The organism is Rathayibacter sp. PhB179, from assembly GCF_004345345.1.
Taxonomy (GTDB): Bacteria; Actinomycetota; Actinomycetes; order Actinomycetales; family Microbacteriaceae; genus Rathayibacter; species Rathayibacter festucae.
In genome coordinates, this window is sequence record NZ_SLVD01000009.1 from 55,427 (window position 1) to 111,424 (window position 55,998).

Sequence of the window (55,998 nt, forward strand, 5' to 3'; positions counted from 1 at the left end):
GACGCTCCGGTCGCGGCCGCGTTCTCGGCGGTGGTCGACGGGCTCGAGGTGGAGCGGATCGAGCTGCCGCCGGTGGCGGAGATGTTCGAGGCGTTCCGGACAGTGCAGGCGGCGGAGGCGTGGGCGTCGGACGGTGCCTGGGTCACCGCGCATCCGGGCGTGCTCGCACCGGACGTGCAGGCGCGGTTCGACGCCGCGGCGCGGATCGATGCGGACACCGAGGCGGCGGCGCGGGAGCGGGTCGCGGGGTTCCGCGAGCAGCTCGACGCGGCGCTCGGCGGGCGGGTGCTGCTGCTGCCGTCGGCGTCGTCGGTCGCGCCGGCGCTCGACGCGTCGGCCGAGGTGATCGATGCGGCGCGGACCGCGACTCTCGGGCTGACCTGCGTCGCGGGGATCGGCGGGTATCCGGCGCTGTCGGTGCCGCGGCTGAGCGTCGACGGCAAGCCGGTGGGGCTGTGCCTGGTCGGGGCGCGCGGGGCGGATCTGGCGCTGCTGGAGCTGGCGGCGGAGGTGCTGGGGTAGGCGGGTCTCGATACGCCCGCGATGCGGGCTACTCGACCAGCATGAAGAGGGGCCGCTCTGGTGAAGCATGTACTGCCTGGCTCGGGAGGGGTGGGTCTCGATACGCCCCTGCGGGGCTACTCGACCAGCATGAAGGGCAGCTCATGCTGGTCGAGTAGGCGCCGCAGGTGCCGTATCGAGACCTACCGACGCCGAAACATGGGCGAAACGTGTGTTGCAGTAAGGTCGGAACCTGAAACAGGTGTTTCTGCACGTCCGACTGCGAAGAAGGTGGCTCCCATTCCGACCGCGCCCGCGATCTCGACGTTCCTCCCCATCGACCCGCCGCCCCGGCTGCTGATGGGCCCCGGCCCGATCAACGCCGACCCGCGCGTGCTCCGCGCGATGTCCGCGCAGCTGGTGGGCCAGTACGACCCGTTCATGACCTCGATGATGAACGAGACGCAGGAGCTCTACCGCCGCGTCTTCGCCACGTCGAACGAGAAGACGATGCTGGTCGACGGCACCAGCCGCGCCGGCATCGAGGCGGCGCTCGTCTCGATGCTCGAGCCGGGCGACAGGGTGCTCGTGCCCGTCTTCGGCCGCTTCGGCCACCTCCTCCGCGAGATCGCCGAGCGCTGCGGCGCCGAGGTGCACGTGATCGAGGCGGAGTGGGGCCAGGTGTTCCCGGTCTCGGTGATCGCCGAGGCGATCGAGCGCGTGCGCCCCAAGGTGCTCGCGGTCGTGCACGGCGACACCTCGACGACGATGGCGCAGCCGCTCGAGGAGCTCGGCGCGGTCTGCGAGAAGCACGGCGTGCTGTTCTACACCGACGTCACCGCGTCGCTCGCGGGCAACGCGTTCGGCGCCGACGAGCTCGGCCTCGACGCCGTCTCGGCCGGGCTGCAGAAGTGCCTCGGCGGGCCGTCCGGCTCCGCTCCCGTCACCTTCTCCGAGCGCGCCGTCGCCGTGATCGAGGCGCGCAAGAGCATCGAGGCCGGGATCCGCGACGAGGGCGACGCGGTCAGCGCGCACCCGGTCCGGTCCAACTACTTCGACCTCGGCATGGTCTTCGACTACTGGGGCCCGCGCCGGCTCAACCACCACACCGAGGCCACGACGATGCTCTACGGCGCGCGCGAGTGCGCCCGGCTGATCGTCGAGGAGGGCCTCGAGACCACGATCGCGCGGCACGAGCTGCACGGCTCGGCGATGCTCGCCGGCGTCCAGGGGCTCGGCCTCCGCGTCTTCGGCGACCTCGCGCACAAGATGAACAACGTCGTCGCGGTGCACATCCCGGACGGCGTGAACGGCGACGCGGTGCGCGGCGCGATGCTGGAGGACTTCGGCATCGAGATCGGCACCTCCTTCGGGCCGCTGCACGGCAAGGTCTGGCGGATCGGCACGATGGGCTACAACGCGCGCCAGGACACGGTGCTGACCACCCTCGCCGCGCTCGAGGCGGTCCTGCGCCGCGCGGGCGCGACCGTCGCTCCGGGTGGCGGGGTCGCGGGCGCGTACGGCGTCTACGACTCCGCACGGGGAGGCGCGGCGTGAGCGTCGTCGACGCCGCCGCGATCATGGCGCGCTGCGACGAGCTCGCCGCGGTGTCGAGCACCCGCGGTGCGATCGAGCGCGTCTACCTCTCTCCCGAGCACGCCCGCGTCAACGCGATGGCCGCGCGCTGGATGGAGGACGCCGGCATGCGCACCTGGCAGGACGCGGCCGGCAACCAGTGCGGCCGCTACGAGGGCGCCACGCCCGGACTGCCCGCGCTGCTGCTGGGCTCGCACCTGGACACCGTGCCCGATGCGGGGCGCTACGACGGGGTCCTCGGCGTGATGCTCGCGATCGCCGTCGTCTCCCGGTTGAACGCCGCGGGCACGCGCCTGCCGTTCGCCGTCGAGGTCGTCGCGTTCGGCGACGAGGAGGGCACCCGCTTCGGCACGGCCCTGCTCGGCTCCCGCGCGGTCGCCGGCACCTGGGACGAGCACTGGTGGGAGCTGGAGGACGCGCACGGCACGACCCTCGTCGAGGCGTTCCACGAGTTCGGCCTCGACCCCTCGCGCATCTCGACCGCGGCGCGCGACGCCGCCGACGTCCTCGCCTACCTCGAGACGCACATCGAGCAGGGCCCGTACCTCGAGGAGGCGGACCGCGCGCTCGGCGTCGTCTCCTCCATCGCCGGGGCCCGCCGCTTCGCGCTGACCCTCACCGGCAAGGCCGGCCACGCGGGCGGCGTGCCGTTCGACCGCCGCCGCGACGCGCTGACCGGGGCCGCGGAGGCCGTGCTCGCCGTCGAGCGGATCGCCCGCGAGCACGGGGCGATCGCGACCGTCGGCCGCCTCGAGGCGTTCCCCGGCGCAGTCAACGTGATCCCGGGCCGGGTGGAGTTCTCGCTCGACCTGCGGGCCGAGTTCGACGACGTCCGCGACACCGTCTGGGACGGGATCGAGCACTCGATGTCGGAGTCGGCCCGCCGCCGTCGGCTCGCGCTGACCGTCGAGGAGACGCACGGAGCGCCCGCCGTCGTCGCGGCCGACTGGCTGCAGGACGTCGTCCGCACCGGCATCCGGGCGACCGGCGACGAGGAGCCGATGGTGCTGTTCTCGAAGGCCGGGCACGACGCGATGGCGATCGCCGACCTCACCGAGTACGCGATGCTCTTCGTCCGCTGCGAGGGCGGCGTCAGCCACCACCCCGAGGAGAACGTGACCGAGGCCGACGTCGCGACCGCGCTGGACGCCTTCGAGGCGGCGGTGCACGCGTTCGCCGAGGCGCGGGCAGGACGGGTGTGACCGCCTCTGCGCCGATCGCCGAGCACCGCGCCGAGGCCTCCGCACCGAGCATCGGTCACCGGATCGACGCGGGCTACGCCTCGCTCTCGCGGCAGGAGCAGCGCGCGGCCGACTTCATCCTCGACCACCTCGGCGACCTCGCCAGCTACACCGCCACCGAGCTCGCGCAGCACAGCGGAGTGTCGAAGGCCACGGTCTCGCGGCTCTTCCGCCGCCTGGGCTTCTCCAACTCGCAGGAGGTGCGCGAGCACGCGCGCGCGCTGCGCAGCTCCGGGGTGCCGGTCGGCCCGGCCTCGGCCGGTGCCCCCGCCGACGCGCTGGCCGCGCACCTCGAGAGCGAGCACGCGAACCTCCGCCGCCTCGCCACGACCTTCGCCGACGGGCGGCTCGAGGAGTCCGTCCGGCTGCTCTCCGGCGCCCGCGAGGTCGTCGTGATCGGCCTGCGCAACAGCTACCCGGTCGCGCTGCACCTGCGCCAGCAGCTCGCCCAGGCGCGTGCCCGGGTGCGGATCGCGCCGCAGCCCGGGCAGTCGCTCGGCGAGGAGATCGCCGGACTCGGCGCGGAGGACGCGGTGGTGCTGGTCGGCTTCCGGCGGCGGCCCGCCTCCTTCGCGGCCGTCGTCGACGTGCTGGCCGCGCACGGGGTGCCGGTCGTGCTGCTCGCCGATGCGCACGCGCGGCGGTTCGCCGACCGCTGCGCGGTCTGGCTGGAGTGTCCGGTCGACAGCGAGGCGGCGTTCGACAGCTACGCGGCGGCGATGAGCGCCGTCGCAGTGCTGGCCGCCGGGGTGCTCGGCGCCGTGCCGCGGGAGTCGCGCGAGCGCATCGCGGGCATCAGCACCCTGTACGCCGAACTGGCGGAGTTGGAGGAGCGGCCGTGAGCGCCGAGGCGGCCGAGCTGATCCGGGCGCACGCTCGGCATCCGGTGGGGCGGGACGAGACGGCGCCGGCGGAGGTGCTCGGCCGGGCAGAGCTGCTCACGCCGACCTGCGGCGACCGGATCGAGGTCCGGGTCTCCGGTGGCGCTGGTGCGCTGTCGGTGAGCTGGAGCGGGCGCGGCTGCGAGGTGTCGCAGGGCTCCGCGTCGCTGCTCGCGGACGAGCTCGACGGGCTCGACGCGGTGACGGTCCGCGGGCGCGTCACCGCCTTCCTCGAGGCGATGGCGGCGCACGACGCGGTGTCCGGACGCGCAGCGGAATCGGTCGCGGCCGAGCCGCTCGGCGACGAGGCGGCGCTGCTGCTGGTCGCCGCGAACCCGGTGCGCTCGGTCTGCGCGACCCTCGCCTGGCGCGCGCTGCGCGACGCGCTCGACGAGGGCGGGCTCGGATGACCGCGTCAGCCGGGTCCGTCGCGGTCTGCTCCCGAGAAGAGGTCGCCGCACTCGACCGCGAGGGCGCCGTGCCGCGCGAGGTAGTCGCGGGCCCCGGAGTCGCCGGTGAGCGCCGCCGAGAGCGGCCGCCAGTGCGCGCTGCCCAGGAGTACCGGGTGGCCGGGGCGGCCGCGGTAGGTCGCGCGGGCGAGAACTGCTGGACCGGCGGGGGAGTCGCTGAGGACCCGCGCGCCGACCGTGGCGGGCTCGTCGGGCAGATCGACGAGCGTGACGAGCGCGGCGTCGCCGTACGCGGCGCGCAGTCCGCTGCGCAGCGACGCGGAGAGTCCCTCGGCCCAGTCCTCCACGACAACGACCTGCGAACGCTCGGGCACCAGGCGGCGGGCCTCCCCGGCCTCAGCACCGAGCACTACGAGCACGCTCCCGCAGCCGGCGGCCTCGAGTCGCACCACCGCGCGCTCGACCCAGCCCACGCCCGCCGCATCGCGTCGCAGCGCCTTCGGTCCGCCCGCCCGGCGCCCCGCGCCCGCGGCGAGCACCACCCCCACCACGTCCATCCGACCATCGTGCCGCACACCCGGGCCGACGAGGAGACCGCATGACCGACCCCACCACCCTCCGCGACGCGCTGCTGGCGTGCCTCGCCGTCCCGCGCTGGGCCGACGAGGTCGCCGCGGGCGCGCCCTACGCCTCGACCGAGGCTCTGGCCGCCGCGGCCGACGCGCACGCGCGCACGCTGACCGCCGAGGAGGTGGAGGAGGCGCTGGCCGACCACCCGCGGATCGGCGAGCGGCACGCCGGCGCGGGACGCTCCTCCGACTTCTCCGCCGCCGAGCAGGCGTCGAGCCTCTCGCCCGACGAGGCGCTGGCCGAGCGGCTGCTGGCCGGCAACCGGGCCTACGAGGAGCGGTTCGGGCGGGTGTTCCTCATCCGCGCGGCCGGGCGCGACCGCGCCGAGATCGTCGCCGAGCTGGAGCGCCGGCTCGGCCTCGACGAGGACACCGAGCGCGGGATCGTCGCCGACCAGCTGCGCGAGATCACGGTGCTGCGGGTGCGCGCGCTCGGACCGGAGACCGGCGCCGTCGTGGAGGCGGGCCGATGAGCGCGCACCGCAGCCACGTCACGACGCACGTGCTCGACGCCGTGCTCGGCCGGCCGGCGCAGGACGTTCCGGTCGCGCTCGAGGCGCGACGAGGATCCGGCTGGGAGCCGATCGCGACCGCGCGGACCGACGCCGACGGCCGCGTCGCCGAGTTCGGCCCTACCGAGCTGCCCGCGGGGATCTACCGCGTCGTCTTCGACACCGCCGCGTACTTCGAGCGCTCGGGCACCGCGTCGTTCTACCCCGAGGTGGTCGTCGCGTTCCGCCTCGAGGACACGGCCGCGCACTTCCACATCCCGCTGCTGCTCAGCCCGTTCGCCTACTCGACCTACCGGGGGAGCTGAGCGTGCAGCTCCGGGAGCTCCTCGACGCACCGACGCTGCGGATCCGCGCCGTGCACACCACCGAGGAGGCGCTCGCGCGCGAGGTGAACTGGACGTTCACCACCGATCTGCTCGACCCGCGCCGCTATCTGGCGCGGGACCAGCTCGTGCTCACCGGCATGATGTGGCGGCGCACGGCCGAGGACAGCGAGACCTTCGTGGCCGCGGTCGCCTCCTCCGGTGCCGTCGCGCTGCTGGCCGGCGAGGGGCTCCTGGGCTTCGTGCCCGACGATCTGGTCGCGGCTTGCCGCGCGCACGGGGTCGCGCTGTTCGCCGTGCCGGCCGACGTGTCCTTCGCCTCGATCACCGCGCACCTCTCCAATGCGCTGGCGGGCGACCGGGTCGCGCGGCTGACAGCCGGGCTCGCGCGCCAGCGGCAGCTGCTGACCGAGGTCTACCGCGGGCAGCTGCTCGACGAGCTGATCGCCCGCACCTCGACCGAGCTCGGGAGGCCGGTGCGGGTGCTGACCGCGACCGGGCGCTCCGCCGCCGCGTCCGCGGATCCGCTGAGCGCCGACGAGGTCGACCGCGTCGTGCACGCAGCCCTCACGTCACGCCGCACCCCGGTGACGGTGCCGGACGCGCACGGAGGAGTGCTGTCGATCCTCGCCGTCGCGGGAGCGGAGGAGCACCGCGCCGCCTCGTGGTTCGTCGTCGTCGCCGGCGACTGGAACGGGTGGCACCCCTCGCTGCTCGACGCGATCACCGAGCTGACCGGTGTCATCGGGCTCTACCGGCTGCAGCGCGAGGCGGCCCTGCTCGCCGACGCGGCGCTCGCCGACCGGCTTCTCGAGCTGATCGAGGAGGACAGCGAGCAGCCGGAGACGGCGGTCTACCTCCGCCAGCTGGGCCTCGCCGGCGTCGAGCGGTTCGCGGTGCTGGCCGCGGCGGTGGACGGCGACGGCGAGCTCGCGCGCTCGGTGCTGACGGACGCGGTGGCGCACCTGGGTCGGGCCGTGGTGGGGCGCGATGCCGACGGTGCGGTGGCGCTGGTCCCGGTGGCGGACGACGAGGCCCTGGCCGTCGTGACCGCGGCGCTGCGCCGGGCCGGAGCGGCGCTCGACGGAGCGGTGCTGCGGGTCGGAGTGAGCGCGCCGAGTCCGCTGGCCGCGCTCGGTGGGGCGCTGCGGTCGGCGCGCTACGCGCTGCGGCTGCCGTCCGCGCCCGGCGACGCGTCGCCGGTGCGGATCGGGACGGCGGGCGAGGTGACCTCGGCGGTGCAGCTGCTGAGCGCGGTGCCCGACCACCTGCGCGCGGTGTTCGTCGAGCTGGTGCTCGGGCGGCTGCTCGAGCACGACGCGCGCTACAACTCGCAGCTGGTGGCGACGCTCTCGGCGTTCCTCGACTGCGGCGGCTCCTGGGTGCGCGCGGCCGAGCAGACGCACCTGCACCTCAACACGGTGCGCTACCGCATCGCCCGCGTGGAGGAGCTGACCCAGCGCGACCTCTCGAACACGTCGGACCGCGCCGACCTCTTCCTGGCGCTGCGGCTGCGCTGAGCAACCGTGCTGATCGAGTAGCGGGCCCAGCGCGCGTCTCGAGATCCGCCGGCGTCTGCACGCGTGGGTCTCGATACGCCCCTGGCGGGGCTACTCGACCAGCATGGAGGCGGGCCCTTCGGGTCTGCTCGACCAGCGCGGGGTCGGTCGCTTCAGCGCGGCAGCTCCTTCTTCGCTGGTCGAGTAGGGCGCGAAGCGGGCGTATCGAGATCCGCCGTTGTCTGCACGCGTGGGTCTCGATACGCCCCTGGCGGGGCTACTCGACCAGCATGAAAGGCGGGCCCCGCGGGGTTACTCCACCAGCACGCCTGCCGGGGGTCCTCGACGTACAGGCGCTGCGGCTGAGCCGGCCTGCTCAGGAGGCGTCGCGGTCGACGACGGGTTCGAACCAGGCCTGCAGCTCGACGAGTCCGTCCGGGTACTCGGCCGCGCGTTCGATCGCCTCGTCGGTGAGGACGATCATCCGGACCGTGAAGACAGGGTCGGGATCGTCGCCGCTCGTCTCGCTCGGCTGCCAGAGGCTCGAGGACAGGACGGTCTCGGCTGCGGCGAGGACCGGGTCGACCTGGACGCGGTCCAGGTCGTCGGCGGTGATGTCCGTCTGCAGGACGCAGAGTGCGCCCGGGTAGGCCGTGGCGAGATCCGCCGCGACGACCGCGGGGTCGGCGTCCGCCGCGACGGACAGCAGCGCGATCTGCGTGCTGTGGTCGATGAACGTCTGCGCGTTGCCGAGCACAGTGTGCGGGTGCGCCTGCTGGTAGGCGGCGGCCTCGTGCAGCCCGAGCGCCGCCATCGACCGCCAGCCGCCCGCCGGAGCGGTGCAGCCCTCGGGCTGCGGGATGGGCTGGGCGTCGGAGTAGGCGATCTTCTCCTCGTCCGTCGCGAAGCTCGGAGCCGGCGTCGGCGCGGCGGTCGGCGTGCTGCTGCCCACGGGGACGTACCGCTCGCCGTCGGCGCTGACGAAGTCGAAGGAGGTTCCCGAGAGGCGTCCGACCACGTAGGCGGGGATCGTCTCGACGCCGTCCTCGGTCCGCGGCCGGAACCCCTGCGCCGCGCTCTGCGCGCGGAGGTCGTCGGGTGCGATCCCGCTGAGGGAGAGCCCGTCCTCGCACGGGGACGGTCCCATGATGAAGCCGGGATCGCTGTCGAACTGGCAGAGGCGCATTGCGTCGCCGGTGAATCGGATGTCGACCGCTGCCGCGACCAGGTCACCGGCGGTGGGCGCGGCGCTCGCGTCGGGCGTCGACGCCGGTGTCGGAGGCGACGCGCAGCCGGCGAGCACGAGGCCCAGCAGCGCGGAGGCGAGAACCGGGGCGAGTCGACGGGTCATGGCCCGACGCTAGCGCGCTGCTCCGCCCGAGGACAGGATCATCGGGATCACGACTCGAGCGGAGGCCGCGTGGACGGGGACGACGGCCCGTCACTCCGCCGGGGCGACGACGCGGCGGCCCTGCACGTGGACGGCGGCGATGGCGGGCTCGCGCAGGCCCAGGAGCAGGGCGAACAGCAGCTGGGCCGTCGCCTCCTCCGGGTCGTCGGCGCGGACGCCGAGGGCGAGCACCTCTGCGAGCGGCTCCCAGCGGTCGGGCTCGATGCGGAGGAAGTCGGCGTCCTTGCCGAGGTCGAAGTTACCGAAGCGCTCCTCCATGTCGAGCGCGCGCGCACCGGCCAGCGTCGCGGTGAAGAGCAGTTGGGCCGGGTGCAGCGCGATCGATGCGTCGCCCTCCTCCGACAGGTGCACCTTGAAGGCGTCGTTCGCCACCCGTGCGAGCAGCCACTCGTCGCCGGCGCCGATGTCGCTGCCGAGCGCGATCGTCACGCCCGCGGCCGCGGTGCGCCGCCACGGCATCGTCCCCGAGCCGAGGAACTGCTGCGAGGTGGGGCAGTGCGCGATCGAGGTGCCGGTCGCGGCCATCCGGTGCAGCTCCGCGTCCTGGCAGTGCACGGCGTGCGCGAGGATCGTCCGCCGGCCGAGCAGCGAGGAGCCGCCGCGCCGCGAGCCGGGCAGGAACAGCCCGTCGTAGGTGTCCAGGTAGCTGCGGGTGCCGAAGCTCGCCCGGACCGCCGCGATCTCGCCGTCGCCCGGCCGGTCGTTCTCGTTGAGGTGGCTGTGCACGTACACGCCGAGGTCGCGCACGCCGTCGTAGAGCTCGCCGAGCCCGGCGAGCGTCGTCGGGCTCACCGACAGCGAGAAGCGGGGGACGATCGCGACCTGCTGCAACGCCGTCGAGGGGTCGCCGGTGTCGACCGCGTGCCAGCGGTCGATCTCCTCGGCGACGAGCGCGAGCGCCTCGTCCTCGCCGGTCAGCAGCGCCGCGGCCGACGGCGGCCCGACCGTCTGCAGTCCGCGACCCGACACCGTCCGCAGGCCCGCCTCGACACTCCGCTCGAACAGCGCGTCCTGCGCGTGCGGGAACGCCGAGCCGAAGACCATCGCCGCGGTCGTCCCGGCGCTCACCCGGCGGCGGGTGAAGGCGCGTGCGATGCGGCTCGCGAACTCCTCGTCGGCGAGCCGCGACTCCGCCGGGAAGATCGCCGTGTCGAGCCACTCCAGCAGCTGCCCGCCGCCGAACGCGTCGGTCGAGTACGTCTGCGGGAAGTGCAGGTGCGTGTCGACGAAGCCGGGCAGCAAGAACGCGCCCGCGTCGCCAGTGACCGGCCAGTCCGCATAGTCGCGGGGGAGGGCGGCGTGCGGTCCGACCCAGAGGATCGTTCCGGTGTCGCCGACGACGAGCGCGCCGTCGGGGATCGAGACCAGCGCCTCGGCGGCCGTCTCGACGGTGGGCCGGCCGGCCACGTGCAGGACGTGGCCGCGGTGCACGCCGCGCGAACCGGCGCCCGGACCGGACCCTCCGCTCACACCAGTCCCGAGTACGCGTACCAGGCGGGCCCGGCGTCCGGCGCGTCGTCGCGGGTGACGGCGGCCTGGATCAGGCCGTAGGGCCGGTCGGCGGCGTGGTAGACCTCGTTGTCGTTCTCCACGCCGAAGGGCGAGAGGTCGTAGAGGAAGTGGTGCTTGTTCGGGGCCGAGAGGCGCACCTCGACGATCTGCGGGAACTCCTCCAGCACCGCCTTGCCCATCTCGAAGAGCGTCTGCTGCAGGGCGAGCGAGTGCACGGTGGCGAAGCGGCTGATCATCAGTGCCTTCACTCCGGCGTAGACGGCCTCCCAGTCGCTCGCGGCGATCTCCTGGTCGCTGAGGGCGAAGCGCCACTTCGCGACCAGCGAGGTCGCCATCACGCGGTCCCGAGTGGGCGGGAGCACCGTGTACGGGTCGGTCAGGAAGCCGTGGAACTCCGAGCCGGTGGACTTGAGGATCGTCAGGTCCTTGAAGCCGCCGGTGATCCAGACCTGCTGCGCGTCGCCGGTGCCCTCGACGGTGACGGAGGCGATGCGCACCTCCTGGCCCTTGCGGACCCAGGTGTGGTCGTGCTCGGCGCCGTCGACCAGGACGCGCTCCCAGGCGAACTCCTCGATCTCGATCCGCGCGCCGTGCACGGTCTCGGTGCCGTCGACGAAGTGCCGGGCCAGCTCGAGGCCGTACGCCTCGATCGAGCGCAGCCCCTTCTCCTTGGCGAAGGAGTAGGCGGTCTGCTTCTGGGTGTCGGTGGGGAGGACCGCGGACTGGTCGCCGGTGAGGTGCGCGGCCGCGAAGTCGCCGCGCAGGGCGGTCGAGACGTTCACATCGTGGATCTCGTGCCGGGGGCTGTCGCGGTAGATCCGGACGACGCGGTTCTCGGCCTTCCCGTACTGGTGGTCTCCGAGGATGATCGACATGTCCGCTCCTGTTCGCGTTCGGTGGTTCGTGGGGCTCTGCGGGCGTCCGCGGTCGCGCGGCCGGGCGGTGCCCGTCTGCCAGGATGCCGCCCGCGGCGATCCCGTCGCACCGGCGGAGCACTCAGCGTCCGGCGCCCGCCTCACCCGAGTCTTGTGCGATCCGCCCGGACCCACGCCCGGAACCGCGGGAGTTCACACGGCGGAAACGTGACCGGAACACGCGGCCCGGCCCCGTCGCTGCGACTCCGCCGCCGGTGACGGCTCAGGGCCGCTCGAGCAGCCGGCCGACCGGCGCCTCGCTGCCGTCCGTGACCCGGACTCCGCCGACCCAGGTCGCCGCGACGGCGCCGCGCAGCACGCGTCCGTCGTAGGCGGAGACCTTGTTCTTGTGCGAGAGCGCGTCGACGTCCACCGGCGACGCCGCCTCCGGCTCGAACGCGACCAGGTCGGCGTCCGCTCCGGCGCGCAGCAGCCCCTTCTGCCCGAGCCCGGCGAAGGCGGCGGTCGCCGTCGACATCCAGGCGACGACCTGCTCCAGCGGGATCCCGCGCTCGCGCGCGCCCGTCCAGACCGCGCGGAAGCTCAGCTCGAGCCCGGAGATGCCGCCCCAGGCGAGGCCGAAGTCGCCGTCGTGCGCGAACTTGAGCTCGGCCGTGGCGGGGGAGTGATCGGAGGCGATCAGGTCGATCGTGCCGTCGAGCAGGCCCTTCCAGAGCAGCTCGCGATTGCGCTCGTCCCGGATCGGCGGGCAGCACTTGAACTGCGTGCCGCCGTCGGGGATCGTCTCCGCATCGAAGGTGAGGTAGTGCGGGCAGGTCTCCGCGGTGATCCGCAGCCCCTCGGCCTTCGCCTCGCGCAGCAGCGGCAGCGCCTCGGCGGAGGACAGGTGCAGGATGTGCGCCCGCCCGCCCGTCTCGCGGACGGCCTGGATCACGCTCGCGATCGCCGAGTTCTCGGAAGCGGGCGGCCGGGAGTCGACGAAGGCGTCGTAGGAGGTGCCGCCGGCGTTGGCGCTCGCCTCGAGCTCGTCCGGGTCCTCGGCGTGCACGATCAGCAGGCCGTCGAACGCGGCGATCTCGGCCATCGCCGCGAACAGCTGCTCGGTGCTGAGGTGCGGGAACTCGTCGACGCCGCTCGGCGAGAGGAAGCACTTGAAGCCGAAGACGCCCGCGTCGTGCAGCTCGCGCAGGGTGCCGAGGTTCTCCGGGATCGCCCCGCCCCAGAAGCCGACGTCGACGAGCGCCTGCGGACCGGCCGCGGCCTTCTTGGCGCCCAGCCCCGCGACGGTGGTGGTCGGCGGGATCGAGTTCAGCGGCATGTCGATGATCGTGGTGACGCCGCCGGCCGCTGCCGCACGAGTGGCGGAGGCGAAGCCCTCCCACTCGGTGCGGCCGGGCTCGTTCACGTGCACGTGGGTGTCGACGATCCCCGGCAGCAGCACCTGGCCGGCGGGGAGGACGACCTCCTCGAGGGTCTTCCAGGGCGCGTCGATGTCGCCGACGGCGACGATGAGACCGCCCGCGACGGCGACGCTGGCGGGCCGCGTCCCGTTCTCGGTGAGGACGGCGGAGGAGCGGATCACGAGGTCGAGCGAGGGGGAGTCGTCGGGCATGGGTTCGACCATATACTCGGCATGTTTCCCGCGTGTGAGCGCCCGCCGGCCGCACGACCCGGCTCCGCGCCCTCCCGCCCGTTGACGTCGGAGGCCGCCGTGCTCGAACTCGCCGTACCGCTCCTCGCGCGCGTCGAGGCGGGCGAGAGCGTCGCCGTGGTCACCGTGACCCACGTCTTCGGCTCGGCGCCGCGCGCCCTCGGCTCCTCCATGGCGGTCGACGCGGCAGGCAGCGCCATCGGCTCGATCTCGGGCGGCTGCGTCGAGGCCCAGGCCTACGCGCTCGCGCAGGAGGTGCTCGGCTCCGGCGGCTCCGGCTCGGAGCACTTCGGCTTCGACGACGAGGCGGCGTTCGCGGCCGGTCTCTCCTGCGGCGGGCAGCTGCGGGTCTTCGGCCACGTCGTCGACGCGAGCTCGGGGGCCGTGCTGGCCGAGCTGCGGGCCGCGCGGGCCGGGCGGCAGGCGGGGCTGGCGATGATCGTCGGCGGGCCGGACGAGCTCGTCGGCATGGTGCTGACCGGCGCGACCCGCGCTCAGGACGTGGTGGGACCGTCGCTGGACGAGGACACGGTGCGCCGGATCCTCGCCGAGCGGGCCGCGCGCCTGGCCTCGGGCCGCTCGGCGACGGTCGAGATCGCCTGCCAGGGCGTCGAGCTCGAGGTGACCTACGTCGTGAGTGCCGAGAAGCCGCGCCTGCTGATCTTCGGCGCCGTCGACTTCTCCGCAGCGCTCTGCGCGGCCGGGGCGCTGCTCGGCTACCGGGTGACGGTCTGCGACGCGCGGCCGGTGTTCGCGACGGCGGAGCGGTTCCCGGGCGCCGACGAGGTCGTGGTCGAGTGGCCGTCCGACTACCTCGCGGCGACGGAGGTGGACGAGCGCACGGTGATCGCGGTGCTCACCCACGACGAGAAGTTCGACGTGCCGCTGCTCGAGACGGCGCTGACGCTGCCCGCCGCCTACATCGGCGCGATGGGCTCCCGGCGCACGCATGAGCGGCGGCTGCGGCTGCTGCGCGAGGCCGGCGTGGCGGAGGAGTCGCTCGCCCGGCTGCACTCGCCGATCGGCCTGGACATCGGCGCGTCGACGCCGGAGGAGACGGCGGTCTCGATCCTCGCGGAGGTGCTGGCGGTGCGCGCCGGGGCATCGGGGGCGCGGCTGGCGGGGCGGTCGGGGCCGATCCACGCCTCGCGCTGACGGGCGCGAGGGCAACCTGACCACGATCTACTTCGGGGTACAAACACCTCGTGAGGAAACCCGAGACTCGAGCGGGCGCTCCGCTTCGCCGCCGTCATACCTGTAAATACCTTCGGATTACTTCTTGCCTAAGTGCTTCTCTGTCGACGGGGCTCCTAGTGGATGCGGCCCTCTCAGGTCAACTCGGTGTGCTCAACGAACGCCGATCCAATGGTCACGCCAAGGGTTCGCCTACTGTCGATGAGCAAAACTACTCTCCGCAGCGCGGCACGCCTTCACCGTAAGGCGTAAGTGGAATCACGCAGAGCAGCCAATATCAAGGTGCAATATTCGGGCTAGTTCGCTGTTCGCAGGGCGCAAGTTTGATCGCGTGCGACCTCCGAACTTGGCAAAATGATTGCTCAAGTGGTGGTCAGGGTGTCATGATCTTCACATGGGGGCGCCGTAGCTCGCACTTGTACTGAGAGATCTGGAAAGCGCATGACACCTTCGCCATTTGACGTCGCCTCTCGAATTGAGCAATCACAGAATAGACGATTAGATCGGAGTCTGGAAGTTGCTTTCGAGAAGAACTTCCCCGAGATAAAAAGGCTCGCTGAACGTCTCGGTGTGGATGTTGTCAGTTCTATTCGCGAGTGGGCGACCACGTCAAGTTCTGATGCTGTCGCCGATTGGCTTGACGTAACGATCACAGGTCATAAACTCGCTTCGCTAGTGAAGGATCTACAAGCTCAAGATCCGCCGATTCCGCTTCTCGGCAGGCTCGTCCACGAGGAGCATCTCTCTCGACGAATAGGTGCGATGGCTCCGTATATGAGATCGCTTTCACTTAGCACCTCGTCGATTCTGAATAAGACGCGCGAGCGCACAGCGCTTGCCGCTTTCGACGCGGCATTCGATGCAACGTCTCAGCGCCGAACACTTTTCGCCCGTGTACTAACTTTTGCTCGAATGTACCTCGAGTACGTGGTTAGCTACGATCAAATGAACGGCCTGGAGACGAATCGTTCTTTTAGCTCGCGACTTGGAATGACGGGGATCCTTGCGGCGCGATTCTCGACGCCATCAAGAAATGATCTGATTCAGTCATGCGAGGCCTTACTTGACGCGCATGAGAAAGGTAGTAAACACGCACTTGCTTATTTTGTCGAAGGTTGTACTTGGATTTATGATTTTTACGGCGATGCCGACTGGCTTCACCGAGCCGCAGACGAGATAAAGTCAAGAGATACCACAGAGGTAGCATTTCTACCCGAGAAAGCAGCCACGAGTTGGTATTTAAATGTTGCGGACGTATGGTTGCGGCTCAGCCAAGAAACGCGCTCGATGGAAGGTGCGAGCGCCTGCATCGAAAACGCGCGAGCGGCAGTGCGTTTAGCGAAGCGGCTCGAAAGCCCGCGGCCGGAAGATCGTCTTCGTGCCACGATGCTCGAATCTCTTCTCGAGGGCTTAGTTGGCGAATCGAGTCTTCGCAATTCCAGCACAGATGTGAGGCTTGTGCGTTTCCCTTTCAGCGTAAGAGGAAGGTATGGCAGGCTTCCTGGTGCTCTTTACCGTCACGGGATACCCGTCGTCGATGCAGTTCTGGCAAGTAGCGAAGGATCTTCTTTTGTGGGTCGCGATATTTGCGCGGAATTACTCTCCTCCGTCGCGAATGACAGTAGAACCACCGCTTCATCAACGAAAGCGCTCTTGCAGCGGGCGAATCGTCTCCGGGAGGGCGAGGGACGTCAGGTCGCCTTGATGGGCAGTCGTGTGAAGCTGTCGCTCGCCGAAGACCAGCTCGTGTTGGCAAGTCTGGAGGAGAATTGGCATAGGACATCCCGGCTCCGTCGAGAGGCAATCTCATATCTTGCTTTAAAGACGGCTGATGTTGGTGACGCTGCAACTAAGCTGACTGTGCTTGCACAAGAAATTGAAAAGAACGGTGCTTTGACCGGGGCCCTTCTTGACGGGGAAACGGAACTGGCTATCGCCGTTCGTAACGGCGATTTTGTGTCGTTGTACGAGATTGCCGCTCGTTCAGCAATACTCAGTCATGATCTCAAGCGAGTCGCGCTAGGCGGGCGAAGTGGTGGGGTTGCTTCACTGATGGACTCGGATCGGGCCGACGGCCGGATCTTTGTTTTTAAGATCATGAACGAGATAGCGCATGAGCGTGATGCAACGCGGACCGAGCGGTTAGCCGATTGGATCGAAAAATGCGACGTTTCAAACGATTTCGCAGTGACGGAAACGGTCACTACGCTTGACGCCACGACAGCTCGAATGAGTGAGGTAGCGGAGGGGCAGGTCGTATCTGTTCGTCGCTATCGGAATGGCCTTACTCTTTCAGCGCAATTGGAGATCGAAGAGCGCCAAGGAAAGATTGATCTTCTAACGAAAACAAGCCGCTTTCTCGCATACATCCACGCAATGCCATCTTCTCGTTCTATAACTGGAGTACGAAAGACTCTCTGGGCGAAAGAGTTCGGTTGGTGGCTGCGAAGGCTAGTGGGTGAGGATGTCCGCGCAGTTTTCTTCGAGCGCTGGTGGAGTGAACTCGCGCAATATCCCTGCTTTGAGCGCCGGGATGCGCATTCGCAAAACTGGCTCGTAGAAGCCGATGGTCGAATTGTTGCTGTAGATCTAGAAGCCAGTGGCTTCCGACCCCTTGGGTACGAACTGGCGCAATTGATCGAGGACCATCGCGTCTTCGAGCCCGACGACTGGCAGTCGCGGAAGCAGATTGTCTCCGAATATATAAGCCAACTTAGGGATGTAAATTCCTCGCTCACCGTTGAACTCGATTCGGCGTTCGTCGCCTATGAACTAGCTGCCATAGCAAGATTTGTTCGACTTATTTTCAGTAGTGATACGAACGTGAAAACGAAAGATTGGGCTGGCAGGTGTCTTGACTCCTTGAGTCGGAGTGGTGACTCAACGGTTGCCGAACTTGCTGCGATTCTAAGCCGTGCCTGGGCTGAAATGACGGGAGTTGCGAGCGGACGCTCAAACAGTGTTCTCGACGTTGCTGATCGACGGAGAATAAGTAGGGCAATGTCGTATCGCCTTCGACACGATCCGCTTGCACCGCTATCACGGGAGGGATGGATTCACGTAGATGATCTGACTGATTTACTGAGAGCCGATGGACATTCGGTATCATCCCGGCAACTCATGCAAATTGCTGGCGCCCTTGGAGAATCACGCTTCGAACTCGACGATCTCGACATTCGAGCATCGTATGGCCACTCGGTATCTTCTAAAATTGTTTACGAAAGGCGGACGCCGAGCGGCAAACTCTTCCATGCCACTCCTGTCGATAACATCGCCTCGATCTTTGAGGCTGAATCAGGTTTGACAAAGGGTCGCCGACAGTACGTTCATCTTACCGATTCCAGGTTAGTTGCGATGCGAGCGTCGAGGCGGCAAGGAAAGCCCGTAGTGCTCTTGGAGATTGATACTGAAGATATCCTGGGTCTGGTTTACGCTGCTGCAAACACTTGGCTTGCCGAATGGGTAAGTGTCGACCAGATGCGAATCGCGACGATACATTCGGAGCGAGAGTTCGGAGAGTAGTCAGGTTGTCGGCTTGGTTTACCAAAGCGAAACACCGCGCTGCCATGCTCGGGGGATGCAGCGCCACGTCATCACCGGAGCCCATGTCGCCACCGTCGACCCCGCCGGGACCGAGCATCCCGGCGGTCACGTGGTGGTCGACGACCGGCGGATCGTCGCGGTCGGCGCCGGTGCGCCGCCGGCCTGGGCCCTCGACGGCCGAGCGCCCACCGGACTCCCGTCGGCCGAGCCCGTCGTACTCACCCGCGTCGACGGTCGCGGGCACCTGCTGACCCCCGGACTCGTCAACACCCACCACCACCTGTACCAGTGGCTGACCCGCGGCTGGGCGCAGGACTCGATCCTCTTCGACTGGCTCGTCGCGCTGTACCCGGCCTGGTCGCGGATCGACGCCGACCTCACGCGGACCGCCTCGCTCGGCGCGATGGGGGTGCTCGCCCGCTCGGGCTGCAGCACCGTCGGCGACCACCACTACGTCTTCCCGCGCGGCTCCGGCGACATCGTCGGCGGCATCGTGGACGCCGCCACCACGCTGGGGCTGCGGCTGCACGCGACGCGCGGCTCGATGGACCTCGGCGAGTCGCAGGGCGGGCTGCCGCCGGACTTCGCGGTCGAGACCACCGCGGCGGCACTGCAGGCCAGCGGCGAGGCCGTCGAGCGGTACCACGACACCTCGTTCGACGCGATGGTGCGCGTCGCGATCGCGCCGTGCTCGCCGTTCTCGGTGACGCCGGACCTGCTGCGCGAGTCGGCGGTCCTCGCCCGGCAGCTCGGCGTGCGCCTGCACACGCACGGGTCCGAGACGGTCGAGGAGGACGCCTACACCCGCGAGGCCTTCGGGATGTCGCCCACCGACTACCTGGAGTCGCTCGGCTGGCTCGGCGACGACGTCTGGATGGCGCACGGCGTGCACCTCGACGACGACGCGATCGCGAAGTTCGCCGCCACGGGCACCGGAGTCGCGCACTGCCCGTCCTCGAATGCGCGGCTCGCGGCGGGCATCGCGCCGATCCCGCAGCTGCTGGCGGCCGGGGCTCCGGTCGGGCTGGGAGTGGACGGGGCAGCGTCGAACGAGTCCGGGCAGCTCGGCTCCGAGATCCGCGCGGCGGTGCTGATGAACCGGCTGCGCGCCGGTGCCGACCGGATGAGCGCCCGGCAGGCGCTCTCGATCGCGACGATCGGCGGCGCGCGCGTGCTGGGCCGCCAGGACGAGATCGGCTCGATCGAGGTGGGCAAGCTCGCCGACCTGGCGCTGTGGCGGATCGACGGGATCGAGCACGCCGGCATCGCCGATCCGGTCGCGGCCCTCGCGCTCGGCGCGCAGCCGCCGCTGACCCTGTTGCTCGTCAACGGGCAACCCGTGGTCGCGGACGGGCACCTCGTCTCCGTGGACGAGCACGCCATCGCCCGCGAGGTCGCCCGCGCGAGCGCGGAGCTGGCGTCGCGCGTCTGACGCCTCGGCGCGGTGTGCTGAGGGGCGGTGGTCTCGATACGCCGCTCCGCGGCTACTCGACCAACATGGAGGGGCGATTGCATGCTGATCGAGTAGCCCGCGGAGCGGGCGTATCGAGATCCACCACCGTCAAAACGCGAGTTTGCAGACCCGCTCTGCTGGTGGTGGCGGGTCTCGATACGCCCCTGCGGGGCTACTCGACCAACATGATGCGGTGCCGCCGCGCCCTTTCTCTCACCACCGAGACGCGAAGCGGCTTCGCCGCTCGATACGCCCCTGCGGGGCTACTCGACCAGCATGGTGAGCCGCGTCCGCGATCGGCGCGAGGCGCGTCCGAGGTCAGCCGGGGGGTGCGCCCGCGTCGACCGCCTGGACCGGCGCCGCGTCGGGGTGCAGCAGGCGCCAGACGCGGTCGCGGGAGACGGGCAGGGCGTGCGGCCGGACGCCGACGGCGTCGCGGACGGCATTGGCGAGTGCGGGCGCCACCGGGTTGTAGGGCGCCTCGCTCATCGACTTCGCGCCGAACGGGCCCAGCTCGTCGGCCGTGTCGGCGAAGCAGACCTCGGTCGGCGGCACGTCGGCCATCTGCGGGATGTGGTAGTTCCTCAGGATCGCCGTGGTCACGGTGCCCTCGCCGTCGAGGATCACCTCCTCGTACAGCGCCGAGCCGATCGCCTGGGCGACGCCGCCCTCGACCTGCCCGCGGAGCTGCGCCGGGTTGATCACGAAGCCGGCGTCCACCGCCTGGACCGACTGCAGGATCCGCACCTCACCGGTCGGCGCGTGCACCGCGACGCGGAAGCCCTGCACGTTGAAGGCGAGCGAGCGCTGCGCTCCGTCCTCGCTGCCGGTCGCCGACACCGGTCCGCCGGCCGCGAGCACCAGGTCGGCGTAGCTCACCCGGGTGCCATCTGCGGCGAGCAGCCCCTCGTCGTCCGGCTCGAACTCGCTGCCGTCGTGCCCGGTGAGCCGCTTCGCCAGCGAGCGCAGGTCGGCGAGGAGCCGCAGCGCCGCGCTGTAGACGGCCTTGCCGGCGACGACCGTCCCCGCGGAGCCGAACGCGCCCGTGTCGTACCGGGCCGCGGCGGTGTCCGATTGGCGGATCCGCACCCGATCGGCCGAGGCCCCGAACGCACTCGCGACGAGCTGGGTGTGCACGGTCGTCGTCCCGTTGCCGAACTCCGCGGTGCCGACTCCGATCGTGAGCACGCCCTCGGCGTCGACCGACACGGTGGCCTCCGAGAAGTGGCCGCGCGGAGGCAGCGTCGCGATCATCGCGACCGCCATGCCGCGCCCGGTGCTCCAGCCCGGTCCCTCGGGAGCCTCAGCGCCCGTCGCGCGGTCGAGCGCCGCCTCCGCGAGATCGAGGCACTGGTCGAGCCCGTAGGAGGCGAAGCCGATGTCGTCGCCCTCCACGTGCGTCACCACGAGCGGCTCGCCCGGCTTCACCGCGTTCATCCGCCGCAGCTCGAACGGGTCGATGCCGAGCTCGAGGGCGAGCTCGTCCATCGCCGACTCGATGCCGAAGATCACCTGGCCGAGGCCGTAGCCGCGGAACGCGCCCGAGGGCAGGTTGTTCGTGTAGACCGCCTGCGCGTCGACGCGCTTGTTCGGCGCCGTGTAGGTCGCGACCGATTCCGAGGTGCCGTGGAACATCACCCCGGGGCCGTGGTTGCCGTAGGCGCCGGTGTCCGAGAGCACGTCGACGCTCAGCGCGGTCAGCCGCCCGTCGCGGCGCGCGCCGAGCGTGACGTCGACCCGCATCGGGTGCCGGCAGGGCGCCATCGTGAACTCGTCGGAGCGGGTGAACTCGAACTGCACCGGCCGCCCGGTCGCCAGCACGGCCAGTGCGACGACGTCCTCGGTGAGGATCTCCTGCTTGCCGCCGAAGCCGCCGCCGACCCGCGCGGTGAAGACCCGCACGCTCGCGGGGTCGCGGTCGAAGATCCGCGCGATCTCGTCCCGGACCAGGAACGGCACCTGGGTGGAGGTGCGCAGCACCAGCTCGTCGCCCTCGAGCCAGCCGATCGTGCCGTGGGTCTCCAGCGCGGTGTGCGCGACGCGGGAGGTGGTCCACCGGCCCTCGACCACGACGTCCGCCTCGGCGAGGCCGGCGGCGACGTCGCCGTACTCGCCGTGCAGCTCGGCGACCACGTTCGAGCCGGGGTCGGCGATGCGCGAGGCGATCGGGTCCTTGTCCGCGTGCAGGAGCGGGGCACCGGGCGCGCGCGCCTCCTCCGGGTCGAAGACCGCGGGCAGCAGCTCGTACTCGACCTCGATCGCGCGGCAGGCGGCCTCGGCCACTCCTACCGACTCGGCGACGACGACCGCGACCCGCTGGCCGCGGAAGCGCACGACGGTGTCGAGCATCCGGGTGTCGTCGGGGTCGTCCAGCCGCGACTCGTGCCGCGCGGTGGAGTACAGGATGTCCGGCACGTCGGCGGCGGTCAGCACGGCGACGACGCCGGGCATCGTCGCGGCGACCGCGGTGTCCATCGAGAGGATGCGGGCGTGCGCGTGCGGGCTCTGCAGCACCTTGAGGTGCAGCAGCCCGGGCACGGCGACGTCGAGCGTGTACGGCTCGTGGCCGGAGACGATGCGGCGGCCGGCCGGGGCGCCGAGCGAGCGGCCCACCCGCGACTCGTCGGCGGAGGTGCGCCCGGTGCGCCGCACGGGGGTCAGCCCGGTGGGCGGCTCGCAGAGGTGCTCGGACAGCGCCTCGCGGATCGGCCGGTAGCCGGTGCAGCGGCAGAGGTTCCCCTTCATCAGGCGGGGGAGGTCCTCCTCGCGCGCCCTTTCGAGGGCGCTCGCGGTGACGACCATGCCGGCGGTGCAGAAGCCGCACTGGAACGCGGCGTGGTCGACGAACGACTGCTGCACCGCGCCGGGTTCCTCCGGAGTGCCGAGTCCCGCGGCGGTGGTGACCTCGCGCCCCTCGATGCGGTGCGCGGGGTAGAGGCAGGAGTGGAAGGGCGTGCCGTCGACGAGCACCGAGCAGGCGCCGCAGTCTCCGGCGTCGCAGCCCTTCTTGACTTCGAAGTGCTCGTGGTCGCGCAGCAGCGTCCGCAGCACCTGGCCGGGGCGGGGCGACGCGTCGACCGGCTCGCCGTTGACGGTGAATCTCATGCGGCGCCTCCCGCGGTCGGGGTGGTCTCGCCGCTCGTCGCCGGCTGGTCCGCTCTGCCCAGCTCGCCGCGGATCTCCTCGGCCAGCACGCCCACCACCGCGCGCCGCCAGTCGGCCGCGCCGTGCGGGTCGGTGAACCAGGTCGTGATCCCGCCGAGCGCGGCGTCGAGCTCCTCGGCCGTCGGGAGCACCGGCCAGCGCAGCACCTCGGGCCGGATCGTCGCGGCGGTCACCGTGACCACGACCTCCCCGTCGGCGTCCACCCGGCCGATGACGAGCGCGCCGGAGCGCCCGAGCGGCGACAGCGCGATCTTCCGGTACGCGGTCCGCGCCGCCAGCGCCCGGCGCGGGAACTCGATCGAGCGGATCACGTCGCCGTGCCCGAGCGAGGTCGTCATGTTGCCCGTGACCAGCTCGGCGACCGGCACGAGAGCGTCGGAGCCGTCCGCGCGCCAGACGAGCGCCTCGGCGTCGAGCGCCGCGGTGAGGCTGATCATCGGCCCGGCCGGGAGTGCGTTGGCGATGTTGCCGCCGACCGTCGCGACGTTCCAGATCTTGAAGGAGCCCAGCAGCGCCGTGCAGCACTGGAAGAAGAGCGGGTGCGACGCCCGGCCGCCGTCCGGCATCGCCGACAGCTCGGCGAGCGTGCAGGTCGCCGCGATCGAGAGGCCCTCGGCCGTCTCGCGGTAGGGCTCCCAGCCGAAGCCCTGCAGGTCGAGCAGCTCGTCGAGGTGGTCGTGCGGGAGCGAGAACACCCAGGACCCGCCGCCGATCACCGCGGTGCGCGGACCCATCGAGGCCAGCTCGGCGCGCTCGCGGACGACGCGCACGCGCTGGATCGTGTTCAGGTCCATGCCGCGCCCTCCGCTCCGTGCGCCGACGGCGCGCTCGCTCCAGTGAACCCCAGACGTGTGACGCTCGTGTTTCCGAGCCCGCCGCGGCCGATCAGCCGAGCGACGCGACCCACTCCGAGCTGCCGTCGACGAACGACTGCTCCTTCCAGATCGGCACGGTCGCCTTGATGTCGTCGACCAGCGCCGCGCAGGCCTCGAAGGCCGCGGCGCGGTGGGCGGAGGCGACGGCGCAGGCGAGCGCGAGGTCGCCGACCACGAGGTCGCCGACCCGGTGCACCGCGGCGACCCGCACCTCCGGGAAGCGCTCCGCGATCCGCCGGGCCGAGGCGAGCAGGGCGGCCGGCGCCTCCGGGTGCGCCTCGTAGGAGAGCCGGAGCACCCCGCGGCCCTCGTCGTGGTCGCGGACGATCCCGGCGAAGGTGACGACGGCGCCGTGGGTCGGCGACTCGACGGCGTGCTCGCACTCGTCGACGGTGACGGGGTCGCGGGCGATCCGGGCCAGGGCGACGGGATCAGCGGACATGATCGCCCCCGCCCAGCTGGTCCAGCACGTGGCCGATGATCGGCTCGAGCACCTCGATGCCGTCGCGGACGCCGCCGGGAGAGCCGGGCAGGTTCACGATGACGCTCCGGCCGCTGACTCCCGCGCGCCCACGGCTGAGTACCGCGGTGGGGACGTGCGCGGCGCCGCGCGCGCGGATGGCCTCGGCGAGACCCGGCAGCTCGCGCTCGAGCAGCGGCGCGGTCTGCTCCGGAGTGACGTCGCTCGGTGCGACGCCCGTGCCGCCGGTGGTGATCACCACGTCGATGCCGGCCGAGAGCGCATCGGAGATCGCCTCGCCGACCGCGTCGCCGTCGGCGACGACGACCACGCGGCCGCTCCAGCCGCGGCTCTCGAACCAGGTGAGCAGCGCCGGACCGGTGCGGTCCTCGTAGACGCCCGAGGCGGCGCGGGTGGAGGCGACCACCGCGACTGCGGTGCGGCTCACGACCGGCTCCATGAGCCGCTCCTGCCGCCCTCTTTCGCCAGGACGCGGATCCCGGTGATGACGGCGCCGCGGTCGACGGCCTTGATCATGTCGTAGACGGTGAGCGCGGCCACGCTGACGGCGGTGAGCGCCTCCATCTCGACGCCGGTGCGGCCGCTCGTGCGCACGCGCGCCTCGATCCGGACCCGGTCGTCGCCGGGCTCGAGGTCGATGTCGACGCCGTCGAGCACCAGCGGGTGGCAGAGCGGGATCAGCGCGGAGGTGGCCTTGGCGCCCATGATCCCGGCGATGCGCGCGACGCCGAGCGCCTCGCCCTTGGGCAGTTCGCCCTGCGCGAGGAGGCGGACGACGTCGGGGGTCGTCTCGACGAACCCCTCCGCGACCGCGACCCGCGAAGTGACCTGCTTGCCGCCGACGTCGACCATGTGCACGGCGCCGTCGCCGCGGACGTGGGTCAGCTCGGTGCCGTCGGCCGTCCCGCCGCTTCCGGTCGTGTCCGTCGTGTCAGTCATCGATCCTCCAGATCTCGACCGTGTCTCCGGTCGCGGCGTGCTCGGTCCCGATCGGGACGTGGATCAGCACGTTCGATCGAGCGTAGGACGCGAGCAGGTGCGAGCTCGGGCCGCCGACGGCGTGCACGAGCCCTTCGTCGTCGAGGGTGCCGCGCCGGATCTGGTGCAGATGCCCGGGGGAGTCGAGCGATGTCGCCAGCCGGGCACGCAGCCGGGGGCGCTCGGCCGGCAGCCGGCCCGCGAGCGAGCGGAGCACGGGCCGCAGGAACAGCTCGAACGAGACCAGGGCGCTGACCGGGTTGCCCGGCAGCGAGACGATCGGCAGGTGCAGGTCGTCGCGGACCCGGACGAGTCCGAGTCCCTGCGGTCCGCCCGGCTGCACGGCGACGTGGCCGAACTCCGAGCGGGCCGCCCCGAGCGCGTCGCGGACCACCTCGTAGGCGCCGGCGCTGACCCCGCCGACGGTGATCGCCAGGTCGGCCTCGGCAGCGTGCTCGTCGAGGAGCGCGAGGAGGTCCTCCGGCCGGTCGCTGCCGCAGGGCACGACGATCGGCAGGCCGCCGGCCTCGCGGACCGCCTCGGCCAGCAGCGAGCCGTTGGCGTCGTAGATCTGCGCGTCCTCGAGCTCCGAGCCGGCCGCGCGGATCTCGTGCCCGGTCGGCACGACCAGCACGCGGACGCGGGGGAGCACCTCGACCTCGGTCAGGCCGAGCGAGGCGAGCAGCCCGTAGTGCGCGGCGCGGAGGACGGTGCCGGCGGGCAGCGCGAGCTCGCCCTGCCTCGCGTCGCTGCCCCGGGCGCGGACGAAGGCCGACGCGACGACGGGGCGCGAGAACGCCACGTGGGCGTCGGTGCTGCCCGGGGCGGGGAAGCGCGGCGGGTCGACGGTCTCGATCGCGACGACGGCGTCGGCCCCGGCCGGCAGCGGCGAGCCCGTCATGATCGGCACCGCGGTGCCCGCCTCGTGCCGGGGAGCGCGGTCGCCGGCCGGGATCGGCGCGGCCACGGGCAGCGAGACCGGGCTGCCGGCGCTCGCCGCGGCGAGGTCCGCCGCGCGCACCGCGAAGCCGTCCATCTGCGAGTTGTCGAAGCGCGGCAGATCCAGCGGAGCGTCGACCGAGCGTGCGAGCACCCGGCGGTCGTACGCGCCCGGGTCGGCGGCGACGGCGGCGGGAGCGAGCGTCAGCGTCTCGCGGGCGCCGCGGGTGGCCAGCGGCGAGAGCAGCGCGCGCACGCGGGCGGCGTGCAGATCGATCGAGGTCATCGGGTCCTCTCGGAGGTCCTGGCCGGCGAAAGCGTTCCTGACGGGGCGGGGCGTTCCTGACGGGGCGGAGGCGTTCCTGACCGGCGGCAGGGACGTCTCCATCTTGCCCGCTCCGGCCCGGATCCGGCGCGTAGTCTGTCCGGATGAGTACAGCACTCGGGATCCCCGGCATCCGGCCCCGCCCACGCGGTGCGGTCCTCCCGGCCGAGCGGCCCGAGACCCCGCTGCTGCTCGACAGCTACGGACGCGTCGCCGACGACCTGCGGATCTCGCTCACCGATCGCTGCAACCTCCGCTGCACCTACTGCATGCCGGCCGAGGGGCTGCCGTTCCAGCCGCCCGCCTCGCTGCTGAACCGCGAGGAGATCGTCCGCCTCGCCCGCATCGCCGTCGAGCAGTTCGGCGTCCGCCAGATCCGCTTCACCGGCGGTGAGCCGCTGCTGCGCAAGGACCTCGTCGACATCATCCGCGACGTCGCCGCGATCGAGCCGCGCCCCGAGATCTCGCTGACCACCAACGCGATCGGCCTCTCCGGCCGCGCGCAGTCGCTCGCCGACGCGGGCCTGGACCGCGTGAACGTCTCGCTCGACTCCATCTGCGCCGAGACCTTCGCGAAGGTCACCCGCCGCCCCTTCCTCGACCGGGTCCTCGCCGGCATCGACGCGCTCGGCCCCGCCGGGCTCCAGCAGACCAAGATCAACGCGGTTCTGCTGCCCGGGATCAACGACCACGAGGCGCCCGAGCTGCTCGCCTGGGCGCTCGCCGGAGGGCACCAGCTCCGCTTCATCGAGCAGATGGCCCTCGACGCCGACCACGGCTGGGACCGCTCCACCATGATCACGGCGGCGATGATCCGAGACCTGCTCTCGGAGCGCTTCGTCCTCACGCCGAACGCCGCGCCGCGCGACGGCGCGCCCGCCGAGCTCTTCGACGTCCGCGCGATCGGCTCCGACGAGCTGCTCGGCACCGTCGGCATCATCGCCTCCGTCACCGAGGCGTTCTGCGGCGATTGCCGCCGCACCCGGCTCACCGCCGAGGGCGGCGTCCGCAGCTGCCTCTTCTCCAACGAGGAGACCGACCTGCTCGGCGCGATGCGCTCCGGCGCCGACGACCACCACGTCGCCCAGCTCTGGCGCGGCGCGATGTGGGCCAAGCCGGCCGGCCACGAGATGAACCGGGCCGGATTCGTGCAGCCCGAGCGCACCATGAGCGCGATCGGCGGCTGAGCGTGCGCGTCCGCTACTTCGCCGCGGCGAAGGCCGCCCTCGGGCGCGCCTCCGACGAGTTCGAGGGCGTTTCCGACCTCGCCGCCCTGGAGGCGGAGCTCGTCGCCTCCGCGCCGTCCGCCGCCGACGTCCTCGCCCGCTGCAGCTACCTGGTCGACGGCGTCTCGACGACCGACCGCGCCACTCCGCTGCCCACCGGCGCGTCGGTGGACGTCCTGCCGCCCTTCGCCGGCGGCTGACCCCTCTCGCCGCTGTGCAGGTGCCCGTCCGTTGTGCAGGAGATGCCGGCTCCGGTCGGCCGTGCCACGCGGCGAGACGGCACAGGGAACGCGGACGACCTGCGAATCGAGCCTCCGACCGGCAGTCGGATCAGCGCCAGCCCACCATCCCGCCGAGCAGCGAGTCCGAGGCGATCCCCACCGCCGCCGCCCGGTCGGCCGCGATCCGCGAGCGCACACCCGAGGCGCAGTGCAGCACCAGCGGCCCCGCGGGCAGCAGCGCCGGATCGAACCGCGACATCGGCAGCCGCACGGCCCCGGGGATCGCGACGGAGCGGTCCTCGTCGTCCTCCCGCAGATCGACGACCGTCGGCGGCGTCGGCCCGGCGAGCCGCGCCCGCAGCTCGTCGGCGGTCACCGCTCCGGCCACGGCGAGCACCGCAGCCACCGGCGGCACCGCGCGGGCCAGCGGCAGCTCGTTCCACGAGCCGTCCAGCGCGTCGTGCACGACGACCCGGCCGAATAGAGGCTCGCCGACGCCCGAGACGAGCTTGACCACCTCGCTCGCCATCGCTGAGCCGATCGCCGCGCAGAGCGAGCCGAGGACCCCGACCGTCGCGCAGCTGTCGGCCGCGTCCTCGGCGCCGGGATGCAGGGCGCGCAATGTGACCCCGCCGCCCGGCGCGGCCGCCCAGAAGGTGGACAGCTGCCCGTCGAAGCCGAGCGCCGACCCCCAGACGTGCGGAACGCCGGCCCGGGTCGTCGCGTCCGAGGCGAGGTAGCGCGAGCCGAAGGTGTCGAAGCCGTCGACCACCACGTCCCAGCCCGCGACGAGCGCGTCGGCGTTCGCACCGGTGAAGGAGACGGGGAAGGCCTGCACGTCGATCCCGGGGGAGAGCCGCCGCGCGGTCGCCGCCGCGGACTCCGCCTTCGACGAGCCGATCGACGACTCGTCGTGCGCCGTCTGCCGCGCGAGGTTCGACGCCTCGACGACGTCGCCGTCGACGATCCCGAGGTGCCCGACTCCGGCTGCGGCGAGCGCCGTGATCACCGGGGAGCCGATGCCGCCCGCGCCGAGGACGAGCACCCGCGCGTTCCGCAGGCGGCGCTGCCCGAGCTCGCCGAGCGGCGACAGCCGGATCTGCCGGGCGAAGCGCTCGCGCTCGGCGGCGGTCAGCGGCGGCCCCGGCTCCACCAGCGGGATCACGGCGCCACCTCGTCGAGCCGCCACTGGCCCTCCACCGCGATCGCGCGGAACCCCACGGCCTCGTTGACGGCGAGCATCGGCCGGTTCTCCTCCGCGTTCCAGGTGTAGACGGCCCGGCAGTCCGGATCGGCCACGGCCAGATGCTCGAGCGCGTCGAGCTTGAGCAGCATGCCGAACCGGTGCCCGCGGTGCGCCGGCTGCACGAGCGTCGCGCCCCAGAGCGCGGCGCGGCCGGGCAGCACGTCGACGGTGCAGTAGCCGACCGGCCGGCCCTCGTGCAGGGCGACCGAGGTCAGCTCCACCCGTCCACCGGCGGTCGACTCGCGGTCGTGCGCCTCGAGGCGCTCGCGGGTCCAGGTCTCCTCCGGCACCGACAGCCCGGCCGTGGGCGCCTGCGCGGACATGCTCGCGCGCAGGGCGAGCATCCCGTCGACGAGCTCCGCGGGCGTCGCGCCGCTCCAGTGCCGCAGCTCGTAGCCCTCGGCGTGCGCCAGGGCACCGCGACGCCGGGACGCGGCGAGCACGGGATCCAGCGGCAGCCGCACCGCGCTGACCCGCTCCACCTGCTCCAGCACCCAGCCGCGGGAGGCGAGCCAGCGCGCGCCGGGGTCGTCGGCCGGAACGGAGCCCGCCCCGGAGCGCGCGGCCAGGCGCGGCCCCGAGCGGTCGGCCCGGTGCGCCGTCCAGGTCTGCAGCACGGTCCGCCCGAGCGCGTGCGCCTCCGCCGTGAGCCGCTCCAGCAGGGCGGAGCCGACGCCGTGCCCGCGCTCCGCGGCGAGGACGGAGAACGCCAGCCAGGCCGCGTCGTCGCCCTCCTCGGTGCTCCAGTGCAGCTCGCCGCTGCCGACCGCGCGGACTCCGTCGTCCGTCGTGACCTCGGCGAGGAACGCGCGGCGCGGGTCGAACTCCTGCTGCCGCCACTCGCCGAGGTTCGTCTCGGCGGGGAAGCCGAGCTCGTCCGTGCCGGTGCCCTCGGCCTCGACGGCGTTGCCGATCGCGGTGAGGGTGACGAAGTCGTCCCAGCCCTCGGCGCCCGGGTGCTCGGGGATCGGCAGCTCGCGGATCCGGAGCGCGGGGTCGGTGGGGCTCGTCACCTCCCCAGTGTGCACGCCGCCGGGCCGCACCGCGCGGTTCCGGGCACGACGGAGCCCGTCGAGTACCGTAGGGAGCGTTTTCGAGCGGAGCGAGGCGGCCGGGTGTACCTGAAGAGCCTGACCCTCAAGGGGTTCAAGTCCTTCGCGCAGCCGACCACGTTCGCCTTCGAGCCCGGGGTCACCTGCGTCGTCGGGCCCAACGGCTCGGGCAAGAGCAACGTCGTCGACGCTCTCGCCTGGGTGATGGGGGAGCAGGGCGCGAAGACCCTCCGCGGCGGCAAGATGGAGGACGTCATCTTCGCCGGCACCTCCACCCGCGGCCCGCTCGGCCGCGCGGAGGTCGCGCTCACCATCGACAACACCGACGGCGCACTGCCGATCGAGTACACCGAGGTGACGATCAAGCGCACCCTGTTCCGCAACGGCGGCAGCGAGTACGCGATCAACGGCCGCGCCTGCCGGCTGCTCGACGTGCAGGAGCTGCTGAGCGACTCCGGTCTCGGCCGCGAGATGCACGTCATCGTCGGCCAGGGCCAGCTCGACGCCGTCCTGCACGCGACCCCGGAGGAGCGCCGCGGCTTCATTGAGGAGGCGGCCGGCATCCTCAAGCACCGCCGCCGCAAGGAGAAGACGCTCCGCAAACTCGACGGCATGCAGGCGAACCTGACCCGCCTCTCCGACCTCGCCGGCGAGATCCGCCGCCAGCTCAAGCCGCTCGGCCGCCAGGCGGAGGTCGCCCGGCAGGCGCAGACCATCGCCGCCGTCGTCCGCGACGCCCGCGCACGCCTGCTCGCCGACGACGTCGTCACCCTCCGCACCGCGCTCGACGGCTTCGCCCGCACCGAGAGCGAGCGGCACAGCGAGCGCCTCGTGCTGCAGGAGCGGCTCGAGCAGAGCACGCTGCGCACCGCCCGGATCGAGTCCGAGATGGTCGGCGACGCGGTCGACGACGCCCGGCGCACCACCTTCGAGCTCGAGTCGGTGCAGGAGCGGCTGCGCAATCTGGCGGCGCTCGCCGGCCAGCGCCTCGCCCTGCTCGAGGCGGAGTCGGAGCAGCCCGCCGTGCAGCCCCGCGTCACGGCGCCGATGGTCGAGGAGGCGCGCGCCGAGCTGGAGCGCCTCCGCGTCGCCGTGCTCGACGCCGAGACCGCGTGGACCGACTCGCAGAAGGCGACGGTGCGCGCTCGCGGCGCCCTGGACGCGACCGACGAGGAGATCGCGGCGCAGTCGGCGCTCGTCTCCCGGCACGACCTCGAGCTGTCCAAGCTGACCGGCCAGGCCGACACCGCCGCCTCCCGTCTCGCCGCCGTCCGCGGCGAGGTGCTCCGCGCGCAGAACACCCTCGACTCCGCCGTGCAGCGCCGCGAGGCGGCCCAGCGCCAGCTCGACGCGCTCGAGGACGAGATCGGCGAGGCGGGCGGCGGCACAGACGGCACGCTCGACGAGGGCTACGAGCTCGCGCAGTCCTCAGTCTTCGAGGCCGAGGGCGAGATCGAGCGGCTCCGCGAGGAGCTGCACGCCCTGGAGCGCGAGCGCGACGGACTCGCCGCCCGCCGCAGCGCCCTCTCGCTCGCCCTCGACGTCTCCGACGGCTCGGCCGAGCTGATCGCCACCCGCCTGGACGGCATCCGCGGCCGCGTCGCCGAGCGGATCCAGGTCCGCCCCGGCTACGAGGCGGCCATTGCGGCGGCACTCGGAGCGGCCGCCGACTCCGTGCTCGCCGACTCGCAGCCGCACGCCGAGGCCGCACTCGACGAGGCGATCCGTCGCGAGCTCGGCCGGGTCGAGCTGCTGATCGGCGACGCCGCCCGCCCCGCCCTCGCGATCGAGGTGCCGGAGGGAGCGACCCGCGCCCGCGACCTGGTCACCGGCCCCGACGGCGTCCTCGCCCTGCTCGAGCAGGTCGTCGTCGTCGACGACCTCGACACCGCCCGCCGGCTCTGGCCCGCGCTGGCCGGCGGCGAGCACCCCGTCACCGTGGTCACCCGCGACGGCGCCTCGGTCTCCGACGCCGTCCTCAGCGGGGGAGCGGGCGGGCAGCGCAGCCGTCTCGAGCTGGTCTCCGAGCGCGACGCCGCCGCGAGTCGGCTGGAGGAGATCGAGGGCCGGATCGACCGCCTCCGCTTCGACCTCGCCGAGCAGACCGGCGCCCTGCGCGCCGCCAAGGAGCAGTCGCGCCTGGCCCTCGCCGCCCTGCGCGAGCACGACGCCGCCCGCGCCGCGCACACCGAGCGCCTCGGCCGGGTGCGCGCGCAGCTCGAGGGCGCCACCGCCGAGCTCGGGCGCGGCGAGAAGGCCCTGACCATCGCCACCGAGCGGGTCGGCGACGCCGAGGCCGCGGCGCAGAAGGCGAAGGGCGAGCTCGACGTCGCCCGCTCGCGCCCGCGCCCGGTCCTCGACGTCAGCGCCCGCGACGGCCTCCAGCGCGAGGTCGACGCGGCCCGCGAGCGCGAGATCGAGGCGCGCCTCGGCGTCGAGACCGCCAAGGAGCGCGTCCGGGCCGAGCAGTCCCGCGGCGAATCGCTCGAGCGCCAGCTCGCCGCCGACCGCGCCGCCGCCGACGAGGCCGCCCGCCGCGCCGTGATCCGCCGCCGCCAGCACGACGCCGCGGCCGACGTGACCGGCGCCATCCCCGCCGTGCTCGCCTCCGTCGACCGCTCGGTGCAGCAGTCGCGTGCCGAGCTGCTGCGCGCCGAGACCGCCCGCTCGCAGCAGAACGAGGAGCTGCAGGCGCTGCGCCGCGAGGAGGGCGTGCTCCGCGACCGGCTGCAGAGTGTCACCGAGAGCGTGCACGGTCTGGAGCTGCAGATCTACGAGAAGCGCCTGCAGCTCACCGGGCTGCTCGAGCGCGCCGGCTCCGAGCTCGGACTGGTCGAGGACGTGCTGGTCGCCGAGTACGGCCCCGAGGTCCCGGTCCCCGACGAGACCGACGCCGAGGCGCCCGCGCGCCCGTTCGTCCGCGACGAGCAGCGCCGCCGGCTGGACAAGGCCGAGAAGCAGCTCGGCCAGCTCGGCCGGGTGAACCCGCTCGCCCTCGAGGAGTTCGCGGCTCTGGAGCAGCGCCACGTCTTCCTCACCGAGCAGCTGACCGACCTCACCAACACCCGCCGCGACCTGCTGACCATCATCGAGGAGCTCGACGAGACGATGCAGACGGTCTTCGCCTCGGCCTTCGACGACACCCAGGCCGCCTTCGCGGACGTCTTCCCGGTGCTCTTCCCCGGCGGCACCGGCAGCATCCGGCTCACCGACCCGGAGAACCTGCTCACCACCGGCATCGAGGTCGCGGTGCGCCCGGCCGGCAAGAAGATCGAGCGGCTGTCGCTGCTCTCCGGCGGCGAGCGCTCGCTCGCGGCGGTGGCCTTCATGGTCGCGATCTTCAAGTCGCGGCCGAGCCCGTTCTACATCATGGACGAGGTGGAGGCGGCGCTCGACGACGCGAACCTCGGCCGCCTGCTCAGCATCTTCCAGGACCTCCGCACGTCGAGTCAGCTGATCGTCATCACCCACCAGAAGCGCACGATGGAGATCGCCGACGCCCTCTACGGCGTCTCGATGCGCCAGGACGGGGTCTCCGCGGTGGTCGGTCAGCGCGTGGAGGCGCCGGCGGTCTGATCCACGGGTTCGATTCGCAGGCGATGCCGGCCGGCAGGCCCGTCCTGCCGCAGGTCCAGGCTCCGCGAAGGGCGGATCGCCTGCAGATCGGACGTCCACCCGCCGGTAGCCTGGGCGCATGGCAGAACGCAGCTCCTGGTCGCTCGGTCGCGCACTCCGCGGCCTGTTCGAGAAGCGCACGATCGACGAGCAGACGTGGGACGACCTCGAGACGGCCCTGATCACCGCCGACTTCGGGCCGGACATCACCGAGGAGATGGTCGAGGACCTCCGCGCCAAGGTCGCCCGCTACAACACCACCGACCCGCGCGACCTCCAGCGCATGCTCCGCGAGTCGCTCGAGGAGCGCCTCTCCAAGTACGACACGACCCTCAAGCTCAGCGAGCGGCCCGCGGTCATCCTGGTCGTCGGCGTGAACGGCGTCGGCAAGACCACGACCATCGGCAAGTTCGCGAAGTTCCTCCGCAACTTCGACCGCAGCGTCGTGGTCGGCGCCGCCGACACCTTCCGCGCCGCCGCGGTCGACCAGCTCGCCACCTGGGCGCAGCGCGCCGACGCGCAGATCGTCCGCCCGCAGCAGGAGCGCCAGGACCCGGCCTCCGTCGCCTACCAGACCGTCGAGTACGCGAAGACCCACGGCATCGAGATGGTCATCATCGACACCGCCGGCCGCCTGCACACCAAGGGCGGCCTGATGGACGAGCTCGGCAAGATCAAGCGCGTCGTCGAGAAGCAGGCGCCGATCTCCGAGATCCTGCTCGTCCTCGACGCGACCACCGGCCAGAACGGCCTGATGCAGGCCCAGGCCTTCATCGAGCACGCCGGCGTCACCGGCCTCGTCATCACCAAGCTCGACGGCTCGGCCAAGGGCGGCTTCGTCCTCGCCGTCCAGGAGAAGACCGGCATCCCCATCAAGCTCGTCGGCCAGGGCGAGGGCATCAACGACCTCACCGGCTTCACCCCCCACGTCTTCGCCGCCCAGCTCGTCGCCTGACCCGGGAGTCCCTCCTCCTCTTCTGCGAGATGCCACTTGTGCACGCGACACGCCGTGAAACGCGTGCACAACTGGCATCTCGCGAAGCAGTTCAGTCCCCGGCGCAGCGTGAGTCACCACTGACCGCCGGGCCGAGAGTGGACGCGAACCGAGTTCTGCGGGCGGGCCATGGCCCGAGACGGATCGACTCGGCGAACAGCCCTCTCGGAAGACCGGCCACTTTGCTGATCGAGTAGCCCGCGGAGCGGGCGTATCGAGATCCACCAGCGTCAGACAGCGAGTCTGCAGACCACCCCTGCTGACGATCGTGGGTCTCGATACGCCCCTGCCGGGCTACTCGACCAGCAAGGGCCCCCAGGACCCCATCCGCGAGATGCCACTTGTGCACGCGACACGCCGTGCAAGGCGTGCACAAGTGGCATCTCGCGGGGAGAGCGGGTCAGACCGCCTGGGAGAAGCCGAGGGCCGCGTCGGCCAGGTGGCGCAGGTGCTCCGGGACCGGCCGGCCCTTCGACTCCATCGAGCGGGCCCAGAGGCGACCGGCGCGGTAGGAGGAGCGGACGAGCGGGCCGGAGAGCACGCCCAGGAAGCCGATGTCCTCCGCCTCCTCCTTGATCGCGACGAACTCCTCCGGGTGCACCCAGCGGTCCACCGGCAGGTGCCGCGGCGTCGGGCGGAGGTACTGCGTGATCGTCACGATGTCGGTGCCCGCGTCGTGCAGGTCCTGCAGCGCCTGCGAGATCTCCTCGCGCTCCTCGCCCATGCCGAGGATGAGGTTCGACTTCGTGATCAGCCCGGCATCGCGTCCCTGGGTCAGGACGTCGAGCGAGCGCTCGTAGCGGAACGCCGGCCGGATCCGCTTGAAGATGCGCGGCACCGTCTCGACGTTGTGCGCGAACACCTCCGGCCGGGCGTCGAACACGCGCTGCAGGTGCTCCGCGCGCCCGGTGAAGTCGGGCACCAGGATCTCCACGCCCGTCCCCGGCGCCTGCGCGTGGATCTGCCGGATCGTCTCGGCGTACAGCCAGGAGCCCTCGTCCGGCAGATCGTCGCGGGCCACCCCGGTCACCGTCGCGTAGCGCAGCTTCATCCGTGCCACCGACTCGCCCACGCGGCGCGGCTCGTCGGCGTCGTAGTCGGCCGGCTTGCCGGTGTCGATCTGGCAGAAGTCGCAGCGGCGCGTGCACTGCGAGCCGCCGATCAGGAAGGTCGCCTCGCGGTCCTCCCAGCACTCGAAGATGTTCGGGCAGCCGGCCTCCTGGCAGACCGTGTGCAATTCCTCGTCCTTCACGAGCGACTGCAGCTGCCGGTACTCCGGGCCCATCACGGCCTTGGTCTTGATCCACTCCGGCTTGCGCTCGATCGGCGTCTCGGCGTTGCGCACCTCGAGGCGCAGCAGCTTCCGGCCGCCGGTCTCGGCGCTCACGCCGCGACCCCCGCGATCGTCTCCACGACCGCGAAGGCGGGTGCCGCCTCCCGGAACCGCGCCTCGACCCGGGCGCGCACCGACTCCATCGAGGGCGCCTCGCCGCGCTCGCGCTCGACAGTGGTCACTCCGGCGTCGGCGATGCCGCACGCGACGATCCGGGAGTAGGGCTCGAGGCTGTTCGAGACGTTGAGGGCGAAGCCGTGCATCGTCACGCCGTGCGCCACCCGGATGCCGATGGCCGCGATCTTGTCGGCGCCCTCGCCCCGGCGGATCCAGACCCCCGAGCGCCCGTCGACCCGCACCCCGGCGACACCGAGGTCGTCGAGCACGTCGATCAGCACGCCCTCGAGCGAGCGGACGTAGGCGACCACGTCCACCGGCTCGCGCAGCCGCACGATCGGGTAGCCGACCAGCTGCCCCGGCCCGTGCCAGGTCAGCCGTCCGCCTCGGTCGACATCGACCACGGGGGAGCCGTCGACCGGCCGCTCGTGCGACTCCGTGCGCTTGCCCGCCGTGTAGACGGCGGCGTGCTCGCAGAGCACGAGCGTGCCCGGCCGCGAACCGGCGACCACCTCGCCGTGCAGCCGGCGCTGCAGCTCCCAGCCATTGCGGTAGTCCAGGGGATCCGCGGCGTCGCCCGCGAGCAGTGTCTCGATCACCCGGCCACCTTAGACGAGTTCCTGCACTCGGTACAGTTAATCGACGCGGGCCGCGGTCGTCCGACCTCCGGGAAGGCTCCGGTAGAATTCCCGGCATCATGGCTACTTTCGGCACCCTCTCCGATCGACTCGTCGAGACCTTCAAGAACCTGCGCACGAAGGGCAAGCTCTCGGCCTCGGACGTCGACGGCACCGTCCGCGAGATCCGGCGCGCGCTGCTCGACGCCGACGTCGCGCTCGACGTCGTCAAGGCGTTCACCGGCAAGATCCGGGAGCGCGCCCTCGGAGACGAGGTCAACAAGGCGCTGAACCCCGCGCAGCAGGTCGTGCAGATCGTCAACGAGGAGCTCGTCGCGATCCTCGGCGGCCAGTCGCGCCGCCTCGAGTTCGCCAAGCGCCCGCCGACGGTCATCATGCTCGCCGGCCTCCAGGGTGCGGGAAAGACGACCCTCGCCGGCAAGCTCGGCAAGTACCTCGGCAAGGACGGCCACACGCCGCTCCTCGTCGCGGCCGACCTCCAGCGCCCCAACGCGGTGCAGCAGCTGCAGGTCGTCGGCGAGCAGGCCGGTGTCGCGGTGTACGCCCCGGAGCCCGGCAACGGCGTCGGCAACCCGGTCAAGGTCGCGCAGAACGCGATCAAGTTCGCCACCGACAAGCAGTACGACACCGTCATCATCGACACCGCCGGCCGCCTCGGCGTCGACGCCGACATGATGAAGCAGGCCTCCGACATCCGCCGGGTGACGAACCCGGACGAGGTCCTCTTCGTCATCGACGCGATGATCGGCCAGGACGCGGTCGCCACCGCGAAGGCCTTCCAGGAGGGCGTCGACTTCACCGGCGTCGTCCTCTCCAAGCTCGACGGCGACGCCCGAGGCGGCGCGGCCCTGTCGGTCGCCTCGCTCACCGGCCGCCCGATCCTCTTCGCGTCCACCGGCGAGGGCCTCGACGACTTCGAGCAGTTCCACCCGGACCGCATGGCGAGCCGCATCCTCGACCTCGGCGACGTCCTCACCCTCATCGAGCAGGCGCAGAGCGCGTTCGACGAGGACGAGGCGCGCAAGATCGCCGAGAAGATCATGGGGGACACGTTCACCCTCGACGACTTCCTCGGCCAGATGCAGCAGCTGCGCAACATGGGCTCGATCAAGAAGATGATCGGCATGCTGCCCGGCGCGAAGGGCATGCGCGAGCAGCTCGACCAGTTCGACGAGCGCGAGATCGTGCGTACCGAGGCGATCATCCAGTCGATGACCAGGGCCGAGCGGGTGAACCCGAAGCTGCTGAACGGCTCGCGGCGCCTCCGCATCGCCCGCGGATCCGGCATGACCGTGACCGACGTCAACCAGCTCGTCCTGCGCTTCGACCAGGCCGCGAAGATGATGAAGACCGTCGCCAAGGGCGGCGTGCCGAACGTCCCCGGCATGGGCCCCGTGCCCGGTGCCGGCTACCAGGGCCGCCCGAAGCCGCAGAAGAAGAAGAGCAGCAAGTCGGGCAACCCGGCCAAGCGCGCCGCGGAGAACGCGGCGATCAGCTCCGGCCCGCAGTCCACGAACGCGGGCGGCTCGGGCTTCGGCCTCGGCGGTGGCTCCGGCGCGGGTGCGCAGCCCACTCCGGAGGAGCTGGAGCAGCTGCAGAAGCTCCTCGGCCGATGAGGGGCCTGGGCGCCGGTCTCGCGGTCGCCGCGGCGGCCGCAGTGGCCCTCGGGCTGGCCGGCTGCTCCGAGGGCTCGGGAGTGGACGCCGCCTCTGCCCCGTCGCCGGACGAGCTCGTCGGCCGCTGGGTCACGGGAGTGTCCTACGAGTCGCCCGAGGTCCCGTTCCTGCTCCTCGCCGAGGACGGCACCTGGACCGGATCCGACGGCTGCAACGGCGTGCAGGGCGAGTGGTCGATCGACGGCGAGGGCGCGCTGACCGTCGACGCCGGCCCCAGCACGATGATCGCCTGCGACGGCGTCGCCCTGCCGATGATCTTCGCCGACGCGATGATGGCCTCGATCGACGGCGGCCGCCTCCGCCTCTTCGACGCCGACGGCGCCACCACCGTCAAGCTCGCCCGCTCCACCAGCGACGACGCCCCCACCGCGTCCCCCGACCCGGCCGGCGAGTAGCCGCCCCGATCGGATCTCGATACGCCCGCTGCGCGGCCTGCTCGATCAGCAGGGGTCCGCCTCATGCTGGTCGAGTAGTCCCGCAGGGGCGTATCGAGACCCACCACCGGCACGCCGCCCGCCGCGAGGTCTAGCGTGAAGGCATGACAACCGCTTCTCCGCGCCCCGTCCGCATCGGCGTCCAGATCGCCCCGCAGCACGTCTCCTACGAGGTCATCCGCGACACGCTCGCCGAGCTCGAGGACATCGGCGTCGACATCGCCTTCAACTGGGACCACTTCTACCCGCTCTCCGGCGAGCCCGACGGCCTGCACTTCGAGGGCTGGAGCATGCTCGCCGCCTGGGCCGAGCAGACCAGCCGCATCGAGTTCGGCCCGCTCGTCACCTGCAACAGCTACCGCAACCCCGACCTGCTCGCCGACATGGCCCGCACCGTCGACCACATCAGCGCCAAGGGCGCCGAAGGCCGCCTGATCTTCGGCATCGGCTCCGGCTGGTTCGAGCGCGACTACCAGGAGTACGGCTACGACTTCGGCACCGCCGGGTCGCGCCTCGACGAGCTCTCCGAGGCCATGCCCCGCATCCGCGCCCGCTGGGACAAGCTGAACCCCGCTCCCACCCGCGACATCCCCGTGATGATCGGTGGCGGCGGCGAGAAGAAGACCCTCCGCATCGTCGCGGAGCACGCCGACATCTGGCACAGCTTCTCCGACGTCCCCACCCTCGAGCGCAAGCTCGGCGTCCTCGCCGACTGGTGCGGCCGCGTCGACCGCGACATGGACGCCATCGAGATCTCGACCGGCGCGAGCGTCCGCGGGGGAGTCGGCGACGCCTCCTTCGGCGTGCTCGACCAGCAGTTCGACCTCGGCGCCCGCCTCTTCACTCTCGGCATCACCGGCCCGGACATCGACCTCCAGCCGGTGCGCGACCTGCTCTCCTGGCGCGACGGCAAGAACAGCACCACCCGCTGAGCGGCTCCCCCGGGGTCAGCCGGGCGCGTCCGTCGCCCGCTGGTCCCCGGGGATCGCCTGCGCGAGCCCGGCCTTCTCCGCGGCGAGCACGAAGGCGTCCGCGAGCGCGACCTGGCCCTCGGCCGTCGGATGCACGCCGTCCTCGGCGAGCAGCCCGTCGGCGCGCAGCGGGTCCGGGTACTCGAGGGCGATCCCGCCCGCCGCGTCCACGGCGCCCACGAGCGCCGCATCGTAGGCGTCCAGGTCCTCGGGTCGCGGATCCGGCCCCCACACCGAGTCGAGCGCGATCAGCTTCGCGGAGGGGGAGGCCTCCGCGATCGCCTGCACCGCCGGGCCCATCGCGTCGGCGACCTCCTCGGGGGTCCAGCCGAGGTCGTTGCTGCTGGCGATCAGCACGATCGCGTCGGGCCGGGTGTCGGCGATCTCCTCGGCCCGGTCGCCGACGGCCACGCCGCAGTCGCCCGGCTCGATGAAGCCGCCGCCGTCGCAGCCCAGGTTGACGACGCTCCAGCCCAGGTCGTCCCCGACGAGGGCCGGCCAGGCCTGTCCGGGATCGAGCCCCAGACCGCGGACGATGCTGTCGCCGACGATCGTGACCCGCGCGCCGGCCGGCAGCGCCCCACCGAGCGCGAGCGGCGCGGAGTCGGACAGCGGATCCGAGGTCGGCGACGGCAGAGCCGTGGCCGTGGTCGCGGATGGCGACCGTGTGGCGCCCGTTCCGGCGGGGGCACCGCTGGCACTCGAGCACCCCGCGAGAGCCAGCAGGCCGGCGCCGAGCAGCGCCGCACCGGCCAGGAGCCGTCGGGTCATGCCCGCGGGTCCTTGAGCCCGTCGCGCAGCTCGCCCGCCAGCGCCCGGACCACAGCCTTCAGATCGCCGTCGTTCTCGGCCGCGGTGCGCAGCTGGCGCTGGTAGCTCGCTCCCGCCACGAGGATCAGCTCGACGTCGGCCAGCTCCGCCGCGCAGTCGAGCCGCTCCGCCACCGGCGCGAGCGTCGTGAGCAGATCGCGGATGTCGTCCGTGACGAGCCGTTCGTTCCCGGCCGCGTCGAGGATGATCTCCGCGTCGAGTCCGTAGCGCGCGGCGCGCCACTTGTTCTCCCTGACGTACCAGGGCTGCATCGTCGCGAGCGTCCCGCCCTCGTCGAGCTGGGTGGAGAGGTGCTCGACCAGGCACTGGATCAGCGCCGCGACCGCGCCGATCTCCTCCGGCGAGGACAGCCCGTCGCAGGCGCGCATCTCGATCGTGCCCCACTGCGGCGAGGGGCGGATGTCCCAGCGGACCTCGGTGTGGTCGTCGATGACGCCGGTGCGCATCATGTCGTCGACGTACTCCTCGTAGTTCGCCCAGGCGCCGAACTGCGGCGGCAGCCCGGCGGTGGGCAGCTGCTGGAACATCAGCGCGCGGTTCGAGGCGTAGCCGGTGTCGACGCCGCCCCAGAACGGGCTGGACGCCGAGAGCGCCTGCAGGTGCGGGTAGTAGTCGAGCAGCGCGTTGAGGATGGTGAGGACCTTGTCCCGGTCCTCGATCCCCACGTGCACGTGGATGCCCCAGATCATCATGTTGCGGCCCCACCACTGGGTGCGGTCGATGAGCCGGTGGTACCGCTCCTTGTCGGTGATGGTCTGGTCGTACCACTGCGCGAACGGGTGCGAGCCGGAGCAGACGAGGTCCAGGCCCATCGGGTCGGTGATCTCGCGCACCTGGCGCAGCTGGTCCTGCAGGTCGGCGACGGCGTCGCGGACGGTGCGGTGCACGCCGGAGACCAGCTCGACGGTGTTCTTCAGCAGCTCGCCGGTGATCCGCGGATGCGGCGATCCGTCCTCGCCGCGGAGCGCCTCGAGCACGACGTCGGCGACGTTGGCGAGGTCGCCCGTCTGCCGGTCGACGATGGCGACCTCCCACTCGATCCCGAGGGTGGAGCGGTCGGATTCGGCGAAGGTGATCTCCATGACGGCGTCCTCGTCAGTCCGGCGTCCACCGGGGCGGGACGCGCCCCCACATCCTCGCACCAGAGACCGGAGCGGACGCCGAGTGACGGGTGTCCGTGTCGGGGCCGCAGGCCGGGGGTTTTTCTGGCAGAATGATCCGTCGGGTCCGAGGCGGTCGACCCTCTACTCACCGCCGAAGAAACCCCCTCGAGCTTCCGGCCGGGTGTGCACCCCACGCTCACGGCTCAGTTCATCCATCATCGACCTCACGGTCAACGACCACACAGGAGAATTGTGGCTGTCAAGATTCGTCTGAAGCGCCTCGGCAAGATCCGAGCGCCCTACTACCGCATCGTCGTCGCCGACTCGCGCACCAAGCGCGACGGCCGCGTGATCGAGGAGATCGGCCAGTACCACCCGACCGAGCAGCCCTCGTTCATCAAGGTCGACTCGGAGCGCGCGCAGTACTGGCTCGGAGTCGGCGCGCAGCCGACCGAGCAGGTCGCCGCGATCCTCAAGCTGACCGGCGACTGGGGCCGCTTCAAGGGCGACGCCGACGCCGTCAGCACCGTCCAGGTGAAGGAGCCCAAGGCTCCGTTCGTCGTCGACGCCAAGAAGAAGCCGGTCCTCAAGCCGAAGTCCGAGGCTCCCGCCAAGGCCACCGCGCCCGAGGCGCCCGCCGCCGACGAAGCCTCCACCGAGGCGTAGTCCATGCTCGCTCCCGCCGTCGAACACCTCGTCAAGGGGATCGTCGAGAACCCCGATGAGGTCAAGGTCGTGGCTACGAGCTCCCCGCGCGGAGAGGTCCTCGAGGTGCGCGTGCACCCCGAGGACCTCGGCCGCGTGATCGGACGTTCCGGTCGCACCGCCAAGGCCGTCCGCACTCTCGTCGCTGCCCTCGCCGACGGGCGACGCGTGCGCGTCGACGTCGTCGACACCGACAAGTAGGGTGGCGGCCCCCGCAGCGGGCACGACGCAGCTCCGCGTCGCCCGACTCACCAAGGCCCACGGGCTCAAGGGCGCGATCAAGCTCGAGCTCTACACCGATGAGCCCGACAAGCGCTTCACCCCCGGTGCCTCCTTCACGCTCCAGGTGCCCCGCACCTCCGAGTGGCACGGCAAGAAGCTCGAGCTCGTCGAGCTGCGCTGGTACAACAGCCACCCCGTCGCGTTCTTCAAGGGCATCGCCGACCGCGACGCCGCCGAGACCCTCCTCAAGGCGATCCTCTGGATCGACGAGGAGGTGCAGACCGAGCCCGGCGACGACGACTCCTGGTACGACTACCAGCTGGTCGGCATGTCCGTCGTCCGCGACGGCCGCGAGGTGGGCACGGTCCGCCGCGTCGACCACTTCCCCGCGCAAGACCTCCTGATCGTCGGCACGCCGTCCGGCGAGGTGATGGTCCCGTTCGTGAACGCGATCGTCCCGTCCGTCGACCCGGTCGCCGGCGTCGTCACCGTCACGCCGCCGATCGGCCTCTTCGAGGAGGCTCCCGAGGAGGAGCCCGCCGAGGTGGACCTCAGCGGCGTCGACCTCTCCGACCCCGAGCTGGCCGCGGCCGCGCCGGTCGAGGACGAAGCCGACGCCGAAGCTGAATCCGAGTCCGCCGACGTGACAGCCGACTCCGCGGATGCCGCGACCCCGGACTCCCAGGAGGAGCCGCGGTCGTGAGGATCGACATCGTCACGATCTTCCCGGAGTTCTTCGGCGTCCTCGACATCAGCCTGCTCGGGCGCGCGCGCCAGAGCGGGCTGATCGAGCTCGGGGTGCACGACCTCCGCTCCTTCACGCACGACCGGCACCGCACCGTCGACGACACGCCCTACGGCGGCGGCGCCGGCATGGTGATGCGGCCCGAGCCGTGGGGTGAGGCGTTCGACACGATCCTCGATCCCGCGGCGGACCCGCTGGTGATCTTCCCCTCGCCCGCCGGCGAGGTCTTCACCCAGGCGACCGCGCGCGAGCTCGCGCAGGAGTCGTCCCTCGTGTTCGGCTGCGGCCGCTACGAGGGCATCGACCAGCGCGTCGTCGACCACACCGCCGAGCGCGCCCGCGTGCGGATGATCAGCCTCGGCGACTACGTCCTCAACGGGGGAGAGGTCGCCGTGATGGCGATGATCGAGGCCGTCGGCCGCCTCGTGCCCGGCGTCGTCGGCAATCCGGCGAGCCTGGTCGAGGAGAGCCACTCCGACGGCCTGCTCGAGTACCCCAGCTACACCAAGCCCGCGTCCTGGCGCGGCCTCGACGTCCCCCCGGTGCTGCTCAGCGGCAACCACGGAGCGATCGCCGCCTGGCGCCACGAGCAGAGCGTCGAGCGCACCCGCCGCGTCCGCCCGGAGCTCCTGCCCTGACCCGATCCCGCGAGATGCCACTTGTGACCGCCTTTCTCGGCGTGTCGCGTACTGAAGTGGCATCTCGCCACTGCGTGCGACGGCCCGATCCCGCGAGATGCCACTTGTGACCGCCTTTCTCGGCGTGTCGTGCTCATAAGTGGCATCTCGCGAGGGGGGGGTCAGGGCTCCCGGGCGAGGGTGAGGTGGCGTTCGCGGAGGGCGAGGAAGAGCGGGAAGGCGAAGGCCAGGGCGACCAGGGGCGCGAGCAGGACGAGGATCCAGACCCGCTTCATGCCGATGCGGCGGCCCTCGGTGATCATGAAGGCGACGGCGGCGATCGCCACCACCAGCAGGTCCGTCGTGATCGACGAGACCGCCGGTCCACCGCCCGCGAGGTCGCCGAGGAAGTCGACGCTCTCCAGCACGGCGCGGACGTTGTACGTCCAGGTGCCGACGAGGCCGGCGACGGCGAGCAGAAGGTAGATCACCGCGTGCGGCGTCCAGCCGCGGCGCAGCCGGCTCATCGCGCGACCTCGACGGAGGCGCGGCGCACCGCGACGAGTCCCGCGATCACGAGGGCGAGCACGACCGCGCCGCCGACAGCGAGGGTGAGCGCATCCGGAGCCACGATCGACTGCCCGCGCAGCGCCTGCCAGCAGGTCAGCGCGACGAGGGCGGACCAGGCGAGCGCCGCGAGCGCGACCAGCCGGAGGCGGAGGGTCGCGTCGCCGAGCAGCCGCACCCGCGTCCCCAGCCGTGCGAGCGCGAACGCCAGCAGCGGCAGCCCCTGCAGCGCGTGCATCCCGACGAAGTGCGGGATCCGGAGGTCGCCGCCCGTGGTGCTCCAGCCGAGCAGTGGCAGTCCTGCGCCGCCGTCGTCCACGCCGACCGCGTGCGCGCCGACGACGCCCTGGTAATCCGAGAGCTGCGAGGCGGTCGGCCCGGTCATCAGGAAGGCGAGCGCCATCCCGACGAGTCCGATCACGAGGCCGGCCCGGACCGCGAGAGTGAGCGAGGGGTCGCCGAGCGGCACCCGCGCCAGGAGCGCCGCGAGCACCAGCGTGACCAGCCAGACGACGACGATCGACACCGCCATCGCCGCCCAGAGCGCCGAGTGCAGCGGCGTCGTGACGTTGAAGTGGCTGGTGACGCCCACCGCCGCGGCGCCGCCGATGACGACCATCTCGATCGCGAGACCCGCGACAGCGACGCTGCCGAGGATCCGCGCGAGTCGCCGGCGGCGCTCGGGGACGAGGCCGATCAGCCAGGCGAGCGTCAGTGCGTAGACGGCGATGGAGAGGCAGAACTTCAGCGGCTTCGCCCAGAGCGGCTGGCCGCCGAGCTCGCGCGGGTCGACGAGCAGCAGGACGAGGCAGGCCAGTACGCCGACCGCCATCGCCGCGGCGAGGACGAGGAGCGGGCGGTGCGGACGGGCGAGGACCGCTGCTGCACGCTCCGGACGCTGGATCGTGGCGGTCATCGCGCGACCTCGGCGTTCTCTTGCGCCGCGGTGTGCTCGGAGGCGGACGGCGAGTCCTGCCGCTCCCCGAACCTCCGCTGCGTCTCGCGGGCCTGGGCCACGCGGCGCATCGACTGCAGCACGACATCGCCGAGGGCCGTGCCCACCGCCGCGATCGACGTCTGCTCGCTCACGCTGCTGCGCGCCTCGAGCTCGTCCAGGTCCGCGCCCGCGACGATCGCCGCCGCCCGGGCGTAGGCGTCGAGCCAGGACGGCGTCATCCCGCCCCCGGAGAGCTCCAGGGCGTCGAGGGCTCGGGCCGCCGTCCGCACCGCGGGGTGCTCGCAGTAGTCGTCGCCGACCACCGACCGCACCCGCTCGAGCGCGTCGTCCGAGGCGACGGCCTCGGAGTCGACGTTCGCGGAGACGACGTCCTGCGCCACCTCGAACGCGACCGCCGGGGGAGCGCCCTCGTCCAGCACGGCCGTGATCCGCTTCGCGCCGGCGATGCCGACCCCGCCGCTCTCGATCAGCGCGCGGAGCAGTCGGAGCCGGGCGAGGTGCTCGTCGCCGTACTCGGACCGCTGCGGCCCCGAGGCCGTGCCCGGTGGTAGCAGCCCCTCCCGGATGTAGTACTTGATCGTGGGCAGGCTGACGCCGCTGAGGCGGCTGAGCTCGGAGACTCGCATGCGGATAGTATCGCTATCGGATACCGCTGCTGTCCAGTACTCCGCGGATGAACCTTCGGGGCTGGGATCAGTCCCGCGCGGAGAGGACGATGTTGCCGGTCTCCGTGATGGCGATGGTGTGCTCCATGTGCGCGCCGCGCGAGCCGTCGCGGCTGCGGAGGGTCCAGCCGTCCTTGTCGGTGTAGATCTCGTCGGTGCTCTGCAGGAACCACGGCTCGATCGCCACGACCAGGCCCGGGCGCAGCGGGTAGCCGCGGCCGGCGCGGCCGTCGTTGGCGATGTGCGGGTCGCCGTGCATGGTGCGGCCGACGCCGTGGCCGCCGAAGTCGGTGTTGATGCTGAGCCCCTCGGCGCGGGCGACCGCGGCGATGGCGGCGGAGATGTCGCCGATCTTCTTGCCCGGCTGCGCGGCGGCGATGCCGGCCTCGAGCGCGCGGGTCGTGGTGTCGACGAGCTTCAGGTCCTCGGGGCGGGGCGTGCCGACGGCGACGGTGATCGCGGAGTCGGCGACCCAGCCGTCGACGGAGGCGGCGAAGTCCAGGGTCAGCAGGTCGCCGTCGCGCAGGCGGTAGTCGAAGGGGAGGCCGTGCAGCACGGCGTCGTTCACCGACGTGCAGATCACCTTGCCGAAGGGGCTGGCGCCGAACGACGGGTGGTAGTCGATGTAGCAGGACTCCGCTCCGGCCGAGCGGATCATGTCGTGGGCGAGGCGGTCGAGCTCGAGAAGGTTGACGCCCACGGCGGCCGCGGCTGACGTCGCCTTCAGCACCTCGGCGACGAAGCGGCCGGCCGGGCGCATCTCCTCGATCTCGGCGGGTGTGCGCAGCTCGATCATGCTGATCCTCTCGGGGGTCGCTGAGGCGTTCTTCAGCGGTCATGGGTACCGTCGGTGCATGCGCACGAGACGGGCTTTCGGTTCCTGGCTGTTCCCTGCGGCGGTCGTCCTGCCGCTCTGGATCCTCCTGGGGTACGGACTCTTCGGAGGATCGAGCGGCTGGACCGTGCTCGGCCTGGTCATCGCCCTCCCCATTCTGGCGGTCGGTCTGGCCGTCGTCGCGAGCGTCGTGGCGTTTCGGGTGACCGTGCGGCCCTCCCGGACCCCCGCCTGGGGCGACGTGGCCGCGCTCGGCGCCTGGCACGTCTCGCTGATCGCCTTCGGCTTCTTCCCTCCCGGGGCGTGGGCGCTCGGACTGCTCTCGATCCTGCTGGGAGTCGTCGCGTTCACCCACTCCGTCTGGCGCTTCTTCACGGATGCACGCGCGACGCTCCTCGCCTTCGCCGCGGCCGCCGAGGTGCAGGCCCAGGGCGGCCCGCAGCCGCAGCCGGTGACGGACGACCGCTTCGACCCGGAGCGCCCCCAGGACGGGCAGACGATCGTCCTCTGAAGCGACCGTGCCGGATCGCGGCTTCCACTCCTCGCAAGTTGTCGTAGTGGGCATCCGAGTACGACAACTTCTGCGTTCTGCCGCTAGACCTGCGTGGCCCCGCGTCGCCGCTCTCCAGAAGTTGTCGTAGCGGGCGCCCCGGTACGACAACTTCTGCGGAGTTGCCCTCGCGCATCCGTCCTCAGGACCTCGCCGGGACCGCCGCTTTGACGCGCGCTCCGGCGCCATGGCAGAATGAGCGCTTGTGCCTCGCGCAGGCTCTGCCACAGGGGAGCCGCGACGACGTGGGCACGACCGACTTCCATCAACGAAACGGTGTTCGACCTGTGGCGGGCACGGAGAGCGATACAGCATGCACATCCTCGACTCACTCGATGCGGCGTCACTCCGCACCGACATCCCCGAGTTCCGCGCCGGCGACACCGTCAAGGTGCACGTCAACATCGTCGAGGGCACCCGCTCGCGCATCCAGATCTTCCAGGGCGTCGTCATCGGCCGCTCGAACGAGGGCGTCCGCGAGACCTTCACGGTCCGCAAGGTCAGCTTCCAGGTCGGCGTCGAGCGCACCTTCCCGGTCCACTCCCCGGTGATCGACCACATCGAGGTCGTCACCCGCGGTGACGTGCGTCGCGCGAAGCTCTACTACCTCCGCAACCTCCGCGGCAAGAAGGCGAAGATCAAGGAGAAGCGCGACTCCTGAGCGGCGTCCGCACAGCGATTCCCGGACCCCGGCCCATCTATGATGGACCGGGGTCCGACCCTTTTCCGGGGCGGTACGACCCGGTGATCCACAGACCGGCGCGGCACCGCGCGGGTCGACCACAGTAGGGGCCACGGCACGCGATGACAGACAGCACGGCCCCCGTGACCCTCCCGCACGACGGCGGCCGCCACTCCGCCGATCCGGACGGCGAGCACCGGCCCCGCCGTCGCCGACGGGGAGTGCTCCTCTTCCTCCGCGACGTGCTGATCATCGTCGTCGTCGCCGTCCTGGTGTCCTTCCTCGTCAAGACGTTCCTGATCCGCTCGTTCTACATCCCGTCCTCCTCGATGGAGCAGACGCTGGTCGAGAACGACCGCATCCTCGTGAACGAGCTGGTCCCCGGGGTCGTCCCGATCTCGCGCGGCGACGTGGTCGTCTTCCGCGATCCGGGCGGCTGGCTCTCGCCGACCACCGAGCCCGAGGTCCCCGCCTTCCAGGCCGCCATCGACTCCGCCCTCGCGCTCGTCGGCCTCACCGCGCCGGACAGCAACGACCACCTGATCAAGCGGGTCATCGGCCTGCCCGGCGATCACGTCACCTGCTGCACGCCGCTCGGCCAGGTCGAGATCAACGGGAATCCCATCTCGGAGCCGTACGTGAAGCTCCCCGACGGCGTCCAGGCGGTCTCGGCGACCCCGTTCGACGTGGTCGTGCCCGAGGGCTCGCTCTGGGTGATGGGCGACAACCGCTACAACTCCGCCGACTCCCGGTACAACACCGACAAGCCCGGCAACGGCTTCGTGCCGATCGACAACGTCGTCGGCCGCGCGATCCTGGTCACCTGGCCGGTGCAGCAGTGGGCCTGGCTGGACGACTACCCGTCGGTGTTCCGCGGCGTCGACACCGAGGCGTCCGACGAGCAGTCGGAGGACGACCGGGCCAGCGCGGGCGGGCGCTAGGTGGTCGTCGCCGACCCGGACCTCCGCGAGGAGCGCCGGCTCTTCCGTCAGGGCTTCGAGAGCGTCATCGGCTGCGACGAGGTCGGCCGCGGCGCGATCGCCGGACCGGTCTCCGTCGGCGTCGTCGCGATCGGCTCGCGCTGCGGCCGCTTCCCGGAGGGCCTGCGAGACTCGAAGATGCTCGCCCCCGCGCGCCGCGAGGCACTGCTGCCCGGCGTGGTGAAGTGGGTGTCCGGCTGGGCGATCGGCGAGTCCTCCGCCGACGAGATCGACGACACCGGGATCATCGCCGGCCTCGGCCGCGCCGCCTCGCGCGGCATCGAGCGCCTCGTCGACCAGGGCGTGGAGCTGTCCCGCGCCGTCGTCCTGCTCGACGGCAAGCACGACTGGCTCACGCCCGCGCTCGGCCCGTGGGCGGCGGAGCTGACGATCGTCACCCGCATCAAGGCCGACCGCGACTGCGCCTCCGTCTCGGCCGCCTCCGTGCTGGCGAAGGTCGGCCGCGACGGCCAGATGGTGCGCCACCACGACGACTTCGCCGATTACGCCTGGGACAGCAACAAGGGCTACGGCAGCGCCGCGCACTGGGCCGGCCTGGATCGGGTCGGGCCGTCGCCGCTGCACCGGGTGACGTGGCTGTCGCGCTCGCGCGAGGCCGGAGCGGACGCCGTCTCTGCGTAGGGCGGTCCCGGCGGAGGGTCGTGTCGCGTAGAATCGACGGACGATGGATGAGGACGAGTTCGAGGACTACGACCGCGAGGTCGAGCTGGCACTGTACCGGGAGTACCGCGACGTCGTCTCGCAGTTCTCGTACGTCGTCGAGACCGAGCGGCGCTTCTACCTCGCCAACGAGGTCGAGCTGGTCCGCCGCGACACCGAGCACGACTTCTACTTCGAGCTGACCATGCGCGACGTCTGGGTCTGGGACGTCTACCGCTCCGACCGCTTCGTGAAGTCCGTCCGCGTCCTGACCTTCAAGGACGTCAACGTCGAGGAGCTCTCCCGCAAGGAGTTCGAGCTCCCGAAGGAGCTGGCCCTCGACGAGTAGGGCTTCCGGCTCGTTCTCTCCGGGTTGAGAAGCGCTTCCGGCGCACACCCCCCCCTGCCGAGGAGCGCTTGCAGCGCTCCATTCTCCGGCTGAGGAGCGCCTGCAGCGCACCCTTCTCCGGCTGAGGAGCGCTTGCAGCGCACTCTTCCCTCCGCTGATCGAGTAGCGGTGGCGCTCATCGAAACTTCGCAGACGGACGTCGCTGACGGCTCTTCCCTCGGGCCGCGGCCGGCCTCATTGATGCTGGTCGAGTAGCCGCCGAAGGCGGCGTATCGAGACCCACCCTCACAAGGGGCCGGCAGCGGCTGGTCTCACGATTCCGGCATGCATCACGCACCGCCCGGCCTTCACGCTGGTCGAGTAGCCGCCGCAGGCGGTGGATCGAGACCCACCCTCACAAGGGGCCGGCACCGGCTGTTCCTCCGCTTCCGGAGCGCATCACGCACCGCCCGGCCTTCATGCTGGTCGAGTAGCCGCCGGAGGCGGCGTATCGAGACCCACTGTCGACGGACGATCCCGCGCCGATCGACGCCGCCGGACCCGCCCTCCACAGCTCCGGATTCCCCGCTCCCTCCCCAGTTCTACCGCCGCCCGCCCCGTGCCACCTCTCTCTCCGCGACCCTTCCCTCGGGAGGTTCTGCATGGACAAGGACGAGTTGGGCCGTCGCGGCGAGGAGATCGCTGCGGCGCACCTGAGGGAGCGCGGTTTCGAGATCCTCGACCGCAATTGGCGGGTGCGGGAGGGGGAGCTGGACATCGTGGCGCGGGAGGGTTCGGCGTTGGTGGTGGTGGAGGTGAAGACGCGGTCCTCGACGCGGTTCGGGTTGCCGATCGAGGCGATCACGCGGGTGAAGGCGCAGCGGCTGCGGCGGCTGGCGTATGCGTGGGCGCGGGAGCACGACGAGCGCTCGCGGCACCTGCGCATCGACGCGGTCGGCATCGTCGCGCCGGACGGAGTGCCGTCGCAGGTGCGTCATGTGCGGGCGGTGGCCTGATGGGGCTGGGGCGGACATCCGCGGTCGGTCTGGTCGGCTTCACCGGCGCGGTGGTGGGGGTGGAGGCGCACTCGGCGGACGGCACTCCGGGGATGGTGATCATCGGTCTGCCGGATGCGGCGCTGTCGCAGGCGAAGGAGCGGGTGCGGTCCGCAGCGATCAACTCGGGCAGCGGGATCGCGGAGTACAAGATGACGGTGAACCTGTCGCCGGCGGCGATGCCCAAGCACGGGTCCGCGTTCGACCTCGCGATCGGGCTCGCGGCGCTGGCGGCGCTGGGGGAGGTGAACCGGGAATCGGTCGCGGCGGTCGTGCACATCGGCGAGCTCGGGCTCGACGGGCGACTGCAATCGGTGCCGGGAGTGCTGCCCGCGGTACTCGCCGCGGCCCGGGCCGGCCGATACAGGGTGATGGTGCCCGAGGACGACCGGCTCGAAGCGGAGTTGGTGGACGGGGTGGACGTCATCCCGGTCTCGTCCCTGGCGGCGGCCGCCGTGTGGCACGGGGCGGAGTGGGACGTGCCGGTCCTGCCGGAGCGTTCCGCTGCGCCTCCAGCCGTTCGTGAGCCGGAGTCCCGGCTCGACTTCGCGGACGTGATCGGCAACGAGGAAGCGGCGTCCGCGATGATCGCCGCAGCGGCGGGCGGGCACCACGTGTTCCTCCTCGGTCCGCCCGGAGCGGGGAAGACGATGCTCGCCTCACGCCTGCCCGGGATCCTGCCGGATCTCGACGACGAGGCGGCACTCGAGGCGACCTGCATGCGCTCCCTCGTCGGCGAGCACACCGGCGGCACCCTTGTGAGGCGTCCGCCGTTCGAGAGTCCGCACCACTCCGCCTCCGCCGCAGCGATCGTCGGCGGCGGCAGCGGCAGGATCCGGCCGGGAGCCGTCGCACGCGCGACCCGCGGGGTCCTCTTCCTGGACGAGGCTCCGGAGTTCTCCGCGGTTGCCCTCGACGCGCTGCGGCAGCCGCTCGAGTCGGGCGTGATCCGCATCCACCGTGCGAACGTCATGGCGGAGTTCCCGGCCCGCGTGCAGCTCGTGCTCGCGGCGAATCCGTGCCCCTGCGGGCGCCACGGCATCCGGGGTGAGATCTGCTCGTGCTCGCCGCCGGTGCGGCGGCGCTACCTGGCGCGGCTGAGCGGTCCGCTGCTCGACCGCGTCGACATCCGGCTGACCGTACGGCGCATCGGGGCGGCACAGCTCGCCGTCCGTCGCGACGAGCCTGGGCTTTCGACGGCGCAGGCTCGCGCTCGGGTGGTCGCCGCGCGGGCCCGCGCTCGGGCGCGCTTGGCAGGCACCCCGTGGTCGGTGAACGCCGAGGTCGACGGCGCGTGGCTCCGCGCGACCCCGCAGCGCCCGACCGCCCGGGAGTCGGGCACCCTCGACCTGGCCCTGGAGCGCGGGCTGGTGACGATGCGCGGCTACGACCGCGTGCTGCGCCTCGCCTGGACGCTCGCCGACCTCGACGAGATCGACCGCCCCGCTGCGAGCCACCTCGCCCGCGCACTGATTCTGCGGGGAGCGGGCTCGTGACGGCCGTCGCCGAGCTCTTCGACCGGACCGAGACGCGCCTTGCACGGCGGCTGCTTCCCGAGGACAGCGAGTCCGATCCGGTGGAGGCGCTCGCGCGCGCGGCGTGGTCCTCGCTCGCCGAACCGGGCGATGCGGTGGCCGGGACGCTGATCGAGCGATTCGGTGCAGGCGGCGCGCTCGCCCATGTCGTGGGGACGGCGTCGGCGGGGGAGATCCTCGCGGAGTCGGCAGCAGACGTGCGCCGGAGGGGGACCGGATGCGCGGATGACGCTGCCGCGGAGACCGGCCGCTCCGAGAACTCGTTCGACTCGACAGGCGACGGAGAGAGCGACGGGGACGACTCCCGCAGCGGAACGCGGGTCCTCGCCGCAGGTCTGGCGCGCTGGCGCGCCCGGGTCGACAGGGCCCTGCTCCTCCGCCGCCTGGAGATCGCGCACCGTCTCGACGCACGACTGCTGCTGCCGGGCTGCGACGGCTGGCCGCAGCCGCTCGCCGACCTGGGGGAGCACGCGCCGTTCGTGCTCTGGAGCCGCGGCGATCCGCTCGCCCTCGCCGCTCCGCATCGGCTGGCCGTCGTCGGGGCCCGCGCGGCGACCGGCTACGGCGAGCACGTCGCCGCGGACCTCGCCGCCGGCACCGCCGAGCGCGGCGTCCTCATCGTGTCCGGTGCCGCCTTCGGTATCGATGCGGTCGCGCACAAGGCGGCACTCGGTGCGGGCGGGCGCACGGTCGCCTTCCTCGCCGGTGGTTCGGACCGGCTGTACCCGACGGCGCACACCGACCTCCTGCACCGCGTCATCGCGACGCCCGGCTGCTCGGTGGTGACGGAGGTGCCGCCGGGCACCACTCCGACGCGCTGGCGCTTCCTGCAGCGCAACAGGCTGATCGCCGCGTCGACCGCTGCCACGGTCGTCGTGGAGGCGGGAGCCCGCTCCGGGTCGTTGAACACCGCCGGCCACGCGGCGGCGCTCGGAAGGCCGCTCGGCGCGGTACCCGGCCCGGTGACGAGCGCCTCGTCGGCGGGCTGCCATCGGCTCCTCCGGGAGTACGCCGCGACCTGCGTGACGTCGGCTCCGGAGGTCGTCGAGCTGCTCGGCATGTCCGCGGTGCTCGCCACCGCGCCGGACGTCACGCGAACGGCCGCGCGCGTCCTCGACGTCCTTCGAGCGGAGGGCGCGCACGAGACGGAGCTGCTCGCTCAGCGCTCCGGTCTGTCCGTTCCCGAGACCCTCGACGTCCTCGGGACCTGCCTCGCGGGCGGGCTCGTCCAGCGCGACGCGGAGGGGAGGTGGCGGGCAGCCGCGTGAGGATCAGCGGCGCCGATCGGCGTCGCGGTCGCCGTCCACGGCAGCGCGACGACGGTCGGCCACACGAGTTCACGCCTTGGGGGAGCCGCCGCTCGAACCGACCGCCGCCGTTCGCTGCCGGCGCTGTCGGCGGTGCGCCCTACGCTGTCGATCAAGCAGCGAGGGGAGCCGCATGGGTGACGAGACGACGACGAGGACGCAGCCGGAGCATCCGCAGCTCGGGTACTTCCGGGCCGCCGACCGGGTGCTCGCGCACCTCAGCGACACGCACTTCCTCGCGGAGGGCGCTCCGCTCTACGGGCGCGTCGACACCGTCTCCCGGCTCGAGCAGGCCGTCGCGCGGCTCGTCGAGCGCGGCGGTCGGCTCGACGCGATCGTCGTCACGGGGGACGTCGCCGATCGCGGTGAGGAGGACGCCTACCGGCGGGTCAGGGACGTCCTCGATCCCGTGGGCGAGCGCTTCGACTGCCCGATCGTCTGGGTGATGGGCAACCACGACGAGCGCGGTGCGTTCCGCCGGGTGCTCCTCGACCAGGAGGCGGGTGATGCGCCGATCGATACCCCGATCGACCAGGTCGTCGACCTCGGCGGGCTGCGGCTCATCGCGCTCGACAGCGCGGTGCCGGGCTACCACCACGGCGCGCTCACCGGCGAGCAGCTCGAGGCGCTCCGAGCCGAGCTCGCGACGCCTGCTCCACTCGGCACGATCCTCGCGCTGCACCACCCGCCGCTGCCGACGCCGCTCGGCGCGATGACCGTGCTCGAGCTCCGCGGAATGGACCGGCTGGAGGAGGTGGTGCGCGGGACCGACGTGCGCGCGATCCTCGGCGGGCACCTGCACTATCCGACGGCCGCGACCTTCGCCGGCGTCCCGGTCTTCGTCGCCGGAGCGACCAGCTACACGATGGACCTCGGCGCTCCGGAGCGCGAGCTCGCCGGCATCGACGGCGCGCAGAGCTTCTCGCTCGTCCATGTGCACCCTGAGACCGTCGTCACCTCGCTCGTCCCCAGCGCGACGGCGCCGATCGCCACCCGCTTCGGCACGGACCTGATCGAGAAGCTCGAGAGCCTCGACGAGCAGGGCCGCATCGACCTGTGGTCGCGGATGCCGGGCACCGATGGCTGACACTCCTCCCGCAGGCCTGCCCCCGCGTGGCGAGCCGCTCGCGGCGGCCGTGGAGGACTTCCTCCGCTACGTCCTCGACGAGCGCTCCCTCTCACCCGCCACGGCCCGCGGCTACCGCGCCGACCTCTCGACGCTGATCGACTTCGCCGCGAGCCGGAAGCAGCCGATGCTCGCCCAGCTCGACCTCGAGCTGCTCCGTGACTGGCTCTGGCACGAGTCGCAGACCGGCGTCGCCCGCGCGACGCTCGCCCGGCGGACTGCGGCCGTCCGCTCCTTCTCGTCCTGGGCGCAGCGCTCCGAGCGCCTGCCGATCGACGTCGCCGCGCGCCTGCGCACGCCGAAGGGCGGGCGCCCGCTGCCGCGCGTGCTCACCGAGCCGCAGACCGAGCACCTGATCGACGTGGTCGCGGCGCGCGGGGCGACCGAGGACCCGGTGGCCCTGCGCGACCTCGCGATCATCGAGCTCCTCTACGCGTCCGGCATCCGCGTCTCCGAGCTCGTCGCGATCGACATCGGCGACCTCGACCTGAGCCGGCTCACCGTGCTCGTCACCGGCAAGGGAAGCAAGCAGCGCGTCGTACCGTTCGGCGTGCCCGCGAAGGAGGCGCTCATCGCCTACCTGGAGAAGGCCCGCCCGCAGCTGCTCCCGGACGCGGAGTCCAGCGCGACCGGGACGAGCACCCCGGCCCTCCTCCTCGGCCGTCGCGGCGCCCGCCTCACCCCGCGCACCGTCTACGGCGTCGTCGCCCGGCTCCTCGACGGCGGCCAGGGCTCCGGCCCGTCCGGCCCGCACACCCTCCGTCACACCGCGGCGACGCACCTGCTCGACGGGGGAGCGGACCTCCGCGCCGTCCAGGAGCTGCTCGGCCACGCGAGCCTCGGCACCACGCAGATCTACACCCACGTCTCGACCGAGCGGATCCGCGAGGCCTACCGCCTCGCCCACCCGCGCGCCTGAGCGCGCCGCCGTCACCACCGCCTGCTCCGGATCGGCGACCGCTCCTGCGGCCACTCCGTCCATCGGCAGCAGCACCGCCCGCGGGATCCCG

General features: G+C 72.0%; 53 protein-coding genes (1 of these 53 running past the window's edge). 32 read left to right on the forward strand and 21 right to left on the reverse strand.

The window, feature by feature from the left end; translation table 11 throughout:
- From EDF43_RS17025 to EDF43_RS17045, 5 genes are all read left to right on the forward strand, one after another.
- Positions 1-522, forward strand: the 3' end of a protein-coding gene (locus EDF43_RS17025) for an AtzH-like domain-containing protein (RefSeq protein WP_132437801.1). It extends 1,017 nt beyond the left edge of the window; 522 of the gene's 1,539 nt are visible here — the last part of the coding sequence; its start codon lies beyond the left edge, outside the window; the stop codon is at positions 520-522.
- 339 nt (positions 523-861) lie between these two features.
- Positions 862-2,058: an alanine--glyoxylate aminotransferase family protein gene (locus EDF43_RS17030; RefSeq protein ID WP_132437893.1), complete on the forward strand. Its 1,197-nt coding sequence runs from the start codon at positions 862-864 to the stop codon at positions 2,056-2,058.
- Positions 2,055-3,299, forward strand: a complete 1,245-nt coding sequence (locus tag EDF43_RS17035) for an allantoate amidohydrolase (protein ID WP_243646354.1) — start codon at positions 2,055-2,057, stop codon at positions 3,297-3,299. Before EDF43_RS17030 ends, EDF43_RS17035 begins: the two co-directional genes overlap by 4 nt.
- Positions 3,296-4,180, forward strand: coding sequence for a MurR/RpiR family transcriptional regulator (locus EDF43_RS17040; RefSeq protein ID WP_243646355.1), 885 nt, complete (start codon positions 3,296-3,298; stop codon positions 4,178-4,180). The genes EDF43_RS17035 and EDF43_RS17040 overlap by 4 nt, the downstream gene beginning before the upstream one ends.
- Positions 4,177-4,629, forward strand: coding sequence for an iron-sulfur cluster assembly scaffold protein (locus EDF43_RS17045; RefSeq protein WP_132437802.1), 453 nt, complete (start codon positions 4,177-4,179; stop codon positions 4,627-4,629). The genes EDF43_RS17040 and EDF43_RS17045 overlap by 4 nt, the downstream gene beginning before the upstream one ends.
- 5 nt (positions 4,630-4,634) lie before the next feature.
- Here the strand turns inward: EDF43_RS17045 and EDF43_RS17050 are convergent, their stop codons facing one another.
- Positions 4,635-5,186, reverse strand: coding sequence for an NTP transferase domain-containing protein (locus EDF43_RS17050; RefSeq protein WP_132437803.1), 552 nt, complete (start codon positions 5,184-5,186; stop codon positions 4,635-4,637).
- Between the two features lie 41 nt (positions 5,187-5,227).
- Between EDF43_RS17050 and uraD the strand changes: the two genes are divergently transcribed.
- Genes uraD through EDF43_RS17065 form a run of 3 tightly spaced genes read left to right on the forward strand, consistent with a single transcriptional unit; the run spans position 5,228 to position 7,613 of the window.
- On the forward strand, positions 5,228-5,731 hold the full coding sequence (gene uraD, locus EDF43_RS17055; protein WP_132437804.1) for a 2-oxo-4-hydroxy-4-carboxy-5-ureidoimidazoline decarboxylase: 504 nt from the start codon (positions 5,228-5,230) through the stop codon (positions 5,729-5,731).
- Complete coding sequence (gene uraH, locus EDF43_RS17060; protein WP_132437805.1) at positions 5,728-6,075, forward strand: hydroxyisourate hydrolase; 348 nt, start codon at positions 5,728-5,730, stop codon at positions 6,073-6,075. Before uraD ends, uraH begins: the two co-directional genes overlap by 4 nt.
- A gap of 2 nt (positions 6,076-6,077) precedes the next feature.
- Positions 6,078-7,613, forward strand: a complete 1,536-nt coding sequence (locus tag EDF43_RS17065) for a helix-turn-helix domain-containing protein (protein ID WP_132437806.1) — start codon at positions 6,078-6,080, stop codon at positions 7,611-7,613.
- 355 nt (positions 7,614-7,968) lie between these two features.
- Here the strand turns inward: EDF43_RS17065 and EDF43_RS17070 are convergent, their stop codons facing one another.
- From EDF43_RS17070 to allB, 4 genes are all read right to left on the reverse strand, one after another.
- Positions 7,969-8,943: a hypothetical protein gene (locus tag EDF43_RS17070; RefSeq protein WP_132437807.1), complete on the reverse strand. Its 975-nt coding sequence runs from the start codon at positions 8,941-8,943 to the stop codon at positions 7,969-7,971.
- A 90-nt stretch (positions 8,944-9,033) separates the two neighbouring features.
- Entirely contained in the window at positions 9,034-10,473 is a 1,440-nt protein-coding gene (locus tag EDF43_RS17075) for an amidohydrolase family protein (protein ID WP_207901819.1), read from the reverse strand.
- A complete protein-coding gene (pucL, locus tag EDF43_RS17080; RefSeq protein WP_132437809.1) occupies positions 10,470-11,390 on the reverse strand; it encodes a factor-independent urate hydroxylase in 921 nt (306 codons plus the stop codon). The genes EDF43_RS17075 and pucL overlap by 4 nt, the downstream gene beginning before the upstream one ends.
- Positions 11,391-11,652: 262 nt before the next feature.
- On the reverse strand, positions 11,653-13,002 hold the full coding sequence (gene allB / locus EDF43_RS17085) for an allantoinase AllB (RefSeq protein ID WP_132437810.1): 1,350 nt from the start codon (positions 13,000-13,002) through the stop codon (positions 11,653-11,655).
- A gap of 99 nt (positions 13,003-13,101) precedes the next feature.
- Between allB and EDF43_RS17090 the strand changes: the two genes are divergently transcribed.
- The 3 genes from EDF43_RS17090 (at position 13,102) to EDF43_RS17100 (ending at position 19,210) form a co-directional block, all read left to right on the forward strand.
- Positions 13,102-14,196: an XdhC/CoxI family protein gene (locus EDF43_RS17090; RefSeq protein WP_132437811.1), complete on the forward strand. Its 1,095-nt coding sequence runs from the start codon at positions 13,102-13,104 to the stop codon at positions 14,194-14,196.
- Positions 14,197-14,676: 480 nt separating this feature from the next.
- A complete protein-coding gene (locus EDF43_RS17095) occupies positions 14,677-17,757 on the forward strand; it encodes an RNA 2'-phosphotransferase (protein WP_132437812.1) in 3,081 nt (1,026 codons plus the stop codon).
- 55 nt (positions 17,758-17,812) lie between these two features.
- Complete coding sequence (locus EDF43_RS17100) at positions 17,813-19,210, forward strand: 8-oxoguanine deaminase (RefSeq protein ID WP_132437813.1); 1,398 nt, start codon at positions 17,813-17,815, stop codon at positions 19,208-19,210.
- 339 nt (positions 19,211-19,549) lie between these two features.
- Here the strand turns inward: EDF43_RS17100 and EDF43_RS17105 are convergent, their stop codons facing one another.
- The 6 genes from EDF43_RS17105 to glp form a co-directional block, all read right to left on the reverse strand.
- On the reverse strand, positions 19,550-22,336 hold the full coding sequence (locus EDF43_RS17105; RefSeq protein WP_132437814.1) for a molybdopterin-dependent oxidoreductase: 2,787 nt from the start codon (positions 22,334-22,336) through the stop codon (positions 19,550-19,552).
- The gene (locus EDF43_RS17110; protein ID WP_132437815.1) at positions 22,333-23,190 is read right to left on the reverse strand and encodes an FAD binding domain-containing protein; all 858 of its coding nucleotides are present in this window, start codon (positions 23,188-23,190) and stop codon (positions 22,333-22,335) included. The genes EDF43_RS17105 and EDF43_RS17110 overlap by 4 nt, the downstream gene beginning before the upstream one ends.
- A gap of 91 nt (positions 23,191-23,281) precedes the next feature.
- Positions 23,282-23,713, reverse strand: a complete 432-nt coding sequence (locus EDF43_RS17115; RefSeq protein WP_123703271.1) for a molybdenum cofactor biosynthesis protein MoaE — start codon at positions 23,711-23,713, stop codon at positions 23,282-23,284.
- Positions 23,703-24,179 (reverse strand): molybdenum cofactor synthesis domain-containing protein, encoded by a 477-nt coding sequence (locus tag EDF43_RS17120; protein ID WP_123446009.1) that lies wholly within the window; start codon positions 24,177-24,179, stop codon positions 23,703-23,705. The genes EDF43_RS17115 and EDF43_RS17120 overlap by 11 nt, the downstream gene beginning before the upstream one ends.
- A complete protein-coding gene (gene moaC, locus EDF43_RS17125; RefSeq protein WP_127886331.1) occupies positions 24,176-24,691 on the reverse strand; it encodes a cyclic pyranopterin monophosphate synthase MoaC in 516 nt (171 codons plus the stop codon). The genes EDF43_RS17120 and moaC overlap by 4 nt, the downstream gene beginning before the upstream one ends.
- On the reverse strand, positions 24,684-25,955 hold the full coding sequence (glp, locus tag EDF43_RS17130) for a gephyrin-like molybdotransferase Glp (protein WP_132437817.1): 1,272 nt from the start codon (positions 25,953-25,955) through the stop codon (positions 24,684-24,686). The genes moaC and glp overlap by 8 nt, the downstream gene beginning before the upstream one ends.
- Positions 25,956-26,098: 143 nt before the next feature.
- Here glp and moaA point away from each other — a divergent pair, with 143 nt between their 5' ends.
- Positions 26,099-27,181, forward strand: a complete 1,083-nt coding sequence (moaA, locus tag EDF43_RS17135; RefSeq protein ID WP_132437818.1) for a GTP 3',8-cyclase MoaA — start codon at positions 26,099-26,101, stop codon at positions 27,179-27,181.
- 2 nt (positions 27,182-27,183) lie between these two features.
- Complete coding sequence (locus tag EDF43_RS17140) at positions 27,184-27,420, forward strand: MoaD/ThiS family protein (protein ID WP_207901822.1); 237 nt, start codon at positions 27,184-27,186, stop codon at positions 27,418-27,420.
- Between the two features lie 130 nt (positions 27,421-27,550).
- Here the strand turns inward: EDF43_RS17140 and EDF43_RS17145 are convergent, their stop codons facing one another.
- Both EDF43_RS17145 and EDF43_RS17150 read right to left on the reverse strand, forming a co-directional pair.
- Positions 27,551-28,606, reverse strand: a complete 1,056-nt coding sequence (locus EDF43_RS17145; RefSeq protein ID WP_132437819.1) for a ThiF family adenylyltransferase — start codon at positions 28,604-28,606, stop codon at positions 27,551-27,553.
- Entirely contained in the window at positions 28,603-29,700 is a 1,098-nt protein-coding gene (locus tag EDF43_RS17150; protein WP_132437820.1) for a GNAT family N-acetyltransferase, read from the reverse strand. Before EDF43_RS17150 ends, EDF43_RS17145 begins: the two co-directional genes overlap by 4 nt.
- A gap of 102 nt (positions 29,701-29,802) precedes the next feature.
- On the opposite strand from EDF43_RS17150, the gene smc reads away from it, so the two are divergent.
- The gene (gene smc / locus EDF43_RS17155; protein ID WP_132437821.1) at positions 29,803-33,315 is read left to right on the forward strand and encodes a chromosome segregation protein SMC; all 3,513 of its coding nucleotides are present in this window, start codon (positions 29,803-29,805) and stop codon (positions 33,313-33,315) included.
- 118 nt (positions 33,316-33,433) lie between these two features.
- Positions 33,434-34,309 carry a signal recognition particle-docking protein FtsY gene (gene ftsY, locus EDF43_RS17160; protein ID WP_123445706.1) on the forward strand — a complete coding sequence of 292 codons (876 nt, stop codon included), beginning with the start codon at positions 33,434-33,436 and terminating at the stop codon, positions 34,307-34,309.
- 439 nt (positions 34,310-34,748) lie between these two features.
- On the opposite strand, the gene lipA is transcribed toward ftsY, so the two are convergent.
- Both lipA and lipB read right to left on the reverse strand, forming a co-directional pair.
- A complete protein-coding gene (gene lipA, locus EDF43_RS17165) occupies positions 34,749-35,735 on the reverse strand; it encodes a lipoyl synthase (RefSeq protein WP_207901823.1) in 987 nt (328 codons plus the stop codon).
- Complete coding sequence (lipB, locus tag EDF43_RS17170) at positions 35,732-36,397, reverse strand: lipoyl(octanoyl) transferase LipB (RefSeq protein ID WP_132437822.1); 666 nt, start codon at positions 36,395-36,397, stop codon at positions 35,732-35,734. Before lipB ends, lipA begins: the two co-directional genes overlap by 4 nt.
- 98 nt (positions 36,398-36,495) lie before the next feature.
- Here lipB and ffh point away from each other — a divergent pair, with 98 nt between their 5' ends.
- The 3 genes from ffh (at position 36,496) to EDF43_RS17185 (ending at position 39,478) form a co-directional block, all read left to right on the forward strand.
- A complete protein-coding gene (gene ffh / locus EDF43_RS17175; protein ID WP_132437823.1) occupies positions 36,496-38,052 on the forward strand; it encodes a signal recognition particle protein in 1,557 nt (518 codons plus the stop codon).
- A complete protein-coding gene (locus EDF43_RS17180; protein ID WP_132437824.1) occupies positions 38,049-38,507 on the forward strand; it encodes an META domain-containing protein in 459 nt (152 codons plus the stop codon). The genes ffh and EDF43_RS17180 overlap by 4 nt, the downstream gene beginning before the upstream one ends.
- A 143-nt stretch (positions 38,508-38,650) precedes the next feature.
- Positions 38,651-39,478, forward strand: coding sequence for an LLM class F420-dependent oxidoreductase (locus EDF43_RS17185; RefSeq protein WP_123732175.1), 828 nt, complete (start codon positions 38,651-38,653; stop codon positions 39,476-39,478).
- Positions 39,479-39,493: 15 nt separating this feature from the next.
- Here the strand turns inward: EDF43_RS17185 and EDF43_RS17190 are convergent, their stop codons facing one another.
- Positions 39,494-40,288 (reverse strand): SGNH/GDSL hydrolase family protein, encoded by a 795-nt coding sequence (locus EDF43_RS17190; RefSeq protein ID WP_132437825.1) that lies wholly within the window; start codon positions 40,286-40,288, stop codon positions 39,494-39,496.
- Entirely contained in the window at positions 40,285-41,430 is a 1,146-nt protein-coding gene (locus tag EDF43_RS17195) for a glutamate--cysteine ligase (RefSeq protein WP_132437826.1), read from the reverse strand. Before EDF43_RS17195 ends, EDF43_RS17190 begins: the two co-directional genes overlap by 4 nt.
- A 273-nt stretch (positions 41,431-41,703) precedes the next feature.
- Here EDF43_RS17195 and rpsP point away from each other — a divergent pair, with 273 nt between their 5' ends.
- Genes rpsP through trmD form a run of 4 tightly spaced genes read left to right on the forward strand, consistent with a single transcriptional unit; the run spans position 41,704 to position 43,761 of the window.
- Positions 41,704-42,117, forward strand: a complete 414-nt coding sequence (gene rpsP / locus EDF43_RS17200; RefSeq protein WP_123445713.1) for a 30S ribosomal protein S16 — start codon at positions 41,704-41,706, stop codon at positions 42,115-42,117.
- A gap of 3 nt (positions 42,118-42,120) precedes the next feature.
- A complete protein-coding gene (locus EDF43_RS17205) occupies positions 42,121-42,357 on the forward strand; it encodes an RNA-binding protein (protein ID WP_123445714.1) in 237 nt (78 codons plus the stop codon).
- Position 42,358: 1 nt separating this feature from the next.
- Positions 42,359-43,081, forward strand: a complete 723-nt coding sequence (gene rimM, locus EDF43_RS17210; protein ID WP_123736846.1) for a ribosome maturation factor RimM — start codon at positions 42,359-42,361, stop codon at positions 43,079-43,081.
- Positions 43,078-43,761: a tRNA (guanosine(37)-N1)-methyltransferase TrmD gene (trmD, locus tag EDF43_RS17215; protein ID WP_123445716.1), complete on the forward strand. Its 684-nt coding sequence runs from the start codon at positions 43,078-43,080 to the stop codon at positions 43,759-43,761. Before rimM ends, trmD begins: the two co-directional genes overlap by 4 nt.
- 161 nt (positions 43,762-43,922) lie before the next feature.
- Here trmD and EDF43_RS17220 read toward each other — a convergent pair whose 3' ends face one another.
- The 4 genes from EDF43_RS17220 to map form a co-directional block, all read right to left on the reverse strand.
- Entirely contained in the window at positions 43,923-44,267 is a 345-nt protein-coding gene (locus EDF43_RS17220; RefSeq protein WP_132437827.1) for a DUF2834 domain-containing protein, read from the reverse strand.
- Complete coding sequence (locus tag EDF43_RS17225; protein WP_132437828.1) at positions 44,264-45,223, reverse strand: hypothetical protein; 960 nt, start codon at positions 45,221-45,223, stop codon at positions 44,264-44,266. The genes EDF43_RS17220 and EDF43_RS17225 overlap by 4 nt, the downstream gene beginning before the upstream one ends.
- A complete protein-coding gene (locus EDF43_RS17230) occupies positions 45,220-45,891 on the reverse strand; it encodes a MerR family transcriptional regulator (protein ID WP_132437829.1) in 672 nt (223 codons plus the stop codon). Before EDF43_RS17230 ends, EDF43_RS17225 begins: the two co-directional genes overlap by 4 nt.
- Positions 45,892-45,958: 67 nt before the next feature.
- Positions 45,959-46,726, reverse strand: a complete 768-nt coding sequence (gene map, locus EDF43_RS17235; protein ID WP_123445720.1) for a type I methionyl aminopeptidase — start codon at positions 46,724-46,726, stop codon at positions 45,959-45,961.
- A gap of 58 nt (positions 46,727-46,784) precedes the next feature.
- Here map and EDF43_RS17240 point away from each other — a divergent pair, with 58 nt between their 5' ends.
- The 10 genes from EDF43_RS17240 to EDF43_RS17285 all read left to right on the forward strand — a co-directional run bounded on the left by EDF43_RS17240 (position 46,785) and on the right by EDF43_RS17285 (position 55,907).
- The gene (locus EDF43_RS17240; RefSeq protein ID WP_132437830.1) at positions 46,785-47,276 is read left to right on the forward strand and encodes a hypothetical protein; all 492 of its coding nucleotides are present in this window, start codon (positions 46,785-46,787) and stop codon (positions 47,274-47,276) included.
- 352 nt (positions 47,277-47,628) lie between these two features.
- On the forward strand, positions 47,629-47,976 hold the full coding sequence (rplS, locus tag EDF43_RS17245) for a 50S ribosomal protein L19 (protein ID WP_123445722.1): 348 nt from the start codon (positions 47,629-47,631) through the stop codon (positions 47,974-47,976).
- 143 nt (positions 47,977-48,119) lie between these two features.
- Positions 48,120-48,938, forward strand: a complete 819-nt coding sequence (gene lepB / locus EDF43_RS17250; protein WP_123736852.1) for a signal peptidase I — start codon at positions 48,120-48,122, stop codon at positions 48,936-48,938.
- A complete protein-coding gene (locus EDF43_RS17255; RefSeq protein ID WP_132437831.1) occupies positions 48,939-49,619 on the forward strand; it encodes a ribonuclease HII in 681 nt (226 codons plus the stop codon).
- A 43-nt stretch (positions 49,620-49,662) separates the two neighbouring features.
- Entirely contained in the window at positions 49,663-49,986 is a 324-nt protein-coding gene (locus EDF43_RS17260) for a DUF2469 family protein (protein WP_056044100.1), read from the forward strand.
- A gap of 641 nt (positions 49,987-50,627) precedes the next feature.
- Complete coding sequence (locus tag EDF43_RS17265; protein ID WP_123736854.1) at positions 50,628-50,981, forward strand: YraN family protein; 354 nt, start codon at positions 50,628-50,630, stop codon at positions 50,979-50,981.
- Positions 50,981-52,516, forward strand: coding sequence for a YifB family Mg chelatase-like AAA ATPase (locus tag EDF43_RS17270; protein WP_132437832.1), 1,536 nt, complete (start codon positions 50,981-50,983; stop codon positions 52,514-52,516). The genes EDF43_RS17265 and EDF43_RS17270 overlap by 1 nt, the downstream gene beginning before the upstream one ends.
- Positions 52,513-53,823, forward strand: a complete 1,311-nt coding sequence (gene dprA, locus EDF43_RS17275) for a DNA-processing protein DprA (protein WP_243581622.1) — start codon at positions 52,513-52,515, stop codon at positions 53,821-53,823. The genes EDF43_RS17270 and dprA overlap by 4 nt, the downstream gene beginning before the upstream one ends.
- Positions 53,824-53,995: 172 nt before the next feature.
- Positions 53,996-54,949: a phosphodiesterase gene (locus EDF43_RS17280; RefSeq protein WP_132437833.1), complete on the forward strand. Its 954-nt coding sequence runs from the start codon at positions 53,996-53,998 to the stop codon at positions 54,947-54,949.
- Positions 54,942-55,907 (forward strand): tyrosine recombinase XerC, encoded by a 966-nt coding sequence (locus EDF43_RS17285; RefSeq protein ID WP_132437834.1) that lies wholly within the window; start codon positions 54,942-54,944, stop codon positions 55,905-55,907. The genes EDF43_RS17280 and EDF43_RS17285 overlap by 8 nt, the downstream gene beginning before the upstream one ends.
- Positions 55,908-55,998: the final 91 nt, after the last annotated feature.

What these genes read in the sequence shown, in the direction of transcription:
- EDF43_RS17030 (WP_132437893.1), top strand. Translation starts at nt 862, where the DNA reads ATGGGCCCCGGCCCGATCAACGCCGACCCGCGCGTGCTCCGCGCGATG.
- EDF43_RS17050 (WP_132437803.1), bottom strand. Translation starts at nt 5,186, where the DNA reads ATGGACGTGGTGGGGGTGGTGCTCGCCGCGGGCGCGGGGCGCCGGGCG.
- uraD (WP_132437804.1), top strand. Translation starts at nt 5,228, where the DNA reads ATGACCGACCCCACCACCCTCCGCGACGCGCTGCTGGCGTGCCTCGCC.
- uraH (WP_132437805.1), top strand. Translation starts at nt 5,728, where the DNA reads ATGAGCGCGCACCGCAGCCACGTCACGACGCACGTGCTCGACGCCGTG.
- EDF43_RS17070 (WP_132437807.1), bottom strand. Translation starts at nt 8,943, where the DNA reads ATGACCCGTCGACTCGCCCCGGTTCTCGCCTCCGCGCTGCTGGGCCTC.
- pucL (WP_132437809.1), bottom strand. Translation starts at nt 11,390, where the DNA reads ATGTCGATCATCCTCGGAGACCACCAGTACGGGAAGGCCGAGAACCGC.
- allB (WP_132437810.1), bottom strand. Translation starts at nt 13,002, where the DNA reads ATGCCCGACGACTCCCCCTCGCTCGACCTCGTGATCCGCTCCTCCGCC.
- EDF43_RS17095 (WP_132437812.1), top strand. Translation starts at nt 14,677, where the DNA reads ATGACACCTTCGCCATTTGACGTCGCCTCTCGAATTGAGCAATCACAG.
- EDF43_RS17100 (WP_132437813.1), top strand. Translation starts at nt 17,813, where the DNA reads ATGCAGCGCCACGTCATCACCGGAGCCCATGTCGCCACCGTCGACCCC.
- EDF43_RS17105 (WP_132437814.1), bottom strand. Translation starts at nt 22,336, where the DNA reads ATGAGATTCACCGTCAACGGCGAGCCGGTCGACGCGTCGCCCCGCCCC.
- EDF43_RS17110 (WP_132437815.1), bottom strand. Translation starts at nt 23,190, where the DNA reads ATGGACCTGAACACGATCCAGCGCGTGCGCGTCGTCCGCGAGCGCGCC.
- EDF43_RS17115 (WP_123703271.1), bottom strand. Translation starts at nt 23,713, where the DNA reads ATGTCCGCTGATCCCGTCGCCCTGGCCCGGATCGCCCGCGACCCCGTC.
- moaC (WP_127886331.1), bottom strand. Translation starts at nt 24,691, where the DNA reads ATGACTGACACGACGGACACGACCGGAAGCGGCGGGACGGCCGACGGC.
- glp (WP_132437817.1), bottom strand. Translation starts at nt 25,955, where the DNA reads ATGACCTCGATCGATCTGCACGCCGCCCGCGTGCGCGCGCTGCTCTCG.
- moaA (WP_132437818.1), top strand. Translation starts at nt 26,099, where the DNA reads ATGAGTACAGCACTCGGGATCCCCGGCATCCGGCCCCGCCCACGCGGT.
- ftsY (WP_123445706.1), top strand. Translation starts at nt 33,434, where the DNA reads ATGGCAGAACGCAGCTCCTGGTCGCTCGGTCGCGCACTCCGCGGCCTG.
- ffh (WP_132437823.1), top strand. Translation starts at nt 36,496, where the DNA reads ATGGCTACTTTCGGCACCCTCTCCGATCGACTCGTCGAGACCTTCAAG.
- EDF43_RS17180 (WP_132437824.1), top strand. Translation starts at nt 38,049, where the DNA reads ATGAGGGGCCTGGGCGCCGGTCTCGCGGTCGCCGCGGCGGCCGCAGTG.
- EDF43_RS17185 (WP_123732175.1), top strand. Translation starts at nt 38,651, where the DNA reads ATGACAACCGCTTCTCCGCGCCCCGTCCGCATCGGCGTCCAGATCGCC.
- EDF43_RS17190 (WP_132437825.1), bottom strand. Translation starts at nt 40,288, where the DNA reads ATGACCCGACGGCTCCTGGCCGGTGCGGCGCTGCTCGGCGCCGGCCTG.
- EDF43_RS17195 (WP_132437826.1), bottom strand. Translation starts at nt 41,430, where the DNA reads ATGGAGATCACCTTCGCCGAATCCGACCGCTCCACCCTCGGGATCGAG.
- EDF43_RS17205 (WP_123445714.1), top strand. Translation starts at nt 42,121, where the DNA reads ATGCTCGCTCCCGCCGTCGAACACCTCGTCAAGGGGATCGTCGAGAAC.
- EDF43_RS17220 (WP_132437827.1), bottom strand. Translation starts at nt 44,267, where the DNA reads ATGAGCCGGCTGCGCCGCGGCTGGACGCCGCACGCGGTGATCTACCTT.
- EDF43_RS17225 (WP_132437828.1), bottom strand. Translation starts at nt 45,223, where the DNA reads ATGACCGCCACGATCCAGCGTCCGGAGCGTGCAGCAGCGGTCCTCGCC.
- EDF43_RS17230 (WP_132437829.1), bottom strand. Translation starts at nt 45,891, where the DNA reads ATGCGAGTCTCCGAGCTCAGCCGCCTCAGCGGCGTCAGCCTGCCCACG.
- map (WP_123445720.1), bottom strand. Translation starts at nt 46,726, where the DNA reads ATGATCGAGCTGCGCACACCCGCCGAGATCGAGGAGATGCGCCCGGCC.
- EDF43_RS17240 (WP_132437830.1), top strand. Translation starts at nt 46,785, where the DNA reads ATGCGCACGAGACGGGCTTTCGGTTCCTGGCTGTTCCCTGCGGCGGTC.
- rplS (WP_123445722.1), top strand. Translation starts at nt 47,629, where the DNA reads ATGCACATCCTCGACTCACTCGATGCGGCGTCACTCCGCACCGACATC.
- lepB (WP_123736852.1), top strand. Translation starts at nt 48,120, where the DNA reads ATGACAGACAGCACGGCCCCCGTGACCCTCCCGCACGACGGCGGCCGC.
- EDF43_RS17260 (WP_056044100.1), top strand. Translation starts at nt 49,663, where the DNA reads ATGGATGAGGACGAGTTCGAGGACTACGACCGCGAGGTCGAGCTGGCA.
- EDF43_RS17265 (WP_123736854.1), top strand. Translation starts at nt 50,628, where the DNA reads ATGGACAAGGACGAGTTGGGCCGTCGCGGCGAGGAGATCGCTGCGGCG.
- EDF43_RS17270 (WP_132437832.1), top strand. Translation starts at nt 50,981, where the DNA reads ATGGGGCTGGGGCGGACATCCGCGGTCGGTCTGGTCGGCTTCACCGGC.
- EDF43_RS17280 (WP_132437833.1), top strand. Translation starts at nt 53,996, where the DNA reads ATGGGTGACGAGACGACGACGAGGACGCAGCCGGAGCATCCGCAGCTC.
- EDF43_RS17285 (WP_132437834.1), top strand. Translation starts at nt 54,942, where the DNA reads ATGGCTGACACTCCTCCCGCAGGCCTGCCCCCGCGTGGCGAGCCGCTC.